At 61.3% G+C, this 57,671-nt stretch carries 39 protein-coding genes and 1 pseudogene (1 of these 40 running past the window's edge); 18 read left to right on the top strand and 22 right to left on the bottom strand.

What is annotated here, in order from left to right; all coding sequences use genetic code 11:
* The first annotated feature begins 259 nt into the window (after window positions 1–259).
* From JNK74_18190 to JNK74_18200, 3 genes are all read left to right on the top strand, one after another.
* Window positions 260–3,094: a hypothetical protein gene (locus tag JNK74_18190; GenBank protein MBL7648118.1), complete on the top strand. Its 2,835-nt coding sequence runs from the start codon at window positions 260–262 to the stop codon at window positions 3,092–3,094.
* 283 nt (window positions 3,095–3,377) lie between these two features.
* Window positions 3,378–5,723 carry an arylsulfatase gene (locus JNK74_18195; protein ID MBL7648119.1) on the top strand — a complete coding sequence of 782 codons (2,346 nt, stop codon included), beginning with the start codon at window positions 3,378–3,380 and terminating at the stop codon, window positions 5,721–5,723.
* A gap of 354 nt (window positions 5,724–6,077) precedes the next feature.
* A complete protein-coding gene (locus JNK74_18200) occupies window positions 6,078–7,016 on the top strand; it encodes a DMT family transporter (GenBank protein MBL7648120.1) in 939 nt (312 codons plus the stop codon).
* A gap of 21 nt (window positions 7,017–7,037) precedes the next feature.
* Here JNK74_18200 and JNK74_18205 read toward each other — a convergent pair whose 3' ends face one another.
* Window positions 7,038–7,625: a hypothetical protein gene (locus JNK74_18205; protein ID MBL7648121.1), complete on the bottom strand. Its 588-nt coding sequence runs from the start codon at window positions 7,623–7,625 to the stop codon at window positions 7,038–7,040.
* 72 nt (window positions 7,626–7,697) lie between these two features.
* A complete protein-coding gene (locus tag JNK74_18210) occupies window positions 7,698–10,022 on the bottom strand; it encodes a hypothetical protein (protein MBL7648122.1) in 2,325 nt (774 codons plus the stop codon).
* A gap of 187 nt (window positions 10,023–10,209) precedes the next feature.
* Between JNK74_18210 and JNK74_18215 the strand changes: the two genes are divergently transcribed.
* Complete coding sequence (locus tag JNK74_18215) at window positions 10,210–11,127, top strand: alpha/beta hydrolase (protein MBL7648123.1); 918 nt, start codon at window positions 10,210–10,212, stop codon at window positions 11,125–11,127.
* Window positions 11,128–11,319: 192 nt separating this feature from the next.
* Window positions 11,320–11,964 (top strand): hypothetical protein, encoded by a 645-nt coding sequence (locus tag JNK74_18220; protein MBL7648124.1) that lies wholly within the window; start codon window positions 11,320–11,322, stop codon window positions 11,962–11,964.
* Window positions 11,965–12,196: 232 nt separating this feature from the next.
* Here the strand turns inward: JNK74_18220 and JNK74_18225 are convergent, their stop codons facing one another.
* Entirely contained in the window at window positions 12,197–14,953 is a 2,757-nt protein-coding gene (locus tag JNK74_18225) for a beta-propeller domain-containing protein (protein ID MBL7648125.1), read from the bottom strand.
* A 183-nt stretch (window positions 14,954–15,136) separates the two neighbouring features.
* On the opposite strand from JNK74_18225, the gene JNK74_18230 reads away from it, so the two are divergent.
* The 3 genes from JNK74_18230 (at window position 15,137) to JNK74_18240 (ending at window position 16,846) form a co-directional block, all read left to right on the top strand.
* Window positions 15,137–15,805, top strand: coding sequence for an NAD(P)H-hydrate epimerase (locus tag JNK74_18230; GenBank protein ID MBL7648126.1), 669 nt, complete (start codon window positions 15,137–15,139; stop codon window positions 15,803–15,805).
* 91 nt (window positions 15,806–15,896) lie between these two features.
* Complete coding sequence (locus JNK74_18235) at window positions 15,897–16,148, top strand: YggT family protein (protein MBL7648127.1); 252 nt, start codon at window positions 15,897–15,899, stop codon at window positions 16,146–16,148.
* Between the two features lie 50 nt (window positions 16,149–16,198).
* The gene (locus JNK74_18240; protein ID MBL7648128.1) at window positions 16,199–16,846 is read left to right on the top strand and encodes a protein-L-isoaspartate(D-aspartate) O-methyltransferase; all 648 of its coding nucleotides are present in this window, start codon (window positions 16,199–16,201) and stop codon (window positions 16,844–16,846) included.
* Window positions 16,847–16,903: 57 nt separating this feature from the next.
* Here the strand turns inward: JNK74_18240 and JNK74_18245 are convergent, their stop codons facing one another.
* From JNK74_18245 to JNK74_18255, 3 genes are all read right to left on the bottom strand, one after another.
* Window positions 16,904–17,320 (bottom strand): GntR family transcriptional regulator, encoded by a 417-nt coding sequence (locus JNK74_18245; GenBank protein MBL7648129.1) that lies wholly within the window; start codon window positions 17,318–17,320, stop codon window positions 16,904–16,906.
* Between the two features lie 194 nt (window positions 17,321–17,514).
* A complete protein-coding gene (gene rsmI / locus JNK74_18250; protein ID MBL7648130.1) occupies window positions 17,515–18,213 on the bottom strand; it encodes a 16S rRNA (cytidine(1402)-2'-O)-methyltransferase in 699 nt (232 codons plus the stop codon).
* A gap of 38 nt (window positions 18,214–18,251) precedes the next feature.
* Window positions 18,252–19,250 (bottom strand): GHMP kinase, encoded by a 999-nt coding sequence (locus tag JNK74_18255; protein MBL7648131.1) that lies wholly within the window; start codon window positions 19,248–19,250, stop codon window positions 18,252–18,254.
* A gap of 387 nt (window positions 19,251–19,637) precedes the next feature.
* Here JNK74_18255 and JNK74_18260 point away from each other — a divergent pair, with 387 nt between their 5' ends.
* Window positions 19,638–26,525, top strand: coding sequence for a hypothetical protein (locus tag JNK74_18260; protein MBL7648132.1), 6,888 nt, complete (start codon window positions 19,638–19,640; stop codon window positions 26,523–26,525).
* A 101-nt stretch (window positions 26,526–26,626) separates the two neighbouring features.
* On the opposite strand, the gene JNK74_18265 is transcribed toward JNK74_18260, so the two are convergent.
* From JNK74_18265 to JNK74_18280, 4 genes are all read right to left on the bottom strand, one after another.
* A complete protein-coding gene (locus JNK74_18265) occupies window positions 26,627–28,375 on the bottom strand; it encodes a PAS domain-containing protein (GenBank protein ID MBL7648133.1) in 1,749 nt (582 codons plus the stop codon).
* A 163-nt stretch (window positions 28,376–28,538) separates the two neighbouring features.
* A complete protein-coding gene (mltG, locus tag JNK74_18270; protein ID MBL7648134.1) occupies window positions 28,539–29,639 on the bottom strand; it encodes an endolytic transglycosylase MltG in 1,101 nt (366 codons plus the stop codon).
* Between the two features lie 8 nt (window positions 29,640–29,647).
* Window positions 29,648–30,097, bottom strand: a complete 450-nt coding sequence (gene ruvX, locus JNK74_18275; protein MBL7648135.1) for a Holliday junction resolvase RuvX — start codon at window positions 30,095–30,097, stop codon at window positions 29,648–29,650.
* Window positions 30,098–30,139: 42 nt separating this feature from the next.
* The gene (locus JNK74_18280; protein ID MBL7648136.1) at window positions 30,140–32,950 is read right to left on the bottom strand and encodes an Ig-like domain-containing protein; all 2,811 of its coding nucleotides are present in this window, start codon (window positions 32,948–32,950) and stop codon (window positions 30,140–30,142) included.
* A 322-nt stretch (window positions 32,951–33,272) separates the two neighbouring features.
* Between JNK74_18280 and alaS the strand changes: the two genes are divergently transcribed.
* The 3 genes from alaS (at window position 33,273) to JNK74_18295 (ending at window position 38,036) form a co-directional block, all read left to right on the top strand.
* The gene (gene alaS, locus JNK74_18285) at window positions 33,273–35,903 is read left to right on the top strand and encodes an alanine--tRNA ligase (protein ID MBL7648137.1); all 2,631 of its coding nucleotides are present in this window, start codon (window positions 33,273–33,275) and stop codon (window positions 35,901–35,903) included.
* A gap of 176 nt (window positions 35,904–36,079) precedes the next feature.
* Entirely contained in the window at window positions 36,080–36,862 is a 783-nt protein-coding gene (locus JNK74_18290) for a glycerophosphodiester phosphodiesterase (protein ID MBL7648138.1), read from the top strand.
* A gap of 61 nt (window positions 36,863–36,923) precedes the next feature.
* Window positions 36,924–38,036: a hypothetical protein gene (locus tag JNK74_18295; protein MBL7648139.1), complete on the top strand. Its 1,113-nt coding sequence runs from the start codon at window positions 36,924–36,926 to the stop codon at window positions 38,034–38,036.
* Window positions 38,037–38,316: 280 nt separating this feature from the next.
* On the opposite strand, the gene JNK74_18300 is transcribed toward JNK74_18295, so the two are convergent.
* Entirely contained in the window at window positions 38,317–38,883 is a 567-nt protein-coding gene (locus JNK74_18300) for a transposase (protein ID MBL7648140.1), read from the bottom strand.
* Between the two features lie 550 nt (window positions 38,884–39,433).
* Here JNK74_18300 and JNK74_18305 point away from each other — a divergent pair.
* The gene (locus tag JNK74_18305; protein ID MBL7648141.1) at window positions 39,434–40,456 is read left to right on the top strand and encodes a hypothetical protein; all 1,023 of its coding nucleotides are present in this window, start codon (window positions 39,434–39,436) and stop codon (window positions 40,454–40,456) included.
* Between the two features lie 363 nt (window positions 40,457–40,819).
* Here JNK74_18305 and JNK74_18310 read toward each other — a convergent pair whose 3' ends face one another.
* Window positions 40,820–41,851, bottom strand: a complete 1,032-nt coding sequence (locus tag JNK74_18310) for a helix-turn-helix transcriptional regulator (protein ID MBL7648142.1) — start codon at window positions 41,849–41,851, stop codon at window positions 40,820–40,822.
* 175 nt (window positions 41,852–42,026) lie between these two features.
* On the opposite strand from JNK74_18310, the gene JNK74_18315 reads away from it, so the two are divergent.
* Together JNK74_18315 and JNK74_18320 are read left to right on the top strand one after the other, a co-directional pair.
* Window positions 42,027–42,911, top strand: coding sequence for a polysaccharide deacetylase family protein (locus tag JNK74_18315; GenBank protein ID MBL7648143.1), 885 nt, complete (start codon window positions 42,027–42,029; stop codon window positions 42,909–42,911).
* Window positions 42,912–43,155: 244 nt separating this feature from the next.
* Complete coding sequence (locus JNK74_18320) at window positions 43,156–44,355, top strand: MFS transporter (protein MBL7648144.1); 1,200 nt, start codon at window positions 43,156–43,158, stop codon at window positions 44,353–44,355.
* A gap of 247 nt (window positions 44,356–44,602) precedes the next feature.
* Here JNK74_18320 and JNK74_18325 read toward each other — a convergent pair whose 3' ends face one another.
* The 10 genes and pseudogenes from JNK74_18325 to JNK74_18370 form a co-directional block, all read right to left on the bottom strand.
* The gene (locus JNK74_18325; GenBank protein ID MBL7648145.1) at window positions 44,603–45,769 is read right to left on the bottom strand and encodes an aminopeptidase P family protein; all 1,167 of its coding nucleotides are present in this window, start codon (window positions 45,767–45,769) and stop codon (window positions 44,603–44,605) included.
* 322 nt (window positions 45,770–46,091) lie between these two features.
* Complete coding sequence (locus tag JNK74_18330; protein MBL7648146.1) at window positions 46,092–46,316, bottom strand: DUF2905 domain-containing protein; 225 nt, start codon at window positions 46,314–46,316, stop codon at window positions 46,092–46,094.
* Window positions 46,313–47,773, bottom strand: coding sequence for an insulinase family protein (locus JNK74_18335; protein ID MBL7648147.1), 1,461 nt, complete (start codon window positions 47,771–47,773; stop codon window positions 46,313–46,315). Before JNK74_18335 ends, JNK74_18330 begins: the two co-directional genes overlap by 4 nt.
* Before the next feature lie 101 nt (window positions 47,774–47,874).
* A complete protein-coding gene (locus JNK74_18340) occupies window positions 47,875–48,150 on the bottom strand; it encodes a PGPGW domain-containing protein (GenBank protein ID MBL7648148.1) in 276 nt (91 codons plus the stop codon).
* Complete coding sequence (locus JNK74_18345; GenBank protein ID MBL7648149.1) at window positions 48,137–49,102, bottom strand: TerC family protein; 966 nt, start codon at window positions 49,100–49,102, stop codon at window positions 48,137–48,139. The genes JNK74_18340 and JNK74_18345 overlap by 14 nt, the downstream gene beginning before the upstream one ends.
* 158 nt (window positions 49,103–49,260) lie before the next feature.
* A complete protein-coding gene (locus JNK74_18350; GenBank protein ID MBL7648150.1) occupies window positions 49,261–50,271 on the bottom strand; it encodes a TerC family protein in 1,011 nt (336 codons plus the stop codon).
* 220 nt (window positions 50,272–50,491) lie between these two features.
* Window positions 50,492–51,982, bottom strand: a complete 1,491-nt coding sequence (locus JNK74_18355) for a TrkH family potassium uptake protein (protein ID MBL7648151.1) — start codon at window positions 51,980–51,982, stop codon at window positions 50,492–50,494.
* A gap of 217 nt (window positions 51,983–52,199) precedes the next feature.
* On the bottom strand, window positions 52,200–52,895 hold the full coding sequence (locus JNK74_18360) for a hypothetical protein (protein MBL7648152.1): 696 nt from the start codon (window positions 52,893–52,895) through the stop codon (window positions 52,200–52,202).
* Window positions 52,896–53,307: 412 nt separating this feature from the next.
* Window positions 53,308–53,595: a hypothetical protein gene (locus JNK74_18365; GenBank protein MBL7648153.1), complete on the bottom strand. Its 288-nt coding sequence runs from the start codon at window positions 53,593–53,595 to the stop codon at window positions 53,308–53,310.
* A 740-nt stretch (window positions 53,596–54,335) separates the two neighbouring features.
* A pseudogene (locus JNK74_18370) lies at window positions 54,336–54,644 on the bottom strand (prepilin-type N-terminal cleavage/methylation domain-containing protein).
* Between the two features lie 416 nt (window positions 54,645–55,060).
* Here JNK74_18370 and JNK74_18375 point away from each other — a divergent pair.
* From JNK74_18375 to mdh, 3 genes are all read left to right on the top strand, one after another.
* Window positions 55,061–55,723: an SIS domain-containing protein gene (locus JNK74_18375; GenBank protein ID MBL7648154.1), complete on the top strand. Its 663-nt coding sequence runs from the start codon at window positions 55,061–55,063 to the stop codon at window positions 55,721–55,723.
* Between the two features lie 233 nt (window positions 55,724–55,956).
* Entirely contained in the window at window positions 55,957–57,396 is a 1,440-nt protein-coding gene (locus JNK74_18380; GenBank protein ID MBL7648155.1) for an MBOAT family protein, read from the top strand.
* Between the two features lie 190 nt (window positions 57,397–57,586).
* Window positions 57,587–57,671: the 5' end (the start) of a malate dehydrogenase gene (gene mdh, locus JNK74_18385; protein MBL7648156.1), read on the top strand. It continues 866 nt past the right edge of the window; 85 of the gene's 951 nt are visible here — the first part of the coding sequence; its start codon is at window positions 57,587–57,589; its stop codon lies off the right edge, out of view.

A 57,671-nucleotide genomic window follows, 5' to 3' on the forward strand; every position in this document is an offset into this window, starting at 1 on the left:
AGTATAGCCAATTCCAACCCGGAGCCCACAACTATATTTATCTGGCATTATTAGCGGTAATAGCAGATCTGCACCCTTGTTTTATCTGTGCCGATCTGTGTGACTCTGTGGGAGGGTTCTTTGGTTGCGGCCAGTGATTGCTCCCGATGTCCTTACTGCCTGCGTCTAGATTGCACACGCTCACTGTTTCGAGCGGGACGGAAATGGTAACGTACCTGAAGTACTTCTTAGAGTCGTCAGCCAAGCCCAAAGGATAACCATGCGCCTCATCCTGCTCTGTTCGCTCGTTTTCTCTCTCGCCACATCAGCCCAGGAGGCTCCGCTCAGTCCGGGCGATTCCGACTGGAGATTTGTAGAAACCTTGTCCGCGCCGGCAACCTGGCATCCCCACTGGACCCGCGACACAAAAGCCGACGGCGAGGCGAGCCTTCAGGGCGGCGTTCGGGTCGAAGCGAATTTCCCCGATGGCGAGCAGCTCCTTGAAACAGCCTACGAGGATCTTGGCAACTTCTTCAATGCGGTCGGCATCCCCGCGGGCGGCCCTTTCCGAATTATCACGGAGCAGGTCCCCACCACCGAAGCCGAATCCTTCACCCTCGAAATCAGCACGGACGAATGCCGCATCCAGGCGAACGATGCGGAGGGCATTCGCCGGGGCATCTACTTTCTTGAAGATGAACTGCTGCGCGCGGACGGGCCCTTCCTGACCATCGGGAAGATCCAGCGCGCGCCCTTTATCAAGACACGCATTTCGCGCTGCTTCTTTGGCCCCATCAAGCGCCCACCCATGAATCGCGACGAGCTGCTCGACGAAGTGGACTACTATCCGGACGGCTATCTCAATCGCCTCGCCCGTGACGGCGTGAATGCCCTCTGGTTGACCATCGAGCTGAAGGACTTGCGCAAGACCTCGCTCAACATCCCCGTCAGTCCCGACCGGGAACAGCGTCTGGAGAAGCTCCGCAAGACGGTGGGAAAGTGCCGTCTTTACGGCATCCAGGTCTACCTCTTCACCCTGGAGCCCATCTATATGACGCCCGGTGATCCCCTGATTCTGGCCTATCCGGAGCTTGGCGGCATCACCGTGACGGGCAACTACGCCAAGACCTTTTGTCCCTCCTCCGAAACGGCGCAGACCTACCTTCGCGAAGCTTTGTACAGCATCTTTTCCGAAGTACCCGGCCTCGGTGGTCTGATCAACCTCAGTTATGGTGAAGCGCCCACCACGTGCCTGAGCGAGGCCAAGGGCCCCGAAGGGCGCATGGACTGCCCCCGCTGCGCCGATAAGAAGCCCTGGGAGACGCTCAATGCTTCGCTCGGCGCCATGGAGCGGGGCGTGCATGAGGCCGCGCCCGACGCCAACGTCATCTCCTGGCTCTATGTGCCCGATGGTGATTCGGAAATGGTGCTTGACCTCGTGCGAAACACCCCACCCGGCGTCACGGTCCAGTTCAACTTCGAGTCCGGCGGCAGCAAGGAACAGCTCGGCAAAGCGCGGCGCGCGAGCGACTACTGGCTCTCCTATCTGGGCCCAAGCGATTCCTTCCGGCGCGTCGCGGCGAACGTAAACCCCGAGGCCGCCGGGATGGCCGCGAAGATTCAGGCATGCAACTCCCACGAGGTCGCTTCGGTGCCCTTCATTCCCGTACCGGGTCAGCTCTTCGGCAAGTACCGCGAGATGCGCGGCCTGGGTGTGGAGACCGTCATGCAGTGCTGGTACTTCGGTAATCTGCCCTCCATGATGAACCGCGCCGCCTCCAGCGCGCTGCCCTTTGCGCCCGAGGGCGTGAGCGAGGGTGAATTTCTCCAGAACTTGGCGCGCCGCGATTGGGCGGCGGCGGATGTGCCTCAAGTTGTGGAGGCGTGGCGTCTGTTTGCCAAAGCCTACGAGAACTATCCCCTGTCCAACGCGTTTCAGTTCTATGGCCCCGTGACGGACGGTGTCGTGTGGCCGCTCCACCTGAAACCGGCACAGCGCGTGCTTGGGCCGACGTGGCGCGTGGACTACCCCATCTCAGGCGACCGCATTGGCGAGGCCTTTTCAGGGACGCACACCTACCCGGAAGTACTCCAACTTTGCAAGGCCCTTTCCGACACCTGGAACCAGGGACTCGAACTGCTCACCACGTTGAAGCCGAAGTATGCGAACGAGCCGGATCGGATGATGGACTTTTCCGTGGCCCAGGCGCTGGGCATCCAGTTTCGTTCAAGTTACAACATCCTCCGCTTCTACGACCTTCGGGAGACACTACTTTACGGCCCTGCGGAGACGCGAAGCGCCACCCTGAAAACGTTGCGCGAAATCGTGGAGGAAGAAATCGGCAACGGAGCGACGCTCTCGGCGCTCTGCGAATCGAATCCCTTCCTCGGTTTTCATTCCGAAGCGGAGGCCTACAAATACTTCCCCGCGAAGCTCCAGTGGCGTGTCGACCTGCTGCGTGAGCTGCTCGACACGGAGTTTGTCGAGGCCGAAGCGGAGGTGGCTGCGGACGAAATGGTCTTCCCGGCTCTCTCCGGCATGACAGGCGAACCACTCGCGTACACGTGCTCGCCCGCACCGGATGGCTTTGCCGCCGCATGGCGTGAAGACGCCGCGTGGCAGGCTTTGCCAGTGGAAGCTGCCGCGCTCGAGCCCGGCGAGCCCGCCGCATCGTGGCGGGCCGTGCGTGATGCCGAGTCGCTTTATGTAAGCGTCCAATTACGCCAGACCGATGGCGCGGCACCGATGTCCGCGAGCGTGCATATCCAGTCCGCCCACATTTATCCCCGGCGCACCTTTGAGCTGGATGAACAGGGCACCCGAAACACACAGCTCGCGTGGCACGCCTTTAACGACCAATGGGAGAGCGAGACCACGGCGGCGAACGGAATCCGAACCTTCCGATTCCGCATTCCTTTCACCGCGTTCAATGGAGAGTTCGACCCGGCCCGTTTTCCCGCGCGGCCCATGCGGATCAACGTGCAGCTCAAACCAACCGCTGCCGCGACCGTCAGCCACACTTGGGCCCCCGCTTCTCCCGCGCCCCCCGTGAATCGCCTGGGCTATGGTATGGAGGATCCCGCCGAAATGGGCTGGCTGCGCTTCGTGCCTTGACCCTCCGGTGGGCCAGCGATGTCAGGGGGATATCAGACCGCAAAAAGCCGCACAGAACGCAAAGTGAAACCGCACATTCCTTTCACAGTTGTTCAAGGCACACACACTGATCCAATCTGGCAACGCCGGCAGAAAACCAGCTTGCCGGCCAATTCCATGTTACACAGGCCCCCTGCTTGTAAATTATTGTTGACACGATCAGGGTGCCTCCTTTAGCATTTGTACTAGTTCGCTCAACTTGGAATAGTTGATGTCACTAGCACCATCTGGAAAGGGGAAGAGCATGAGAACTCAATTCCTGCGCGCAATTCTACAGGCGACGTTGCTCTTGTTGGTCGCGAGCTCTACTGCAATGGCGACTGTCGACCGCACCACGTTGCCAATTCAAGAGCCGCCGACTCAACCGCAGACAATCCTGGACGCGCGCAATGCGACCGCACCGCCGCGTTTCGAAGTGAAAGCGCCGGAAGGCGCCCCCAACGTGGTAATCGTCTTAATAGACGACATGGGTTTTGGACACAGCAGCGCCTTCGGCGGCCCGGTCAACATGCCCACCGTGGAAAAATTGGCTGCGGGCGGACTGCGCTATAATCGCTTTCACACCACAGCGCTTTGCAGTCCTTCGCGCACAGCACTGCTCACGGGCCATAACCACCATGCAAACAATGCGGGCGCCATCATGGAACTTGCCACGGCATATCCCGGGAATACCGGCATTCGCCCGCGTTCGATTACCACCCTCGCGGAGATTCTGCGCCAGAACGGGTACAGCACCGGCGCATTCGGCAAGTATCACGAGACGCCCCCGTGGGAAGTTTCCGTGTCGGGCCCCTATGACCGCTGGCCGACGGGTTCGGGTTTTGACAAATTCTATGGGTTCATTGGTGGTGAAACAAATCAGTGGGCGCCTGCCATTTTCGACGGTGTCACGCGGGTTGAACCACCGGCGACCCCGAACTATCACTTCACGACCGACATGACGGACAAAGCAATTGCCTGGGTGAGCGCACAGCAGTCCCTGACGCCGGATAAACCGTTCTACCTGTATTTTGCGACGGGCGCAACCCACGCGCCACACCATGCGCCGAAGGAATGGATTGACAAGTATAAGGGCAAATTCTCCGGCGGTTGGGACAAGCTGCGCGAAGAGACCTTCGAGCGGCAGAAGAAACTTGGTATCGTTCCCGCAAATGCCAAACTCACGGCGCGGCCCAAAGAAATTCCGGCCTGGAAGGATATGAGCGCGGATCAAAAACGCCTCTTTGAACGGCAGATGGAGACTTTCGCCGGATTCGCCGAACACACCGACAGCGAAGTGGGCCGCCTGGTTGCGCAGCTCGAAGCAATCGGCGAGTTGGACAACACGCTTTTCTTCTACATTCTCGGCGACAATGGTTCGAGCGCCGAAGGCGGGCCCGAAGGTACCTACAACGAAATGATGGCGTTGAACGGTATCGTGGGAAGTGCGGACCAGATGATAGAACATATCGACAACTGGGGCGACCCGACGACATTTCCGCATTTCGCCATTGGTTGGGCCTGGGCCGGCAACACGCCGTTTCAGTGGACCAAGCAGGTTGCCAGCCACTTTGGCGGGACGCGCAATGGCATGGTAATGCACTGGCCGAAGGGCATCAAGGCGAAGAACGAGATCCGCGATCAGTTCCATCACCTCATCGACGTTGCGCCCACGGCCCTCGAAGCGGCTCAGATTCCGCAACCCACGATGGTGAACGGCGTGAAACAGCGCCCGATGGACGGCGTGTCCATGTTGTATTCCGCGGACAATGCTGAAGCCGCCGATACGCGGACGACGCAGTATTTCGAGATGTTCGGCAATCGCGGCATCTACCATGAGGGATGGGTGGCCTGCACGCGCCATTCGATTCCCTGGCTGATGGTCCCACTTCCCGCCCTGGAGAACGACACGTGGGAACTGTACAACATTGACGAAGATTTCACACAGGCAAACAATTTGGCCTCGAAGAATCCCGAGAAACTTAAGGAACTACAGGATCTGTTCTTGCAGGAAGCGGAACGCAACCACGTACTTCCCCTCGATGACCGGCGCTCCGAGCGGTTCAATCCGGCCATTGCCGGGCGCCCCGATCTCCTGGGCGGCCGCAAGTCCCTTACCGTGTATCCGGGCATGATGGGGATGCTGGAGAATGCGTTTATTAATGTGAAAGGCGTCCATCACACGGTCGAGGCCGAAGTCGAACTGAAAGACGATATGACCAACGGCGTCATTATCGCCCAGGCAGGATATTTTGGCGGTTGGTCGCTCTACATGAAGGATGGCAAACCCCATCACGAGTACAATTGGTTCGCGCTGGAACGGACAAACATAGGCGGCGACACCGTGCTGCCCGCAGGCAAGCACACGATCGGGTACGAGTTTATTCCGGATGAAGCGAAACCTGGTACGGGCGGCAAGTCTATCCTGAGCGTGAACGGCAAGAAGGTGGCCGAAGCGCAAATTCCGAAGACGCAGCCCTACGCCTTCTCCGGAGACGAAGGCGCCGACGTGGGCCTCGACTCGGAAACCAATGTGTCGCCCGACTACAAGCCGGGAATTCCCAGCATGTTCACGGGGAAAATCGTGAAGGTAACCGTGGAGCAGAAGTAGGCCGCCCATTAGAAAATGGGCCGGACCATAGTGAAGTCCAGTCGCCAATGCCGCGACCCGGTTTAGCCTGATATGGCGGCTGGGTTGGTCTGGCGGCATCCGGTGCCAGGCGAGGTAAACCCGCAATCGTTTGCAGCGACCGCAAAGAGGCGTTAGCCTCTTTGCGGTCTCGCTATTTTGATGCGGTCACGATATTCTGAGGTTGAGCGGCGTGAACGGCGGGTGGATTCTATGCATAATAGGGGCGGCTCAGGACCCTTCGCTGGGGCGCCCGCGATCGAGGCGTCGGGTTTTCAACTCCGCGGATTTCGCATACGCTCTTCCTCCAGAATTAAACCCCATAGAAACCAATTCATGAACCGCCACGCCCTGGCCTATACCGCTCTTGCCGCCGCCACCTTCGGCTGGGCCCTCTCCCCCATTTTCATGCGCTACATGACGGGGGCCTACGACCCCTACACGCAGTCTTTCCTGCGCTATGGCTTCGCCACGATCATCCTGCTGGCCATCTCGGCCATCGGCTATCGCGCGGGCTTCATGGCGGCGCTGCGCCGTCCGAAGGCCACCCTGGGCCTCGCGCTCCTCAATTTCGTGATGCAAACCGCCTGGACGGTTTCGCTGTATCACACCACCGCGACCGCGGCCCAGCTTATTACCAAGATTCAGGTGCTCATGATCATCGCCATGAGTTATTTCCTTTACCACGAGGAACGCGCCGTGATTAAGAGCCCGCGCTACATCGTCGGCACCGCGTTGGGCTTCCTCGGTCTGGCGGGGGTGCTCATGGACGACCCATCGAAGTCCCTCTTCCCCACCCTCGATCTCGCGGTATTTCTACTGCTCTTCGTTTCGGTCTGCTGGTCGGTCTACGCGGTATGGGGCAAGCATGTCGTGCGAGACCTCCACCCCGTGCCCATGTTCACCGTGGTGTCGCTCTACACTACGATTGGCTTTGCCGCGAATATGCTGATCTTCGGCGACCCCGGCACGATCATCTCCGGCGGAAGCTACATGCTGGGCATTGCGGCGCTGTCGTCGGTGCTACCCATTGCCGTGGCGCACGCGGCCTATCACTACGCCCAGCACCGTCTGGGAGCGGCCTTCTGCATCAGCGTGCAATTGGTAACCCCGGCCATCACCAACGGCCTCGCGGTGCTGTTCTGGCCCGATGAATCCATGAACCTCATTCAATGGATTGGCGCGGGGGTGTTGACGGCGGGCAGCCTCTTCGTGATTCAGGCGCAACGCAGGGCCAGCGCCGACGGCGCGCCCCTGACAATTACAGAGGGCTGAAAGCCCCCGGCTTGGCCCCGGTCAATGCTCCGGCGGATCCAGGGCGCTCAGGGCTTCCAGGAATGCGGGCGAGAGGGGAAATCGGCCCATCGGAACGCGTTCCTTGTGGCCATCCAGAAAAAGGACGTCCGCATCGTGCGCGCCGGATTCCGGCTGAGAGATAATTACCGGGATCGCTGCGCCTGTCGCCGCCGGCCCTCTCGGGTCGTTGATGTCGCTGTAGTACAAGCGCCCGACCCCCGCGCGCAACGGGTATAGAAGATTCGAACCGCCCGCGCCTCGGCCTTCCCCAACGTCCAGTGGTTCTGGAAAGGGCTTGCGTTCCCGCGCCAGCGCCGTGAGCGTTTCCACCAGCGCAAGGCCCTGGGCTTCGTCGATCACGGCGTAGGGCAGATACCAGGCGTGCCCAAACTCGCTGGCCGCGCCGGGAAAGGCCTGAGCCATTTCCGGAACGCGGAGTATATCCTGCGGGATCCCCGGCAACGTCGAGGCGCCGTGGCGCGCAACCGCGCTCGCGGATCGATCGCCAGCCTCCTGCACGAAGCAGGCATTGAGGAGACACAGCGCCCCCACGCTCAACAATGCCAGTCGAATTCGAAGTGAACCCATGCTGCTACTCCCGGTTGTCGGGCTGATCGTAGCGCCCGCGCGCCTATCATAGCATTCGACGGGCAATGTCCCTCAATATTCGTCCGCACCCAGGGGAAAGTTGTCGTAAGGCCCCGCGTCGTAGCTCAGGATCTCGCGAAAATTCGGGAAGGCCGGATTGGTGCGCACGATGCGCCACACTCCTTCGGCATTGCTCCATGTAACCCAGACCTCGGCCTCGGGCGTCCTCGGGATGCTGACGGGGATGTCCGCGCGAAGCCCCAGGCTGTCGGTCAGCAATACCGCCGATAACTTGCAGTAGAGCAGCACGTTCACCTGGCCGGTGGAATCAAAGTTGGAAAAATCCCAGCGGCGGATCTGGCGGTGCAGTTTAATGGCGCGCCATCGTTCCAGCATGGCCTGGTTGGCCCGCTTGACGTAGGCAAAGTCCCAGCCCTGGGGGTCTTCGTAGCTGGTCTCATAGGCCGCCATGATCCCGTTGAGGTTGCGATCGTGAATCGCCTCTTCCCACAGGCCGATCTGTTCCACGATCGCGTCGGCGATTTCCCGGTGCGCCTCGGAAACCCCTTCGAAGCTCGGCCACCAGGGCGCCTCGACTTCCACGCCGGGCCGCGCCTCGTTTACGGGCGTGCTGTCCGCACTCGCGAGCAGCGGCGTGAGTATGACCTCCTCGGCGATTCGGCTTTCATTCACGCTGTAGGACCGGTATTCCCCCTGCTCCAGAATGCCCTCCAGAGGCTCCCGCTCATCGGTCATGGCGGTCACCGCATAGGCGATGGTCTGATCCGCGGGGGATTCGCTGTCCACGTACTGGAGTTGCTCCTGCTCAAGGCGCGCGATCAAGGTGAAACCGGTCTCCGGGAAGACCCGTTTGTATACCCGATAGTTCAAGTCGTTCTCGCGAAAATCCCAGGCCAGCACCACCGCGCCGCCATCGCGGCGGGCGCTGAACTTTCGCAGCGGCACGGGAACACCGTCGATGGTAAAGGGCTGCTGCTCGCGCGTGTTCTCCCGAGTGTTCATCACAAAGATGCCGCGGCCCACCTCGGTAACAAAGGCCGTTCCCGTGCCCTGGGGGCGGCGCAGGGGCGCAAGTGCCTGGGTCCACGCGTCCAGGGTGGGCAGACTGCCGGCGGCGAACACCTTCTCGAAGCCCTCCAGCGCGGCGCCCTCGGCATAGGGTGAAATGAAAGGGATCCAGTACAGGTCGCCCCGGTCGGGGATCAGCTCGGCAATCTGGCCGGGGCGGGCCAGACCGTATGCCGCCTTCATGAGGTTGCCTTCGTCCAGCACCCCGTCGATGTCCTTCAAGTTCAGGTGAAACTCCTCCGGCGTAGAGGAGGGCGCGAGCCGCAGACCGACACGGGCGCCGCGGGCCACGAATTCCCGTCGCGCAATGACCGCCTTATCCACCACCTCGCGCAGCCCCGGCAGGATGCCCTCGTCCCAGTGTCGGCGGGACGGGCCATACCATAGATCTTCGCCATTCTCAAACGAGTAAACCGTTGCGCCGGTCATCGCGCCGCTCAGGATCATGGCGCGGTAGAGCGAAGAAGGCACGACCTCCGGTCCCGCGGCGGCCCCGAAACGGCCCGGCCCCGCATAGCCCGCGTCGGTATACCAGCGCGCGTCCGCCGCCATGCCCCAGTTGGCAACAGCCCCCTCAAGCCACAGGCCCATCAGGGCCGACTGGTTGCCCAGCAGGTGATCGCCCCGGGTAAGGCAGGCGGGGATGACGTAGTCGCGACAGGCCACGAGCTGCCGATACAAGGGTGCGCAGGCCGTGTTGCTCATGACCCGCGCCCACTGGAGCTCATCCATGGGCAAATACACAAATCGGCCATAGCTCGCGGCGGTATGGAGCACCATGGAGAGCCACGCGACCATGGTGGGTGTCTGGCCATCGTACATGCGGGGAGAGGAGTAATAACGAAAGTCGAGGCCCGATACCTCCACGCCCTTGACCATGGTGAAAGCCCGCAAAAGGCTTTTCAACTGCTCCTCCGCCACATCGAGCGGCTGGGCGAAGGCCGCGCGCCGGGGATCGCCCGTGAGCCGAACAACCGTGGGGATCTGCTGCTCCTGCAACGTCGCGAGCACGGTCGTCAGGTGCGTAATCGCGGCCTCCCCTTCACCAGGCGCCTGGATCTTGATCATCCCGTTGGAGTGGAGCGCCTCGGGCATTTGCTCCCAGGCCGACAACACGTGATCGCGCTGACGGGCGGGGTCCCCACGGTGCGCCGAGAGATCCTGAAACAACATCAGGGGATGTTCCGGGCTGATCTCCACCGCCAGGGGCGGATACTCCGCGCAGACCGCCGGAAGGCAAAAAAACACGCCCAGGAGCAGAAGGCATCGGGGAGTGAGGCGGCTGAAGCGTCGGTTTTCGAAGTGCATGGGTGAAATTGTATGATAGGTGGGTAACATAGGACAAGCTATGTCCGCCGCGCGGCGCCCGGCAGTGCATGAGGTTAATACCCCAAAACGCGCCATGGGTTTCCCCGGCAATGTGTGCCGGACGGCTCCGCGGCGCTTCGCGCGCACCCTGCCGGCGCTTCCCGTCCCAATTGAAGGATTCCGGCCCATGTCTTATCCCATACCCGAACCCGTGGAGCAGGTGGATCGCCCCCGGGGCGCCCTGCGTGTCCGCCCACGCTCCCAAGGCAACTACATCCAGCACTGCAATGTCGTCTATGCCGAAACCCATGGCCTGGGGCTCGTCATGGATATCTTCGAGCCAGCCCAATCGCCCAATGGCCTCGCAATCGTGGATGTGATCTCCGGCGCCTGGCATTCGGATCGCGTTCGGATGAACGAACACATTGGCCTGGGGGCGATTGATGCCTTCTGCGAGGCGGGCTTTACCGTTCTTGCGGTGGCGCCGGGCTCGGCGAGCCTCTTCAACGCCGCACGCATGGTGAAACACCTCCATGCCGCCATACGCTTTGCGAAAAATCACGCCGCGACCTGGAAAGTGGACCCTGATCGGCTCGGCATTTTTGGGGTCTCCGCCGGCGGGCATCTCGCCGCGTTAACCGCCCTGGCCCCGGAGCCCGCCGACCCACGCGCGCGCCTGCCCTGGTACAAGCACGACACGAGCATCGCAGCGGCGGGGTTGTTCTTCCCGCCGGCGGATTTGCTGGAATATTGGGCCGGGCCTTTTGATTTTCGCCGGGATTCGGAACCCACCCTCGCGCGGATGCTGTTCGAGGAGGGTATGGGCGAACAATCGGATGCCGAAATCGCCTCTGCCGCACGGGCCATTTCTCCGCTGCACCAGATTCAGGGAGGTCATCCCCCCTTCCTCGTGGCACACGCCACGGGCGACAACATAGTTCCATACAGCCAGTCCAGACGCTTCGTGGCAGCCCTGACGGCGGCGGGCGTGGAGGCCACGCTCCTTACCCATGATGGCGACGGCCACCCCTGGCGCGGCGTGGACCGGGAGTGCAACCAGATGGCGGCCTGGTTTGCGGAAATGCTGAGCACCCGGAGTGATTGAGTTCCCGGCCTGCCGCACACGTCCGAGGGCGCCGGCTGAATACAAGGGTAGTGATTCGCGGAAGAAAGGAAAAGTGTGCATTTTCCCAGAATCATTGCTATCGTAAAGAGATATGAACGGTATAGAGGCAGCAACGCCCCGATTGGGATCGTTCCCGGTGAGGCGACGCTCAACGATGAGGATAAACAAATCATGAAAAGCTGGTACGGAATCGGTGTGTTCTGCATGGGCGTGGCTATCGCTGTTTCAGCCGGCGCCAAGGAAGAAGCGGCGGCAACGCCCGAAACCGCCGCCGCGCGCGTGGGCGACGCCTACACCCTGGGCACCTGCCCGGTCTCGGGCGAAAAGCTCGGCTCCATGGGCGACGCGGTGGTGCTCATTCAGGACGGCAAGGAAGTCCGCCTCTGCTGCGAAGGCTGCAAGAAGAAGTTTGATGCCAACGCCGAGGCCATGGTGAAGGAAATCGATGCGAAACTGATTGCGGATCAGGAAAGCCACTATCCCACGAAGACCTGCATCAACTCCGGTGCGGAGCTGAAGGACGGTGGCGTCTCTTTCGTGGTGGGCAACCGCCTCGTGAAAACCTGCTGCGCCAAGTGCGAAGAGAAGGTGAAGGCCGACCCGGCCGCTTTCCTGGCCAAGCTGGACCAGCAGGTGATTGACGCGCAGAAGGCCGACTACAAGGCGACCGCCTGCCCCATCTCCGGCAAGCCCCTGGGCGATGCGCCGGTGGAAATGGTCGTGGCCAATCGCCTCGTGAAGCTCTGCTGCGAAGGCTGCAAGAAGGGCGTGGACAAAGACCCCACCGCCGCCATCAGCAAGATTGAAGGCAAATAAGATATTCGATTGAATCGAGGCCCGCCCCCTCCTGGGGGCGGGCTTTTTTTGTGCCAGGAGGTGGGCGGGCCTGGTCGTATGAGTTGTATGGGATTGGGGCGTGTGCGTTATCACCCAATCGGTAAAGGCCATCGGCCCTGATTGTCCTATCCGACCAATGCCCTCCCCAAAAAAAGAACGACCGCCGCGGTCGCACTCGCAACCGCGGCGGTCTGTCAGGCATGCATTTCGATTACAGCGGCAGGGTCACCAGACCGTAGTAGCCCACGGGGAAATAGGCGTTTTCCTCGCCGAAGCGCACCTTCGACGGGTAGCCCGACACGGCCGTCAGGCTCACCTGTGTTCCCACACCCTCACTGAATTCATACTGGGCGATGGCGCCGTAGCCCACGCTGAGGAACACGTCGTCGCCCTGAGCACCCAGCAGGGATCCGTAGTATCCGGGCAGTTCGACCATCTCACTCAAGGTCAGGACACCATCCGTGCCGACTATGGCCTGATACAGCCCGTAGGACGGCGAGTATACGTCGAAGTACACGCGATCGCCCGAGGCAATCGTATTGCTGGTGTAGGCGGGCACCTCCAGGCTGTCCAGGGGATCAACCGCCGTACCGCCGCTCCAACGGACCGTCTCCAGCGAGGATTCAACGCCGCCGTCGGGCGTCCACTGCTGGTCGCGAAGGGTGAGCACATCCGTGGCCGGATCATATTGCACAAAGTAGCCCGGCACGTTGGCCGCGGGACCGGCGGTGCCGTTGAGCACGTCGATCTCCTGGATATAACACGCCGCGAGAGGTCGGCCAAAGGGGAAGAAATCGAGAGATTCTTTGTTGCCCAGATAAAGCTTGTCGCCCACAACGTCAAGCGAGGTGATGTAGCTGTAGCCCAGCCCCACCGTGGACTCAAACGCTCCCGTTTCGAGGTTGATCAGCGCCAGTCCCTGCTGGGCGTTCCCGGTACCGAGCACGGAATCAAATTCACCCGCGTAACAGCGAAGGGCGAGGGTGTCGCCCAGCACGAAGCCGGTCTGGCCACCAAAGTTGTAGTAGGGCAGGCCGATGGCCACATCCTTCAGGGCATCCGTACCCGGTTCGGGAAGTCCGCCATCGTAGTAATACCCGTAGTAGAAGTAATAGGGCGTCACGTTGACCTTGATGACGTCGCCCGCCTCGGGATTCTCGGGCGAGCTCACGTCCACCAGGACGACTTCGTAGCCCGGTTCGACGTCCCACGCGGTCCCCACGAGGGCGACTCTGGATCCCGCCGGATAGGCACCCTGGAAGGCGCTGATATTCACAACTTCTTCGCCCAGGACAGCGCCATTCCCATCGACCGTACGAATCAGGACCTGGCCTTCATCGTAGCGCTCGACAATCTCCACGCCTTCGCCGCCCGGCAGCTCAAGGTAATCCACCACGTTTTCCGCAATGGTAATGGACGAGTCCACCACGGGATTGTCCAGATCGCTCGCATCAATGCGGGCCACCTGTTCCGTCGTCACGCCAAAGTAATACGCCCCATATTCGAGGGAGCGAAGGATGGATCCGCTCAAATCCACGCTGCCGCGCAACTCGAGGTCGTCCTGCGTGTAGGAGACGAACTGCAGGCGCTCGAAGCCGCCCGACTCACCGCTCCAGCCCGAGAAGGGAACGATGATCACATCGTCGAGAATCGTCAGCGCCTTTACATCGCCATAGGCGTTGGACCAGGACCAGTCCTCGCCGAAGCTGACGCGGTCGCTCAGGGTCGGCGCGCCGTTGCCGGAAACGTCGAATATACTGACGCTGACGTGGCGGCCACCGGTGTCGTCGACACCCAGGGCGATGAGCCGATCACCGCGCGGTTCAATGTGGGTCGAGTAACCGGGTACTTCCAGCGCGCCCAGGAGCGCGGGCGCCGCGGGATCGCTGAGATCGAGCACGAAAAGCGGATCCACCACCAGATACGTCACCACGTAGGCGCGGGCGCCGTCAAATCGCGTCGCAAAAAGGGTCTCGCCCTCGGCGCCTTCGAGGGGCATCTCCGCAAGCTTCGGAAACCCTGCCTGATTCAGGTCGAAGGTCGTCACATAGACTTGATTCGTTTCCTGCCACGCCGAAGAAACCACCCGCAGGGCGCCGTTCCACTCGTCCAGCTTGAAGCGATCCCCCACATAGCCCCGGACACTCACCGCGCCCGCGTTGACCATGACACCGCCGGGATCGGTAATGTCCAGCACGGTAATATCCGTCTCGTTGTTCTGCCAGTCGGAACTGGCCACGAAGGCCCGCTGGGCGTTGACATGAACCACATAGCCCGATCCGTCGAAGTCGAGCGCATCCACCTGCGCCACATGGTCGGGGTCGCCCACGTCGATACTCGTCACCGTGGTGCCGTTCTCGCTGCCCGCGTCTTCCACGCCATAGTAATAGTAGTCGTAATGGGCCGTAACCGCATAGAGGATGTTGCCCACCAGACGGCTGTCCACCAGATCGCCCTCAAAGTCCATGCTCGATCGGATGGCGGCCTCCGCCGGCGTGGCGACATCCACCACATAGAGACGGCTGCTCGCTTCGCGCTCGGGCGACACCGCAACGTCCTTCGCCGCAACATCGAGTCCGAAATAACCGTAGCCCGGATTGCCCACCAGCACGTAGGCCTGGCCATTCGCGAAATACAGGTCGCGCGGGTAGCCCGTCGTCGGTACCTGCGCCAGCAGTGCCTGGGATTCCAGATCCACGATGGTGAGACCGCGATACTGGTTCAGCACGTACAAAAGATTGTCAACGCGCCGGATCACATCCGGCTCCACCACTTCCCGCTCTTCCCCCCCGCCATTGTCCGTCCCGGGCGATTCGCCTTCGCCTTCACCCCCCTCGGCATCCCCGTCGAGCGCGCCGTTGCTGTTCACATCCGCGCTGGTAAAGGTTCTTACCTGCTCGATGATGGGACAGCCGGCAAGGGGCAGCAACAGCAGTATGAATATAAGCCAATGTCTCGCCCTGGTCATGAGAAGTACCTCCATCCGGCGCCGGAGCGCGTGTATTGCAGTTCGCCCAAGGATTATTCTAGCACGCCCACGTTACAATGGGACAGGGTAAAGTGTTACTCCCATAGTAACGGGTCCTGCTCACTTTACCAACGGCCCCGGGAAATCGTTCCCGCCCGTACCGCGAAATTATGGAGACCTTGAATGACGACGAAGATCCACCGCTATGTGAGCGCGGCGCAGATGAGGGAAGCGGACCGCCGATGCATCGAAGAGATCGGGATTCCGGGCGCGGTCCTCATGAACAATGCCGGATCGGCAGTTTTTCGCCAGATCGCCGGGGGGCCGGTCGCTATCGTCTGCGGCAAGGGAAACAATGGGGGCGACGGCTACGTCGTGGCGCGCCTCGCCCACCTGGCCGGTATGAAGACGCGGGTCGTCGTACTCGCCCCCCGTGACGACATCACCGGCGACGCCCGCACCTTTCTGCGCGCCTACGAGCGCCTGGGCGGCGAAGTGACTTTTGAGGCGGAACCCGCCGGGGCGGCGGTGGCCGTAGCCGGACTTGCGGGCGCGGCCGTGCTGGTCGACGCGATTCTGGGCACGGGAATTGCCGGTACCGTCCGAGGGGTGGCCCGGGCCGCCATCGAGGCCTGGCCCGAGGGCCGCACCATCGCCGTGGACCTGCCCTCCGGCATGGACGCCGACACGGGCGAAGCCTGCGGGGCGTGTATTCGCGCCGATTGCACCGTGACCTTTCAATTTCCCAAGCTGGGCTTCAAGAACCCCGCCGCGAGACGCTGGCTTGGCGAACTCATCATCGCCGATATCGGCATCCCCGAATCCTGTGCCGACGCCCCGGAACCCGGATGAAAATCACGGCCTTTCTGTGGCATGATGGGGTGGTAGGTGATGCCCCATTTAACAGGGGGCGCGCCGGCAACCCAAGGAGTGCCCTCGCGAAATGATCAGCGTTTCTCTTTCCATCATCTATTGTGGACTCACGTTGTACATGATGGCGATATTGCTGCGCTGGCTGGGCCCCTGGCTGGAACTGGAATTCCACGGGCCTTTCCTCGGCCTGTTGCCCAAGGCGACCGACCCGCTGGTGGACTTCATGAAGCGGGTTCTCCCCAATATGGGCCCCATGGACTTCTCGCCCATGGCGGCCGTCATGTGTGTCTACATTGTCCGGCTGATTCTCGTCCGGCAATAACCCATCTGGAGCTGTTCCCCATGGACAGCAGGCGCGAAGAGCGGGACAGGATGGTGGCGACACAACTCGCTTCCCGGGGGATTGCTTCCCCGGCGGTCCTCAACGCCATGGCCTCCGTGCCCCGACACCGCTTCGTGCCGGTGGATTGCGAACATCTGGCCTATGAAGACCGCCCCCTGCCCATCGGTCTGGGCCAGACCATTTCCCAACCCTACATGGTGGCCTGCATGACCGAGCTCCTGGCCCTGGCCCCCGCGGATCGGGTACTGGAAATCGGCACGGGCTCCGGCTATCAGACCGCCGTGCTGGCGCGACTTTGCGCCCAAGTGGTCACGGTGGAGCGACACCCGGAACTCCAGGAACGGGCGAAGGTTCAATTGGGCCGCCTGGGTTACGACAACATCCGCTACGTCACGGGGGACGGAACGCTGGGATGGCCCGACGAAGCCCCCTACGACGCCGTTCTTGTCACGGCGGGCAGCCCGCGAATTCCAAGTGCCCTTCTGGAACAACTGGGCGATGGGGGCCGGCTCGTGTGCCCCGTGGGTGAACGAACCCGACAGCGGCTCGAATTGGTCACCCGGCAGGGAAACACGCTGATCCCGGAAGTATACACGGAATGTATCTTCGTTCCATTAATGGGCCAGGATGGCTGGCCCCCGGACGGGGATTGTGCGCGCTTCCCTGCGGGGACATGAATTTCAGAGGGAAAGTTTCAGGTACGAACCCGCGGGGGCCGACCCGATGGGTCTACTTCATTCACCGGCCATGTCGTAGGGCAGGGCGCCGGAATCGATCGCGTCCTTGACGTCCTTACGCACGTCGGTCGCGGAGATCCCGCTGGCGATGCACTCGGCCACCGCATCCCGAAGGTGCATGCGAACCATATCCTGAACACTCGCCTTGCAAAGCCCGGCGGCCTTCTCGGAAATGGTAACGCCCACGCCCCGGCGCGTGTGAACCAACTGCATCAGCTCGAGGTCGCGGTAGGCTTTCGTCACCGTGTTCGGGTTGATCTGCAGCATGCTCGACATATCGCGTACGGACGGAAGGGTATCACCGGCAACCAGCTTGCCCGAGGCAATGGCGAAACGCACCAGATTTTCAATCTGCACGTACACCGCGATCGGGCTATCAAGATTGATACTGTACTTCAGGTTCTTCTTAGCCATATCAATACTCCTTTATGTGGCTAACTTGGGGTAGCATTCGCGGACTACTCAATCGCGAACACGCGGCCTGTTGAGGCCAAACTATCGACACGCCCCCCGAAATGCGCAAAGGGATTATTCGTTATTGCTGACCCACAATACTACATCACCTTGGGTCAATTCAACCTTTTTAATCAAGATTCCCCTTAAATCCCTTATTCTGGACGAAGAAACTTGGGATTATCGCCGGATATAACAACACAAATCTCACCTTTTACCTTTTTTTCCGCAAATTGCGCCGCAAGCTCGCCCAGATAACCACGCTCGACCCGCTCAAATTTCTTCGTCAGTTCAATGCACACCGCCGCCATCCGCTCCCCAAGTACCGCGTGGGCATCCGCCAGCAACTGGCCGATTCGAAAGGGCGATTCGTAGATCACCATCGTGTGGGGGCGATCGGCGTCCTCCTGGATCCAGCGCTGCCGCGCACCGCTCTTACGGGGCGGAAATCCCTTGAACGTGAAACTCGCGGTGGAAAGGCCCGATGCCAGCAGCGCCGTCGTCACCGCGGTCGGCCCCGGAAGGATTTCAACCTCGTGGCCCGCTTCGCGGCAATCGCGGATAATGCGATACCCCGGATCGCTGACGCCCGGACAACCGCCGTCGCTGCACAGACCAACCTTTAGACCCTCGTTAAGCAGCCCCAGGATTCGCCTGCCCGCCTGCTCTTCGTTGTGCTCGTGGTAGCTGAAGGTCGTGCGCGGACGCTCGATTTCGTAGCGCTCCAGCAGACGCTGGGTCATGCGCGTGTCTTCGCAGGCCAGCGCGTCCACCTCTCCCAGTACGCGGTGAGCGCGGTACGACAGGTCCTCAAGATTGCCGATCGGCGTGGCTATGACAAATAAAGTTCCGATAGTGCTTCACCTGCAGGCGGCATAGGGGCCGCCGGGTTCTAACCGATCACGGTTGGTTGAAATACGGCAATGTTGCCTTCGCGCATTTTTTCCACCAGGCGCTCATACATGGCCTGATCCTCGTAGGTGCCGACAATCGCGCCGCCGGAACCGGAAAACTTTCCGTGGGCACCCACCGAGCGGGCGCGCTGAACCATGTCGATATTGCGCGGGTCCAGGGTGTACAGGCTGCACCGGCGGTCAAAGTTCTTGTCCATCAGCGGGCCGATCTCGCTGCCCCGCCCCGCCACCATCAGATCCCGCGCCTCCTGCGCATAAGAAGCGAAATCTTTCATCGCCTGGATCACCTCGGCATCGCCCGACAGCCAGCGCTCCTTGATATTGTTATGGAAAGTCTCCGAACCCTCGCCCAAATCGAGGCGATAGGCGATAAACAAATTCGGCAACAGGCCCGGATCAATTTCTTCGTAGCGCCCGTATCCGTGGGCCGCCATGTGCTCCCGGTCAAAATCCATGAAAACACAGCCCTCGTACACCTGGATGACCCGATCCTGAAGGCCCGCCGCAATGCCCAGCTTACCCGTCTCCACTTCCAGTATCAGATTCGGCTGGCGCGTCCGCGGTATTTCGACCTCGTAGTAATCCATCAGACAACGCAAGGTCGCCGTAATGAGCGCGCTGGACCCCGCAAGCCCGAGGCGGCGGGGAATGGTGGAACGATAGCGGATCGAAAAATTCTTGTGGCTGATGTCGATCCCTTCTTCCCGGCAATACTCGATGAAACGGCAGATCGTGGCTTTCATAAGCCGGATGCCGCCATAGTACCCGTTGTTCTTTACGTCGTCGTAAAGATCCTCGGCGGACTTGTATTTCGATCGGTCCTGAAGGCTCGGCACAATCTCCAACTCGGGGCTTTCATACAGACTGACCTTCGCCGCAAAATCGCGTATGACAAAACTGATCGTCTTACCAAAATAGCCGTCGGATGGATTACCTATAAGTCCGGCGCGGGCATAGGCGGTGGCTTCGCAGGCCATGGAACACTCCTTCTTGGGCAGGGAACTTGGGGAGCATACGCAACAGGGGGGAAGCAGTTCAAGAACACGAACAGAAGAGCTAAGCACTAAACTAATAAAAGCGATAAACCCGCCGGGTTATCTGTGGTCAGCTCTGTGGAATTTTATAGTGCTTCTCCAACTATGTGGTATTATCAATGTGGTTACGTGGCTCCCTCCCCCCATGGGTGATGAGCCACAACCGGGGTTGTGCCCTCTTAAGAGGGATTCGGGAATCGACGACTTGGGATTCGCCTGCCCCCGGGAGAGAGTAAGAATCCCACGGATGGGCCGACTCCTGTACTGACCGGCGACGTGGAACATGTCCCTCGAAAACCTTTGCAACGGTGATTGGGTTTAGGAGCAGCAATGTTGAAGATCTCGAGTTTTGTCGGCCGGCTGATTGGGAACCGGCACTTTCCCCTCGCCCTGGTGCTGGTCACCGGTTTGCTCCCCGCCTCGGTGGGACATGCGATGGAAATTACGGTCACCGCTTCAAACAGCACCGTGGACGGTGTGACCACTTCCATCACCGATCTGCTGACCAATCCCGGTTCGGACCTCAAAGTGAGCCTTCACGAAGCGGTCACCGCGTGTAACAACACCCCGGGGGCCGACAACATCCGCTTTGACCCATCGCTTGCCAGCACGATTGTATTCTGCAGCGGCATCGTTCCGACCATCACGGAAACACTGATAATCGACGGCGAACAGCAGGACATTATTCTCGACTGCGACGGCGCCTCGGGCACGGCGGTGTTCACCCTGGGGAACGGCTCGGGCGGGAGCGCGATCAAGGGTTTCTCCCTGATCAACGCCAGCGCGGGCGGCATACGCATCGAGAGCGCCGGCAACACGATCCAGCAGATGATAATCTACGGCAATGGCGCGTCCGGCATCGTCATCGACAATCAAGGCGGCTCCGGCAACAACACGATCACCGCGTGCAAAATCGGCACCGATGGAACGACGGATTTTGGCAACTCGGGCAACGGCATTACCATCGTTGATTCCTCCAACAACGCCATCGGCGGCCTGAACGCGAGCGACCGAAATATCATCTCGGGCAACACGGGCGCGGGCATCGCGATACAGATTTCCGGTTCGGTCAATACCGCCAACGGCAACCGAATCCTCAACAACACCATCGGAATGAGCGCGGACGGCCACACCGAAATGGGCAATGACGCCCACGGCGTTTACGTCCTCGGAACGGCGGGACCGGCGGGACACCTGGACAGTACCCTCATCGGCGACGTGCTCGAAGGACCCGGCGGCAACCTCATCTCAGGCAACGGCGCATCCAACATCTACCTGTCCGGCGCGGCCGTCACGAATACGAAGATTCAGGGCAATATCGTCGGCCTCGACCTGGAAGGCGACGATGCGATTTCGGTGGATGCGAGCCACGGCATCGTGCTGGAAAGCGGGGTCAGCGCGACCCTCATCGGCGGAACGACGGAGACCACCCGCAACATAATTTCCGGCAATAACGCCAACGGCATCACCATTCAGGATTGCAGCGACAACGCTATCGAAGGCAACTACATCGGTACGGCGGCGGACGGCGCCACCAATGTCGGAAATGTCGGCGAAGGTATCCAGATTTCCGCATCGGGTCTGGGCTCGACCGGCAACGTGATCGGCGGGGCCCAGAACGCGGGGAATATTATCGCCTTCAACGGACTCAACGGCGTGTCCTTGACCCGAGCCACGGCGAATGTGGAGCAGACCACCATCACCTATAACTCCATTCACTCGAATACCAGCGACGGCATCAAATTCAGCCTGTCCAGTATCAACGGTAATATGACTCCGCCCGGAATCTCCGCGATTAACGCCACCGCCCCCTACTCCGTTTCCGTTATCGGCGCGCAAGTAGGTGAATCGGTGCATCTCTACGCCGATTCCGACGACGAAGGCATGAAATTTCTCACGAAAGTCATTATCGCCGTGGCCGGCGGACCCACCGTAATCCCCGTCAACCTGGCCCCCTTCGACGGCAAGAACATCACCGCCACGCGGACCGACGCCAATGGAAACACCTCGGAATTCAGCGTGGTAACCAGCCCCAACCCCGTTCCACCGATTGCGCCTACGCTGGAGCTAGAAGTCCAGGAAGGACAGGCCGACCCCACCAACACCCTGCCCGTCCATTTCGTCCTGTCGCCCGATGAAACCATCTCGGGCCTGACGACCGGCGACATCGTCAATGACGGCACCGCCACCGGCGTGACGTTCGACATCAGCCTGGTGGGCGGAACCAATACCTATCACATCGACGCCTCAAGCGTGACCGGCGAAGGAACGATCCAGCCCCGGATCCCCGCGGGCGCCGTCACCGACGCCGCGACCAACCCGAGTACCGCGGATTCCGCCCCGAATCTCTCCGACGGCGTTGTACTCTATGACACCATACCCCCGGCGATTGCGGTGGACTTCCTGCTGACCAACGACAGCTCACCGGCCCTCAGCGGCACGGTCGACACGCCCAGCGCAACGATTTCGGTCACCGTGGACGGCGGCAGCCCCGTGAACGCCACCAACAACGGCGACGGCACCTGGGACGTGGCGGACGGCGGCGTGGGCACGCTCACCGACGGCGACCACGAAATCGAAGCAACCGCCTTCGACGGCGTCAACTACGGCACGGACGGCAGCAGTCTCGAACTGACCATCGATACCTTCCTGCCCACCGGAACCGCGGACTCGCTCATTACCAATGACCCGAGCCCGGCCCTCACCGGAACCATCGACGACCCCGACGCGACCATTCTCGTGAGCGTGGATACCAGCACCGGCCTTTCCGCCACCAACAACGGATCGACCTGGACGCTCCAAGGCGGCCTCATCGCGCCGCTGAATCAGGGGCACTATGATGTCACCCTGGACCTCCTCGATCCCGCCGGCAACACGAATCAGATCGTCGTCAGTGGCGCCCTGATCGTGGACTTGACCGATCCGATCCTCACGGTGGACAACACCATCATCGCCGATCTCACACCGGAGCTGACCGGCACCGTGACGGACGCCACGTCCACCACGGTCGAAGTCACCGCGGACGGCCAAACGGTCACCGCGAGCGTCAATAGCGGCGTTTGGACGGCCACCCTGCCCAACGCCGTCGCGGAGGGCGAGTACGCGGTGGATGCCGTGGCCACCGACGCGGGCGGCAATGTCGGTACGGCCAGCGCCCCCAGCGGCCTCATCATCGATATCACCCCGCCCACGGTAACCGTAGAAACCGTCGAAACGATTGACCGGAATCCCGCGCTGTACGGCACGGTGGACGACGGCAGCCCGGCCCGCACCGACAGCGTGGTGCTGTCCGTTACGGTGAACGGCAACACCTATGCCGCGACAAACGAGGGCTCGGGTGTCTGGAGCCTGGCCCAGGGTATCATCGCGCCCAACCTGGACGACGGCGCCTATGACGTCGCCGTGACCGCCACGGACAGCGTGGGCAATGCCGGGAGCGATACGACCACCAACGAGTTGACCGTGGACAATGGCGCGCCGGAAGTTACGGTCGATGCGCTGACTACCGCATCGGCAAACCCAACCCTGACCGGCACGGTGAGCGACCTGCTCGACACCACGGTATCCGTCACGGTCAACGGCGAGACCATCAATGCGACGGTCGGAGGCGGCGTCTGGACCGCGGAGGTCACCCAGCCTCTGGTCGACGGCGCCTACGAGGTGTCGGCCAGCGCGACGGACGCCCTCGGGCACGTCGGCACGGACGCCACCACCGACGAATTGCTCGTCGATGGCGCCGCGCCCACGGTCACGGTGAACCTCCTGGTTACTTCCAACGTGACCCCCACGGTGACGGGCACGATAGACGAGCCAAACCTGGCCCATCTCAAGGTAACCGTCAACGGCGTCCTCTATTCGGCCACCGTATCCGGAAGCGACTGGTTCGCCGACATTTCCGCCGGCCTCGAACCGGACACCTACTATGATGTCGTCACCGAGGCGACCGACACCGCGGGCAATATGGGAACGGATGGAACGGTCGATGAACTCTTAGTCGATAGAACCGCTCCGGTAGTCACGGTGGATTCCCTCGTCTCGCCGGAATTCACCCCCTCGATCACCGGCACGGTAAGCGACCTCAGTGAAACGGAGGTTGACGTGACCGTAGACGGCGTCACCTATATCGCATTCGTCGATAACGGCCTGTGGGTCGCCCAATTGACCAGCCTGGCGGCGGATGGGATCTATGATGTCGCGGCACGCGCCACGGACGCCGCCGGCAACGAGAGCTTTGATACCACGACCGACGAACTCGCCGTAGACACCACCGCGCCCACCGTCACGGTGAACGCGCTGAGCACGAACGACTCCACGCCGATTCTGAGCGGCACCGTGCTCGACCTCACCGCCACAACGGTGGAGGTGTCCATTGACGGCGTTACCTATCCGGCGACGGTGGACGGCGCCACCTGGCTCGCGGACATCGTCAATGGCCTGTCGGACGGCACCTACGATGTCGCCGTCGCCGCGACGGACGCCGCGGGCAATGTGGGCAATGACGCCACCTTTGACGAAGTACTCGTGCAGGTTACCGCGCCCTCGATCTCTGTGGACACGCTCGCGACCAGCAATCCCACGCCGAACCTAACCGGCACGGCGTCGGGCGATTTCCCGATCGAAACCGTCGATGTTACCGTCAATGGCAACACCTACTCCGCCGTTGTATCGGACACCACGTGGAGCGCCGCCATCACCCATGCCCTCTCCGATGGCGACTACGATGTGACCGTATCCGCCACCGATGCAAACGATATGACGGCATTGGAGACATTCCCGGCCGCGCTGACCGTGGACACGGTGGCTCCGGTGGTAACAGTCGATTCGCTCCTCACAAACACGCCCCTGCCGCAGATCACCGGCACCGTCGTGGATGCCGACGCCTCCGTCGCGCTGGTTGTCCAGGTAGCCGGGCAGTCCTACACTGTGCCCGCGGAGGGTACGAGTTGGAACGTCACGCCCGAGGCGGATCTTGCCGATGGGATCTATGACATCTCCGCCACCGCAACCGATCGTGCCGGCAACACGGGCAGCGACGCCACAACGGATGAACTTACCGTGGACACCGCCGCACCAGCGGTCAGCCACTTCGATATTGCCGGGAGCTCCCCCACCAACGTGGACACGGTGCATTTCGCCCTGAACTTTGACGAGCCGGTAACGGGCGTTGACACCGCGAACTTCACCGTGATCGTCGACGGCATTCCCCAGGATGAAATGCCGAAGCCCATCGGCGGACTTCTCCTGAGTCATACGGTCAGCGGCGGCGGTGACGCCTGGGATATCGCCGTCGGAACGGGCACGGGCGATGGCGCCATCGGGCTCCGGCTTAAGAATATCGATACCATCCTCGACGCCGCGGGCAATCCGTTGGGCGCGGGGCTGGACAGCGCCGGGGCCTATATCATGGACCGGACACCGCCCACAATCCAGATTACTTCCAAGGAAGCCAGCCCCACGAGCGCCAATCCGATCCCCGTGTCGGTGACGTTCAGCGAGCCCATCAGCAGCTTTGAAGCGGATGAGGTCATCCTCACAAACGCGACCGTGGCGAGTTTCGAGGGCGATGGACTCGAGTTTGAAGCCGCCCTGATCCCAACGGCCGAAGGCGAAATATCCGTGACGGTAAACCCGGACGCGGTGCTGGACGCCGCGGGCAATGGTAACGTGGAAGGCGCTTCGTTCGCGATCACCTACACGCCCGGCGGCGAGGGTGAAGGTGAAGGCGAGGGAGAAGGAGAAGGAGAAGGGGAAGGAGAGGGTGAAGGAGAAGATTGCGCAAGTGGGTGTGCGCCCGACACGACCGACGCCGATGGCGATGGACTCTCCCCCTGCATTGAAACCTGTATCGGCACCCGTGATGACACCATCGACTCCGACGGTGACGGCATGGCCGACAACTTCGAGTTCAAGTACAAGCTGAATCCCCGCCGATTCGACAGCGACGAGGACAAAGACGGCGATGACTTGAGCAACCTGGATGAGTTCCTCGCCAACAGCGACCCGACGAATCCATTTTCGCCGGACCGCACCTATTTCGTCGGGAAGACCGGCAATGACGAGACGGGCGACGGCAGCCGGGCCAATCCCGTGCGGACCATCGGCCGCGCCCTTTCACTGCCCCGCCCCCTGAGCTACCAGGATGCCCGCATTGTGGTCGGCGACGGTATCTACGAAGAAGACGTCGCTCTGAAATCGCGCTACATCGTCGTGGCCGAAACCGGCGCCGAGGTGATCATCGTCGGACAGGTCACCGGCGCCCAGCGCTCCGCCCTGCGCCGGGTGACGATCATGGCCGCGGAGGGTGATGACTACCTGTTCGATATGAACGATGTGGCCATGGAACTGACCGAAGTGACCTTCGTCGGCTCCGAGGCGCGGGACATGACCGGTATGCTGGTCGATGGATTCAACCCGGCCGGCGCGCTCATCGACTTGTGCCACTTCTCCAGCCTCGGCGTGGGCATCGACATCGGCGGGGCCATTCCCGTCATCCGCCGCTGCACCTTCGCCGATATCCCCGAGACCTTCGGCGATCCGCCCCAGCCCGGCGCGGCCATCATTCTGCGCGCGCTGGATGGAAAGCAGACCGGCGGCGAAACCCAGTCCCTCGGCGATTCCACCAATCCGGACACCGGCTGGAACGATTTCCTCCGCAGTGTGGAAGGTCTTGCCGTCATCAACGAGCGCGAGAACGCGATCCTGATGCAGGACAACTACTGGGGCTTCACCGATCCGGCGGACTTCAGCAAGCGCGTGGAAGGGCCGGCGGTGCTGGAGCCCGTGTTGGCCCAGAGTTCCGCCGTGCTCGCCGCGTCCATCTTCTGCACGGTCTGGAACGACACCGAGCAGAAGCGCATCGGCACCGCCGCGATCGACCTGAATATCAGTTCCTTCAAGTCGGTTACAAACAACAATGACGGCGTGTACGCATTTCCGGCCATTTCGGAAGGCACGTACGATATTGTGGTCAAAGCGGACGGATTCCGGCAGGAGTCCGTGGCGGTGGATGTCGCCGGCGGCGAACTCAAGTCCGTCACCATTGCCCTGCGCTCCATATTGCCCGGCGAGGGCGAAGGCGAGGGCGAGGGCGAAGGATGTCCGGAGCCCGCCAACGCACAGAAGGCCATCGCGGCCTACGGTAGCGACCTCTTCCTGGGCGGTCTGACGCTGTTGGCCATGGTCGCGATGAGCCTGCGCTACCGGCGCCGGGAAGAGTAAGCCCCGACCCATCGCACCATTCGGTAAATCCCCTCGCGGGGGCGGCCCAGGCCGCTCCCGCGATTTGCTTTCGGAACATCGCCCCGAAGCGCCCCGGGGCTTCAGTTCGGCTGGATCAGTCCCCGAACCGCCGCAAGCAGGGCCTCGCGGCCATAGGGCTTCTTAAGAATTTCGGCGCGCGGCCCCGTGTTCCACACGCCCGGTTCGGCATAGCCCGAGGTCAACAGAACGCCCTTTCCCGGAAATCGCTCTTGAAACTGTTGCGCGAGTTCCGGGCCGAGCACGCCACCCGGCAACATGATGTCGCTGAAGAGCAGTTCGAGCGGCACGCCGCTCTCCATGAGCGAAACCGCCTCGGTGGCGTCGGCCGCCGAATATACCCGATACCCGTTCGCTTCCAGTACGCGCGTCGCAAACGCACGCAGGGCGGGCTCATCTTCGACAAGCAGAATCGCCTCGCCGCGCCCCGGCCGGACAAGCGCCACCGGGACCGCCGCATCCGCTTCCTTGCGGGTGACCACGTGAACGGCGGGAACCAGAATCGTAACCGTCGTGCCGCGCCCGGGCGCGCTGTTCAAACGGATACACCCTTTGGACTGGCGGGCGAAGCCATCCACCATGCTCAACCCCAGCCCCGTCCCCTTGCCGGGCTCTTTGGTGGTGTAGAAGGGTTCGAGCACCCGCTCCAGCACTTCGGGCGCCATACCATTGCCCGTGTCCGCCACATCGATGCGGACATAGAGCCCCTGGGCGATATCTTCGGCCGCGGAAAACCGTTCGTCCACCTCCTCCAGCGCGGTGGCGATACTCAGCACACCGCCCTCCGGCATGGCGTCCCGGGCGTTTATTGCCAGATTGAGAATCGCGCTTTCGAGTTGCACCGGATCGAGCAGGGCGCAGAGGCCCCCGGGATCCAGCGCATACTTGACCGTTATGGTCTCCCCAAGGCTGCGGGTGATCAGCGTGTGCATATCCCGGATGGACTTGTTCACATCCACCTCCTGCACCAGTAGTATCTGGTTGCGCGCAAAGGAGAGAAGCCGATCGATAAGACTAGCCGCCTGGAAAGAGGCCCGGCTTCCCTCCCGGGCAAGATTGATCCGCTCCTCGTCCGAAACGGCGCCGCCCTGCAGCAACTGGAGACACCCGATGATCACCGTAAGGTGGTTGTTGAAGTCGTGGGCGATACCCCCGGTGAGACGCCCGAGGGCATTGAGCCGCTCCGTGCGCTGGAGCTTCTCCTCCAGCGAGACGAACTCCGTAATGTCCGTGGATATCCCGCAGATCGCCGACACCCCGCCCTGCGCGTCATCCACCGGAAACTTCACCGAAAGGTACGTGTGCACAGTGCCGTCGGGGTGGGGGACTTCTTCCTGGAAATTCATCGTCGCGCGTGATTCCAGCACGTCAAGGTCGTTCTTCCGAAGCAGGTCGGCCGTCTCCCGGGAAAAAATATCATAGTCCGACTTGCCCGTGAGCTCCTCCGGCGTGTGTTGGAAAAGGCTGCAGAAACGGGGATTCGCCGAGATGATGCGCCCCGCCGGATCCTTGAGATACATGACGGCGGGCGAGTTCTCCAGGACGGCATTGAGGAAGGAGCGCTGTTCCCGCAGCGCCTTTTCCGCCTGCTCGATCTTCACCAGCTCCCGCACCATGAGAATATAGATGACCACCGAGCTCAAGGTCACAAACGCCCAACCCTTGATGCTCTGGACGGACGTGATGAGGCCGGGGTCGTCGAAGGCCAGATAGACCGCCTGATCGGAGAACAGGATATATACGCTGGAAAAAAATGCGTAGCGGAGTGCCACCCGGCACGCCGCCCGTCTGATCACGCCAACTCTGAACACGTACCGCGCTCCCCCGCCATTGCCAGGTTGCCTGCTCGAAACCCTTCCGGCCACCGAACCGCGCAGATGCCGGAGTGCGGAGAGCGTCCGGCATCGGTATCATTATAGTCATGCGGGGTCGGATTGACCAGTCCCATTTCTATCCCCGCCTGAAGCGCGCGGACTACTGGCTGAGCGCTCGCCGCTGTACCGCGATTTCCCGCCTGTAACGGGCCACCGCCGCTTCGTGATCCTTCAGCGTTGCGCTGAACGTGTGGGTCTTGCCGTCGGCATTGGAGACGAAATAAAGGTAGTCCACCTGCGCGGGCGCAAGCGCCGCCCGGATGCTCGCGGCGCCGGGACTCGAAATCGGCCCGGGAGGAAGCCCGGTGTTCTGATAGGTGTTGTAGGGCGAATCCACTTCCTTATCCTCGTTCAGCATCCGCTGGCCATACTTCCCCAGCGCATACTGCAACGTCGAATCCATCTGAAGCGGCATGCCCAATTTCAGCCGATTGTACAGCACGGCCGCGATCAGCGCCCGCTCCTCCTCCACCCGCGCCTCTTCCTCCACGAGCGAGGCAATCGTCATCACCGCCGTACGATCGAGGGCCTCACTTCCGGGCAGCCCCTTTGTCAACGCCGCATAGACCGATTCAAAATGCTCGACCTGGCGCTCGATCAGCGCCGCCGCATCCGGCTCCCGATCGAAAAAATACGTGTCCGGCATCAGGAATCCTTCCAGCGACTCCCCTTCAATGCCCAGCCGACTGATCAGGGCGGGGTCGGATGCCGCCCGGACATACGCCTCGCCGTCGGGCCGCAATTCGGCTATCTGGGCGATCGCCAGCCCCTCCGGTATCGTGATCTTCACCCGATCCGCATCCAGGGGCTTCGACGGCCCCTCCTGAAGCTGCCGGAGCAGTTCCGAGGCCGACAATCCCTGATTCAACGTGTAGTTGCCGTGCTGAATGTGCTTCCCGGACTTGTCCAGTTGGAGTGCAAGCCGAAAAAAGCCCTCGTACTCCACCAGCCCCGCATCGGCCAGCAACTTGCCCACGTCGCGCCCCGTGGAGCCCTTGGGCACGGCCAGCTCCACGGCCGGCCCCTTGACCCCCGGTGAGGTCACATGGTCGTACAGCATATAGCCCACCCCCGCCGCCGAAGCCACAATCAACACCGCGCCGGCCATGCCATACATCGCAAGGGAAAGCATCCAGCGCCAGAAGCGGAATCTCTTCCGCTCGCTTCTGCGCGCGGACTCTATCAGTTCTTCACTCGACATCGCTCACTTCACGGCCGCGCGCCGACCTCCCGGCGCTCCAGGTAGCTGCTCAATATCTGCGCCGCCGCGATCTTATCGATCACATCCTTGCGCTTTCGCCCCTTGCCGCCACGCGCGTGAAACACATCGTCGGCCGCCAGCGTGGAATAGCGCTCGTCTTCAAACACCACGGGAACCTCGGTCCGCGCGGCCAGCAGGGCCATGAAATTGCGGACCCGGCGCGCCTGCGGTCCCTCATCACCATTTTCCAGCAAGGGCAGCCCGGAGACGATCAGAATCGGCTCCAGCGCGGCGACCATCTCCAGAATCTCCGCGATGGCCTTGTCGCGCGAGGGCTGCGCAACCACCGCATGGGGCGATACGATCGTCTGGCTCGGATCGGTAATGGCCACGCCCGTGCGGGCATCGCCCACATCCAGCGCCATGATCCGGCCCGGCAATTCCATCGTCTCTCTCACTCCGAATTCGTCAACCGGGACACGGGGGCCGGGATCTCAAGGTCAATGCGCGGCGATCCGTGGGCCACGCCCACGGCGCAATACGCGCCAGACCGCAACCCCGACCAACAGCCCGACCAGCAGCGGACTCTTCATCCACAGCGCCACCAGCGCCAGCGCCGGCAGCAGCGCAACGCGCACCGCCAAAGCCAGCACGGGGCTGTCCGCCACGGCATCCGCCACGGGCGGGCTCACGCGATAGTAGGCATCCACCAGCGCGGTACCGGCGCTGCTGGTCAGCAGCCACTCATCGCGGAAATCCCGGAGCAGCGCCACGGCGCCCGAAAGGGGCGTGCCCGACGCGGCTGTGGCAATGAAGCAGGGGCCGCCGATGCCGCTCTCACCGTCCTGAAGCAGAAAGATGCTCAGCAGGGCATAGAAGCCGGACAGATCATCGACATTCGGATCCTGGAGCGTATACACATCCACCAGAATCACCGACGTGCTCTGGCTGGCAATACCGGTCACTGAGATACGTGCCTGACCCTCGGCCACGCCCGTCATCACGCCACGGCTTGTCACCGTCACGACGGACGTGTCATCCGAAGTGAAGGTAAAGGAGGTGTCTCCCGGATGGACCGAACGCACCTGGATGGCCCGGTTCTGACCCACGGGCAGGAATATGTGGCGGGGAACGCCTGTAAACACTACACCGTCCGTCGTGAACTCGCCATCATCGTCCGACAGGGTCGTGTTCTGGCTCTGGTCCACGGCGCGTATGACAAAGGAGTAGTTGGTACCCTTCGCCAGGTTCGTAATGAGCACCGCATGGCTCGTGGCAAGGCCCGTCGTGGCCTGGATCAACTCGTAGTCGCCCGCATCGAAGCCCACGGCAATATCGCCACTGGACAGTTCATCCGTCTCCCAGCTAAGCAGGACGGTATTCTCGCCAAACTCGCTGGCCACCGGCTCACCGACAAACTCGGGGCCGTCTTCATCGGGATCTTCGCCCGTCGTGGCTTCCAGAGTCTCGCTGTCACCGGTGCTATTGCCCGCAAGATCGGTGGAACTGATCGTGAATTCATACGTCGACTCGGCCTCCAGACCGCGGATGGTGGCCAAATGCTCCGTCGTCAGCCCGCCGTCGTGATAGAACTGCGCCGGCGCCTCGCCTGCGGGTCCATATTGGACCAGCGAGTCCGAAGGCTCGTCCGTCGTCCACATCACCGTAAAGCCCGCGTCGGTCTCACCCACAACGAAGGGTCCTTCGACGATAACGGGGGCTGTTGTGTCGGACGTCGCGGCGGTGGTGAAAAACTGATCGTCGGCCGCCGACACACCGCTGAGCCCATCGAGATCAGTCGAGGTGCAGGTGAACCCATAGGTCGTCCCAGGGAGCAGCCCCGTCAGGGTCACCTGATGACGAACCGCCAGCGCCGCGGACCCGGCTCGTGATGCGCGGCTCGCCCCGACGCCAAAGGTTACAAAGGAATCGGACGGCTCGTTGGTTTCCCAATAGATGGTCGCCGTCGTGTCGCCCAGGCCAATCACCTGGGGTGCCGTGGAAAAGCTCGGTGTGGAAATAACAGGCTCTTCCAGCGGTGTCAGCAGGAAGGTCTCCGTGTCGTCCGGACCATTGCCGATCCAGTCACGGGAATCGATCTGCATGCCGTGTACCGTGCCCGATTCGAGGCCGGCAAGGACCAGATGATGCTCCAGGCGAAGCCCCGGAAGGGTATGATGAAACTCAAAGGCCTGGGTCTCGCCGAATTTCATGGCCGTGGTTGCAGGCTTACTCGTGCGCCAGCGAACATGGATCGTGGTGTCCGTGACGTGCTCCACGATGAGCCCGTCCACGATGACCGGGTCGGTCGTGTCTTCTTCCGCGAGCGTCGTCGCTTCGAGCGTGGCCGAACTCCGGTTACCGGATGTGTCGGTGGCGTTCACGAGAAGGGTATAGGCCGTGGATGGGTCCAAATCTTCAATTACGACGGTGTGGACCTGGGCCGGAATATCCTCCACCACCTGCGCCACGCCCAGATCATCACTCACGACGATCTCGCCCGCCGCCGCTTCGTCCGTGACCCAGCTCACCAGCAGCGAGGTATCGTTCAGGCCGTCCACTGCGGGCGCGTTGATGAATACCGGGGCAACCGTGTCGGCGGTCACGGGCGTGACAAAGCTGAAGACGCGGCTCTCGCTTTTCAACGTGCTGCTGGGCACCGCCGTCTCCACCTGTACGAAGTACTCTGTCCCAGGCTCAAGATCGCTCAGCGAAATCTGCTGGACGCCATCCGCCCCTTCGGTCGCCTCCGTCTCGTCCAATGCATCTTCGGCAACACCATAGCTCACGGTGCCCGTGGCGTTCAGGGCCGTCTTCCAGGATATCAGTGCCGATGTGGGGGTCAAACCCTCGGCGAGGGGCCCTTCGATGATCACCGGTGTGGTTGGATCGCCCTCTTCACCTTCACCCTCGCCTTCACCTTCTCCTTCGCCTTCACCCTCGCCCTCGCCTTCACCCTCGCCTTCGCCAGCGGGAACCAGCGCCTCCAGATCGGCCTCGGACACCTCGCCGTCGCTGTCACCGTCGAGAATATCGAACTGCTGTTCGGTAACGGTCGCATCCGCAGCCTGGATCTCTTCCAGACTCAGGCGCTGATCATTATCGGTGTCCACCGTGTCGAAATTGTCCAGAAGCCCCACGGCCAGCGCGGCCAGACCCGACGTGCCTTTGGTGGACGCGGCCTGGGCCGCTCCGGTCATGCCGACAACGACCAGCGCCAGGGCAACACCCAGCACCCCGGTCCGCTCGACGGATGAGAAACCAAGGCCCCGGCGCGCAACCCGACCGGCGAACGAAAAAAATCCCAGCATAACCGTTCCTTCACAGTGACAACAGGCCCTGCGGCCCACTTCCCCGCAAGCCCGGGGTAGGGCATGACGCGCGGGCGGTTGGAACCGCCGCGGCAAATATTCCTCGCGTAATGAGAATAACACGGGACGCCACGCCACGTTACAGAAGCGCTCCCGAACTATGTTGTACACAATTTACCACGATAACGGAGTCCAGTAAAACGTTTCTCTCATCCCGCTCCCCCCTCCCACACCCCGGCCATTCGGGCAAAAGGTGCGCATCCAACCGCCTGTTTGCTAAACTAGGGACTTCCCTTGCCCGCACATTGAATGGAGAAATACCGTGAAAAGCGATGAAATCCGCGCAAAATACCTCGAGTTCTTCAAGGAGCGCGGCCACGTTATTGAGCGCAGCGACACCATCGTCCCCAGCAACGACCCCACCCTCCTCTTCACGAGCGCGGGCATGGTCCAGTTCAAGCCCTATTATACCGGTGAAGTCCCCGTGCCCTATCGCCGCGCCGCCACCTCCCAGAAGTGCCTGCGCGCGGGCGGCAAGGCCAACGACCTGGACGAGGTCGGCAAGACCTCGCGCCACCTCACCTTCTTCGAAATGCTGGGAAATTTCTCCTTTGGCGACTATTTCAAGCGCGAAGCCATCCAGTGGGCTTGGGAATTCTCCACGGAAGTGCTCAAGTTCAAGCCCGACTCCATCATCGCCACGGTCTACCGGGACGACGACGAAGCCTACACCATCTGGAATAAAGAAATCGGCATTCCCGAGAGCCGCTTGTTCCGCCTGGGCGAGAAGGACAATTTCTGGGGCCCGGCGGGCGATTCCGGCGCGTGTGGCCCCTGCTCCGAACTCCTTTTCGATAAGGGCGCTCATATCGACCCGACCGCGGACCCGGAAAACGACCCGAAAGAGCGCTTTCTCGAGTTCTGGAACCTCGTGTTTCCCCAGTTTGACCACCAGCTCGACGGCAGCCGTCCGCCGCTGAAAAATCGCGGCATCGACACCGGCATGGGCCTGGAGCGCCTCGCGGCGCTCCTCCAGGGCAAGGAAACCGTCTTCGACACGGATGGCATCTTCCCGATCATCCAGGCGACGGAGGCCATCACCAGTGTGGCCTATAAAGACAATCCCGTGCCCTACCGCGTGATCGCGGACCATATCCGGGCGCTGTCCTTCATGATTGCCGACGGTATCCTGCCGAGCAACGAAGGCCGGGGCTATGTGGAGCGCCGTCTGCTCCGCCGGGCCGCCCGCTTTGGCCGGGAACTGGGCCTGGAGCAGCCTTTCCTCTATAAGGTCGCGCCGACCCTGGTGGATCTCATGAGCCACCACTACCCCGAGCTGGCGGAGAAGCGCGTACAGATCGAGAAGATCATTCAGACCGAGGAAGAGCGCTTCGGCAGCACCCTCGCGCGGGGCATGGCTCTGCTCGACGAGATCTTCGCGGACATGGAGAAGAGCGGCCTGAAGGAAACGCCGGGCGAAGAGCTTTTCAAGCTCCACGACACCTACGGCTTCCCGCTGGACCTGGCCACGGACATCGCGGAGGACCGGGGCTACACGGTCGATCGCGAGGGCTTCAAGACCGCCATGGCGCGCCAGAAGGAAATGGCCCGCAGCGCCTGGGCCGGCAGTGGCCAGGACGCCATCGCGCCGGTCTACAATCAGCTTCGCGAACAGCTCGGCGACACCGAGTTCAAGGGCTATGAAACCACCACCTGCGACGCGGTGGTCACCGCGATCATCGTGGACAAGCAGTCGGTCAACGAACTGGCCACGGGCCAGAGCGGCGATATCGTACTGAGCCAGACCCCCTTCTACGCGGAGTCCGGCGGCCAGGTGGGCGACACCGGCGTGCTCGACAGCGTGAACGGCAATGCCGCCGTGACGGACGTGAAGAAGATCGCGGGCAAGATGTATTGCCACAAGGCCACGGTCAACAGCGGTGTGTTGAAAGTGGGCGACAAGGTCGAAGCCATCGTGGACGCCTCGGCGCGCAAGCAGACCGAGAGCCACCACAGCGCGACCCACCTGCTCCAGGCCGCCCTGCAGAACGTCATCGGCGACCATGTGCATCAGGCCGGTTCGCTGGTTACCCCCGAGCGCCTGCGCTTCGACTTTACGCACTTCGAAGGCATCGAGCCCGAGCGCTTGGATGACATTGAACGACTGGTGAACGACTACATTCGCCGCGACGAGCCCGTGTCCATCGAAAGCAAATCCCTGGAAGAAGCCCGCGCGGCCGGTGCCATGGCCCTCTTCGGCGAAAAATATGAAGATGTGGTCCGCGTGGTGAGCATGGGCGATTTCTCCATGGAACTCTGTGGCGGCACCCACGTGCCCCGCACGGGCGCCATCGGCTATTGCAAGATTCTATCCGAGGCCTCCATCGCTTCCGGCGTGCGGCGCATTGAAGCGGTGTGCGGCGAGCCCTGCGTGACCACGCTCCAGGCCCGCGAACGCCAGCTCAACCACACGGCCCAGTTGCTCCACACGAGCCTGGACAGCGTGGAAGATCGCGTGCGCATCCTGCTGGAAGAAAACCGCAAGCTGAATAAGGAAGTCGAAAAGTGGAAGGCGGCGGCGGCGGCGGGGAACATCGCCGAGCTGCTCGATGGCGCTCAGGACGTGGCCGGGGTAAAGCTCATCACCGGCAGCGTGGATGGTCAGGACGGCAAGGGCTTGAAGACCCTCCTGGAGAAGCTGCGCGACAAAGTCGCCTCCGGCGTGATCGTCCTCGGCAGTGTGGCCGACGACAAGGTTTCCCTCGGCGTTTGCGTCACCAACGACCTCACCGGCCGCATCAAGGCGGGCGATATTGTGAAGCTGGTCGCTCCCATCGTGGGCGGCGGCGGCGGCGGCAAGCCCGACATGGCGCAGGCCGGGGGCAAGATGCCCGAGAAGCTGCCCGAAGCGCTGGCGAAGACGCCGGAGATCGTGAAGGGGCTGTTGGGCTGAATTAAAGAATGAAGGACTTAAGGGACGGAAAGGACGTAAGGGACGTGAACGAATTCGCCACGAAAAGGGTGAACCGCGATTCCCAAAGCGCGCTCGCCGGGTCTCGGCCCGGCGTGGCAAGCGAGTCCGCCAGCAATGGTGGGCTCGAAACGTCCTTCAGGTCCTTTCCGTCTTTTATGTCGTTTGTCCTTGGGCTGGTTCTCGCAATCGGCGCTCTTTCGGTACCCGCCCAGATCTGCGCCCACCGGGGCGATGTTTCCGCGGCACCGGAGAATACCCTGCCGGCCTTCAGATCCGCCGTAGAAAAGGGCGCGCAACAAATCGAATTTGATGTCGACCTCACGAAGGACGGCGAGTTGGTCATCATGCACGACGCCACGGTGGATCGCACCACAAACGGCAAGGGCAAGGTTACCGAGTTGACCTTCGACGAAATTCGCGCGCTGGACGCGGGCGCGAAGTTTTCAGCGACCTTCAAGGATACGCGCGTGCCCACGCTCCGCGATGCGCTGGAGGTCATTCCGCCCAAAATCTTATGCAACGTTCACCTCAAGGGGAACACCGAACTGGCCCGGAAGGCCGCCCTGCTGATACAGGAAATGGGCCGATTGGAGCAGTGCTTCCTCGCCTGCGAACTTGAAAGCGTAGCGGCCGCACGCGAGGTCGTTCCCACGATCAAGACCTGCAACATGAGCCGCCAGGCCGGTAACCGCGCCGCCTACATTGACGCCACCATCGCAAACAAATGCGAGTACATTCAGCTCCACGAGCGCGACGGCCACGAGAATATCGAAGCGGACGTGAAAAAACTGCACGACCATGGCGTCACTGTCAACTGGTTCGGCGCCGATGACGCCGCCTTGATCGAAAAACTCAACCGCGCGGGTGTAGACTATGTTCTGACCGACAAGCTCGATCTCGCGCTAGCGACCATTCAGAAAATAAGGGCCGACAGGTAGAGTCCGAGCCCCCAGTCACCCATACGGCCATTCCCGTTTTCTTCACGAAAGCCAAGACACCATGCCCTACCCCCAGTTCAACCGACACGCCCTGCACATCAAGCCATTGAGCCAGCGCAAAGACAAGGTCTACATCGAGCGCGATCATGTCGCACCCGACACGACCCCGCGCCCCTTTGACGAAAAGGGCCAGAAACTCATCGCGGAGACCGTGGACCGCATCGTGGCCGCGCGCGAAGCGGGCAAGTCGCGCATGCTGACCTTTGGCGCCCACTCCATCAAGAACGGCCTGGCGCCCGTCTTCATCAAGCTCATCGAAGAGGGCTGGGTCACCCACCTGGCCACCAACGGCGCGGGCATCATCCACGACTGGGAATTCGCCTTCCAGGGCCACAGCAGTGAAGACGTGCGCACCAACGTGGACCGGGGCGAATTCGGCACATGGCAGGAAACCGGCTTTTATCTCAACCTCGCCATCGTGGTCGGCGCCTATGAAGGCCTGGGCTACGGCGAGTCCGTCGGCGCCATGGTGCAGAACGAGGGCCTGAAAATCCCGTCCCTCGACGCGCTGACCAAGGAAATTCAGAAGGCCGCCGACCAGGACTACGCCGAACACGCCGCGGCCGCGTGCGACCTCATCAACGTGATCAGGAAGTTCAAGCTCGAACCCGGCTTCATGGCGATCAAGCACCCCTTCAAGCAATATGGTATCCAGGGCGCGGCCTACCGCCTCGGCGTGCCCTTCACCAGCCACCCCATGATCGGGCACGACATCATTTACGTCCACCCGATGAACCAAGGCGCGAGCATTGGCCGCACGGCCGAGCGCGACTTCCTCACCTTCGCCCATGGCGTCGCCAACCTCGACGGCGGCGTCTACATGAGCATTGGCTCCGCCGTCATGTCCCCCATGGTCTTTGAGAAGTCCCTTTCCATGTCGCAGAACCTGGCCATCCAAAAAGGCCAGCATATCGACAATCACTACATGATTATTGTCGACCTGCAGGAGTCCCACTGGGACTGGACCCAGGGCGAGCCCCCGGCGGACAACCCCGACTACTACCTCCGCTACAACAAGAGTTTTAATCGTATGGGCGGCTCCATGCGCTACCTCACGGCGGACAACCGGGACTTCCTGCTGGCGATTGCTCAAGGGCTGGACGCAAGGAAGTAGAAGGTTCTCTCAAAAACTTGGAGGGAGCCCCGGGTGCCACCTCAATCCGGCCTCAGCCGGTTTGGGTGCCTCCGAGGGAAACAGGCCACGAGCTACAACAACACCCAAGGTCCGGCTTGTGAACTCCGAACGATAGAGTCCGAGTTTCCTTCCAGAGGCTCAACAGGTCCACCCAGGTTACGATCTCCGAGTGCCAATACTCTTTGCTCAAGGCACCCAAACGAGCGTTGCTCGATTGAGGTGGCACCCGAGGCCGGTCTTTCGAGTCGAACGGTCATCCTTATAGATCAGGGTATGATTCTAGGTTCAATCGAATCAGCCCAGTCCCCTCCCGTTCCCATTCCCGGGCACTGGACCACTTCCAGTCCGCGGGCTCGACGGCCAGTCCTCGGCGAACGGGATTGTTATGGGTGTAGTCCACCATATATCGAAGCGTTTTGAACTGAATCACATTCCTATCATAACCACCGCCCGCCAACCAGAACCGGTACGGGGCATGCTTTTGGCCTGTGCTCAAATGCTTGAGCCCCTCTGGATTGTTACTCCGGAGCCAGGCCATAGCCTTGCGTGACACCGAGAGCTTGATCGTCGACAAGATAGATTCCATTTGATACTCCGCATATACTGGCCAAAGCACAAGATGCACATGCTCCGGCATGATCACGAAAGCCCAAATGTGGACATTGTGCTGCTTTCGCATCAGCTCAAGAGCCTCAACAAAATACTCACGGGTGCGATCCCGGCTCAGAAACTGCCGTCGCTTGAAACAACTGAAGGTCACGCCATGGGCCTCTCCCTCGGTGTTAAATGCTTTTCGGGTCTTGCGGATTACCTTGCGGACGACCATTGGACAACCTCCATGCGGGAAGGGAGACTTCGTATTGCTTCGTCTATCAGTGATTCTTATTCAAAAAAACTATATTAGTACAATTATGCAAGTCAATTCCAACAAGGTGGAATGCCTCCCATTCCCCGAAAAAGATGCACATACAACCCAAAACTTGCGCCGCCAACCTGGGGTGCCACCTCAATCCCGCCTAAGCGGGTTTGGGTGCCCAGAGGGAGACTTGCCAGGTACAGTCACGACAATTTTAGATCCGGCTTGCTACACCTGAGCCAGTCCAGCTAAACACCGCCAGACGCCCAAAGAGCTCAATCTGGGTCGCATAAACGAGCCTGAGGTGTCGTCGCTCAACCCACCCAAACGAGCGTTGCTCGATTGTGGTGGCACCCGGGGTTGGCCCTGTTCCAATTGATTGGTATCTGATATAACGCGGATTCGTACAAGTAGTTCCGAAACCAAGACAATACGTTTTACGTGGAATATGACATAATTCCCAATCGACCCACGGTGCCCCTTACCAAAGTCCAGACCACAACCCCCGGGAGAACCTACCATGCTGGAAGCCTTGCGCGCCCACGACCCCAATACCGTTGAGCTGCCGTGCGGAAAGGGGAGCGTTCTCCTGCCGCCCTCACTGGCCGGTCGTATTTTCTGCCAGTGGGACGGGGAACTGATCCATCGCCTGGACGCGGACTCTCTGGGCGCGCCCGCGGGGGGCGACTATATCAATCTCGGCGGCAACTCCCTCTGGCCCGCGCCGGAGGGTGGCGAGTACGCCTTTAACTATGGCGAGAACAGCGATGCATGGCTGGTGCAGGAGGGCATCGCCACGACACCCGTCGCCGTCTCTCTCAGCGGGGACAGCGCCGTCGTGAACAAACAAATCACGCTGAATAACCGCAAGGGCAAATCGCTCAACCTGACCTACTGCCGCGCCGTCTCCGTCGAAACCGCCCTGACCGCCGGTTACGAGCTGGAAGGCCTGCGCTATTTCACGGAAGACCGCTTCGATCCTGAGGCGGATCAGGACGCGACCGACGTTCTTCTGGCGCCATGGTCTCTCGAGCAGTTCCCCGGCGCCGAGGGCATCGTGGCCTTTGGCACGCTTGGGGACCCCTCCCAGCCGTTGAACCTCGATTTCTACGGCGACCCAGGCCATCGCATCGTCCACGCGGCAGGCCAGTTCACTTTCCACCTCGGCGGCGTGGACCGGCACCAGATCGGCATTCCCGTAGCCAGCCAACCGACGCTCATCGGCGCCCTCGATTTGAATCGCTCCCTCCTCTTTGTCCGCAGGACCGCGCCCCAGCCCGGCCGCTACTTCAACATCGCCGACAACGATCAGGCTGCGGGCCCCTGGTCCGCCGCCGATCTCTTCAGCATCTTCAACGGCGGCGAACTCGGCTTCTTCGAGCTGGAAACCATCGGCGCGATGAACGTGCAAGACGGACGTCTGGGCAAGAGCAGCCTCCACTCCGAAACGCTTATTTTGAAGGGAAGTAAGGACGAGCTGCTGCGCTACAGCGCGGAGGTGCTGGGCGTACACTTGGAGAAGGCCGCGGACTCCGCGAGCTGAGCTATTTTCTAAGAAATTCGGCGAGCCGTAGGGACAGCGTCGCCCGGTGACGCTGACAGATGAGTGACACCACGGGTAATTTATTTTTCCCAAACAGAGTCTAGACCGCCGCAAAAGGGCGGGGCTGTCCTGTCGTCTGACGTCGTGGCTGGGCACATCACTGGTAGTCGCACGGCAGGGATGAGATCCTGGTCGCGTACGCACGACTGGCTGTAATTGAGCGTTCGCGTTTCCTTCCCTGACCACAGGACAGCCCCGCCGGTTGAGATCGCCTTCGCTCAGTCAGATCGGAGTACTTGATCCGGGGTTTCTCTCGCGATTTGTAGACGTGGGGCGACGCTGTCCCTGTGGCGCGGCGAAAAGCTACGGCTTCCCCCGGCGCGGTCCGTCTCCCGTGCCCGTATACCGGTGTCGGTAGGCAATTGGCGTGATGCCCTGGTGCTTCTTGAACATGTTGGTGAAGTGGGCCGAATCGCAAAAGCCCAAATCGTGGGCGATCTCCGTGAGGGACCGACTCAAATCCAGCAGGTGATTGCAGGCATGCTGGATCCGACGCCTTTGATAGTAGGTGCTCGGGCTGAACCCGGTCGCCTCGCGGAAAATGGTGCTGAGGTGATCGGAACAATAGCCTAGATCTTCCGCGAGCTGACTCACATTGAAGGAATCACTTCGCAGGATGGCCTCTTCGATGTGCTCCAGTGCATCCACGATTTCTTCGCGAAATCCGAGCCCCACTTCGACCGGGCTCTGGCGCGTGTAGGACCGGCTGAGCAATATCAACGCTTTCAGCAGGCTTGACCGCAGAAAGGTGAGCGAGGGCTGTGGGAGCATCGTCTCCCGGCCGATATCCGCCAGTTCCCGGTCCAGCGCGGCCATCTCGCTATCGCTGAGTTTGAACTGCACCACGGGGCCATCTTTCGGACGGCGAAACAGGGCCGCCGCGAGGAACAAAGGCACCAGCCCCGCCTCGCGCCAGTGGGCCATCAGATCGTCGGCCAGCCACTCCGTCAGGTAATACAAATTGGTCTGGTGCAGCCCCTCCAGCCCGTAGATGGCGTGGGTCATCCCCGGCGCCAGCACGATCACGGTGCCGGGAAGCAATTCTTCCGTTCCGAAAACGGTCCGGTGTAATGCACGCCCGGCGCGGATGATGGAAATCTCGAAGTGGGCATGGGTGTGGGGCCGGCGATCCTGCAACTCGGGCACATAAACCGGATTCCCATAGTGCGCACCGGGGTAGTCCGGATGACTTGGCAGCAGGCTGCGAAAGGGCCCCTCTCCGGCAATCCACGAGCCCACCCGAACAGGACGATGGGCCGAAACGCCCACCGCGTCGAGCGTGGAGGTGTACTGGGGGACGAAGTCGTCCATATCGGGCATGGCGCGAGCCGGCATGGGGGGTCACTTTCCGGACGATATAGTAGCAGAGATGCCGCCATTTTCGACGTCCCTGATATCCCTGCGATGTTGCCCATACAACCCCCGCCGGATTCCATTCAATACCCGCTGGCCCGAATCTGCAAGAATAAGGTATCCTAGCGGCCGGCACTATCATTCAGGAGTCAAGAACATGAGCGCATTGAAAGTTGTCCTCGGCTTTGACATGGAAACCGATATCGGCAGTTGGACCACCGGCTACGAGGGCCTTGTGCACGGCACGCCACACATCCTCGATATTCTTGCGCGCAACAACGCCGCAGCCACCTTCTTTTTCACGGGCGACAGCGTCAAGGCCCACCCGGAGGTGGCCGAAAGCGTGAAGGCCGCCGGCCATGAAATCGCGGCCCACACCCTTTTCCACGAGACCATCGGCGATTCACTCTTTGAAATCCCCGGCATGCTGCCCGTGCTCCCGGAGGAAGTGCCCAATCGCCTTCGCCTTTGCACCGAGCTCATCGAATCCATCACGGGTGAACGGCCCGTGTCGTTCCGCTGCCCCCGCCTCTTCGGCTCCACCGCCGTGGTAAATGCCCTGGAAGACCTGGGCTATGTGGCCGATGCGACCTACCCCATGTACTACTTCCGGGAACAGTTGGCGCCCTACCATCCCAGCCGGGAAGACTGGACCAAGCCCGGCGACCTGCGCATCGTGGAGCTGCCCAATTTCGCCGATCTTTCCATGACCTCGACGGACCCCTATGGCCGCGACATGGACCAGTGGCCCCTTTTCAGAACCCAGAGCGCGGCGGCCATGCTGGAGCACCTCGACCGCTTCATCGCCTATGCGGAATCGAAAAACATCGAACCCTTCCTCTGCTTCTATTTTCACCCGTGGGAGTTCCACCCCATGCCCCAGGGCGAAATTCGCTCCAGCGAAGGCAGCGTGCGCCCCGACCCCTTCATCACCCTGAACTGCGGCGACTACGCCGTGGAACAGTTGAACCTACTCGTCCAGGGCCTCCAGGCGCGCGGTGCGGAGTTCCTCGAAGCGCGCGAGGCTGCCGCGCGTTGTTAGGACGCGCTGACACACATCGTTGTTTGTTCAGTCCTGAAGACGTCGGTACCTATGGAACGGGGGCTTTTCAACCCCCGAGATGTGCAACGCAGTTGCACGGCAAGGCCTGTCGATTTTTCGGTGGGCCTTTCTATTTCGAAATAGGGGGCTGGAAGGCACCCACTCGATGACTCCGCACCCCTGAGACAATCTTCCAGATGCAATTCCGTGTAGTCTATCCGTCGCCAGGACGCAGGTATTTCCGATGCTGTTAAAACCCCATCACCGCATGTACGCCGCGGCGTTCCTCCTGGATTTCTCCGTCGCCATCGCGCTCACCGCCCTGCCCTTTTTTATCTTCGAGCGACTCGGCGGCGGCCCCGCCATGTCCGGCGCCGTTGGGGCCTTTCAGATGGCGATCTACGCCGCGGGCTGTCTCCTCTCGGCACGCTATGTCACCGGCGCGCGCAGCGGCCTCTACCTGGCCATCATCGGCGTCGCGGCCTTCGCCCTCCCCTTCACGCTCATCCCGTGGATGACCTCCCCGCTGGTCTGCGGCGTCGCAACGTCCCTCCCCTTCTTCGGCCTCGCCCTCGCCTGGCCCGCCATGCAGTCCTGGCTCGGCGGCGAGCCCGACCCCGAAGCCCGCGCGCGACACCTCACCGGGTTCAACACCGCCACGGCCTTCGGCTTCACCTTCAGCCCCCTCTTCGCGGGACCGCTCTACGACTTCGACTACCGCCTTCCTTTCTTTCTACTGTTTGTCGTCGGCGTTGTCGTCGTTCTCCTTCTTCGTTCACTACCGAAGGAAGTCAGGGTCGCGGAAAGCAACGTTTCCGGTGACGCCGACGATTCCGAAGCGGACACGTTTTCCCCCGGCCTGCTCTATGCCTCCTGGGGCGCCACGCTGTCGGCCAACAGCCTCTTCGCCGCCCTTCGCTCGGTCTACCCCAGCCGTGTGGAAACCCTGGTGTCTGAAGGGAATCTGGATCTCTGGAGCGGGTGGCAGCCTGCCTGGCTGCTCTCCGTGGGACCGGCCACGGCCTTCTCGTGGCTCGCCTTTATCCTTCCCCTCGCCACGGTGGCCAGCTTCACCGTACTCGGGCGCACGAAGTCCTGGCGGGGGCGATTCGACTATATGGTCGCGGGGCAACTCATCGCGGCGGCCTCCCTCATTGCCCTGGCCCACACCCACAGCGTTGGGATGATGCTGCTCTGCTTCATCGCGGTCGGCGCGAACTACGGGCTCTGCTTTTTCTCCAGCCTGTACTACAGCCTCGCGGTGGCAAGTGAAAAGCACCGCCGCGCCGCCATCAACGAAGGACTCCTCGGCGTCGGCGCGGTCCTCGGCGGCATCGGCACGGGATACGCCGCCGGCGCCATCGGCCTCACCGCCGCCTTTCAGTGGACGCCGGTCGCGGTGATGGTGGCCGTGGCCGTGCAGGTGTGGTTGCTGCGGAGATAACGAGACTTTCCAAGCGAACAATACGGGCTCAAATCGTGCCACGCGATTCCGCCTCGGGCGGATTCGTGTGCCCGTTGTGAGGATTACTGCCCCCGCCCCAAAAAGCTCTGGGCGAACGGCGGGTACAGAAGAAATGAGAACCAACCGCTCGCCCAAGTAACATACAAGACTCAAAGGACGCGCCGCACAAGGCACACGAATCCGCCTGAGGCGGAATCGCGTGGCACGACAGAAGTCAATTGTGTCCCTACTGCGTCAGCAATTTATCCATTTTCGGGCTGAAAGGCACCGCGCCGTCTTCCGTAATTTCATAACCCGTTTCGATGCGGGCACCGTGCCACTCGGGATGGCCGAAGAAGCTCACGTCGATGCACACCGCCATGCCCGGCTTGAGCACGTCGGAGCTGTGGGGGCCGAAGAAGGGCGCCTCCGCTTCGTGCAAGCCGATGGTGTGGGCGAAGGGGCACACGAGGTATTTCAACAGGCCGTGTTGCTGGTAGTAGGCGCGGCCGGGCGCGTCGATTTCGCTTCCTTTAACGCCGGGCCGGAGCTGAGCCTTCGTCAGGCGGAACACTTCCTTCAAATGGTCCAGGCATTCCTGCTGCGAGGCGGTGTAAGAGCCCGATACCGGCAGTGTGTGCCCTACCACGCCCGCGTAGCCGTTGCACTTGGGCGCAATGCCGATCATCACCACTTCGCCGGGTTCCAGTACCTTCTTCGTCGCCGTCGGCACCACCGCGTTTGAGCGGTCGCCCGATCCCACGATGGCGCTGAATCCAAAGCCCGTGGCGCCCCGGCTGCGGGCCGCGTATTCACCGGCCGCCGCCACTTCAATTTCCATCTTGCCCGCCGTGATCGATGCGGCCATGGCGTCGTAGCAGTGATCGGCCAGACCGAAGGCCGCTCGAATCTGCTCCAGTTCCCAGCCCGACTTGTCGTAGCGAAGGGAGACGTAGTCGTCCGTAATATCGATCATCTCTACGCCGCTGAAGCCCTCGTTGATCTGGCGATAGCAATCGGCGGGCATACGGCCCGCGCCCACCAGGCCGCCGCGTCGAATCGCGCCCGCGCGCCCTTTCAGTTCCTCAAAAAGCGCCTCAAAGCTCGTGATTGTCGCGTTGGGGTATTCCTCGTCCGGCACCATGAAGACGGGAAAATTGCGCGTCTCCGTGATAGCGCTGTCCAGCTTCGCAAAGGGCTCGCTCTCGGGACCGCCCAGGAGCATGGGGTCGCCCTCGCGCAGTACCAGCACCGCACCGCTCTCAAACTGCGGACACCAGCCCGTCAAGTACCAGCCATTGCCGATATTGAACTCGTCATAATAGACCAGAGCCAGATCGAGGTCCTTTTCCTGCATGATCCTGCGCACATTCGCCAGACGCGCGTCCCGCTCGCTTGTTCCGAGGTATCCCATGACTTACCGATCTCCGTGGATTTGTGAAAGAGGATGTAAAGGCCGCAACAGGCCGAGTGCTGAAAGATATCATCGCACACCCGCCCAAAACGAACTTGTGCATTTCCTCAGCGGCTTTGTACATTTCCGACGCCCCGAGGGGAAGTAAGGTCACGACCCGAACGTCAGACACACGACCAAGAAGTACTCCCTTTATTCCGAGTCACCCCACCCATCTTTTGGGACAGGCCCACGCATCGAACACATCGCGCTCATCGGAGCATGTCTTGCGTTATCGAGCTCCTGATGTTATGCGGCGTCACCTTGGCGCGGGTCCGTCCCCTCATCGCCAGAACCGGCTCACCAGATTGAGCAGCACCGTCAGCACCACACTCACGACGATGCAGGTCACAACGGGAAAGTGAAAGGAGCTCCGTTCCCCTTCGACATGGATATCGCCCGGAAGCTGGCCGAGGTTTATGCCCAGCTTCCCCAGCAGCAACATCACGCCACCGACAAGAACCAGCACCACTCCCGCGCCGATGATTAATTTGGCCATTTCATTCATGGCCAGCCTTGCTCCCCTGCGGCCACGCGCCGCTGTTTGTTCCGCCGATGCCGCCAGGCGTAGGCCGCGATGGCCAGTGCCGTGCTCGCGGCCGCGAAGATCGCCAGTTCGTTCGCCGTGCAAATCGGATCATACACGATCACATAGCTGCGTTCGGGCGTGAAGTAGGTTTCCGCCACGCGCTTCAGATCCGCCGCCGTCACTCCGTTGATCGCCGTGTCGAAATCCGGAATCGGGGTCGTCCCGTCTCCGGGCAGGTGGGTATACTGAATGAGTGCAAAGGCGTGGGCGTAGTTGCTCTCCATGGCCAGGGCGTGTCGCCCGATGATCGTCTTCTGCGCTTCGGACACTTCAGCCTCGCCGATGTTGCCCGCCTTGATGCCGTCGATCTCCGTCGCGATCAATTGCTCCACCCGGGGCAGATGCTCCCGCTTGGCCCGGGCCGCGACGCGAAAGTCGCCCACGTCGCTGAAGAGTTGCTGCTGTGCGGCCACGGAATAGACTAGGCCCTCCTGAATGCGCAGCTTCTGAAAGAGGCGCTCCTGGAGCACATGGCCCAGCACGTCGAAGACCCAGCGATCAGCATTCGCCACACCTTCGGTCCGCGCGCCCATCCAAACCGCCCCTTCGTCCTGGATGTCCATGCCCCGCTGGGTGATGCGGATTGGCCCGCCTTCCGGCAACTTCGGCGAAGCGGGCCAGGGCACTTCGGCGCCCTTCGCCCAGGACCCGAAATAGCGCTTCGCCGCCTCCTCCACCACTGGGGCCTCGATATTTCCGACCACGAGCAGCAGGGCATTGTTCGGTACGTAGTGGGCCTGGTAATACGAGGTGAGCGTCGCGTGGTCCATGGCCTCCAGCGAAGCGTTGCTCCCGATGATCGGAAGATTCAACGTGGACCCGGGGAAAAGCCGCCCGTAGACCTCTTCCTGGGTCGGGCCGCCGTAGCCGATCTTGTTGCACCAGTCCACGAACCAACTGTTCGGTCCGCCGTTCTCGCGAAAAATGATCCGTCGCTCTTTTTCAATGTGCTCCGGGGCCATCTTCGAGTGGAGCACCACCTCCGCGATCCAGTCCATGGCTGGTTCGAAATATTCCGGCGCGGCGATGTTGTACCACGTGGTGCGCTCGCTCTCGGTTGTGGCATTGTTCACGCCGCCCAGGCGGTTCATCACCTGAAAAACCTCGCCCTCTTTCCATCGCTCCGTCTCGGTAAAGAGAAAATGCTCCAGGAAATGTGACACGCCGTTGTTCTGTTCATTTTCGTAGCGGCCACCCGCGCGCACCACGAGAAATATGGCCACCGACGGGCTCTCATGCCGGGGCAAATGCCACACGCGAAGGCCGTTGTCCAGCGTGAACTGGTGCAACGGCGCCCCCTGAAACTGAGTGGTTTCGCCCCGGCTCGCAAAGGCGGCCAGGCAGGCCGCCACCATCACAACAACACGCAACCCCATCGAATTCATACCTCCAGCGGCGCGCTGCGACCGCACCGAAAGCGTAGTGCACGGCGGGGCCGTCGGGCAAACCCGCTTCCCCCTCCCCGACCGTCTCGAAGCTATTCCTCTTCCTCAAGTTTGGCCACGCCGGGCAGGGGAACCTTGTTACCGACCCGCTCCCGCACCTTGCGCAGGAGCATTCGGGCCCACACGACCTCGGACGACAGGAGCACCAGACCGCCCAGAATCGCCGGAATTCCGGGCCCCGGAATCAGGAGCATGATCGCCCCGGCGCCGACGAGCACGGTTCCGCCCAGGATCGCACCCGCCCGGCGCACCTGGCGCCAGACGGGTGAAGATTCACTGGAATTGTTCGTGGGTTCACTTGGGTCCATAGTCGTTCTTTGCGGCGGCGAGCACCGAAGCGCCGATGCCCACCAGCAGGATTCCGCCGATCAGCGCCAGGGTCACCGGAATCGGAATGGGATAGTGGTGTACCAGCATCATCTTCACCGCAACGTAAGCCAGAATGAACACCAGGCTGATCTTGAGGTAACGGAATTTATCCATCAGTCCGGCGAGCGCGAAGTAGAGCGAACGCAGCCCGAGAATCGCAAAGACATTGGACGTAAACACGATAAAGGGGTCCTGGGTCACCGCAAAAACCGCGGGGATGGAATCCACCGCGAAGAGCAGATCCGTCGTCTCCACCATGATCAGCACCAGGAAGAGGGGTGTGATATGGGTGATGCCGTTGATTTTCGTAAGGAAATGTCCCCCCGACATGTCGGTCGTTGCCGGCATGAAGCGGCGCGCCAGCCGGATCAGCCAGTTGTTCTCCGGATCAAAGTTGTCGTCGCGCTGCACCAGCATCTTGATGGCCGTGATCAGCAGAATCGCGCCGAAGATATAGGTGACCCAACTGAATTTATGAATCAGCGCCGCACCCAGAGCAATCATGATGCCCCGCATGACCAGCGCTCCGAGAATGCCCCAGAACAGCACCCGATGCTGGTAGATCGCCGGAATCTTGAAAAACCCAAAAATCATGGCGATGACAAAGATATTGTCCAGGCTCAGCGACTTCTCAAGCAGATACGCGGCGAAGAACTCCAGCGCCGCTTCCTGCCCCCCCAGAGAAAAGTCGATGGTCGGCGCAAGTCCCCAGCCGCCCCGCTCATACAGCACGTACACGAAGGCATTGAAGCCCAGCGCGAGCACCACCCAGAAGGCCGTCCACGCCAGCGCCTCCTTCGGCTGGATTACATGGGCCTTTCGGTTCAAGACACCCAGATCCAGCGCAAGTAAGGCCAGAATCAGCAACAGGAAAACAGACCAGATCAGCATGCTTCAAAGAACTCCGAATTGAAGTATGTTGTACGTACCGGCGCACCGGCGGGCACGACCGTACCTCCCGGACACGCCCCGGGAATCACCCCGGAACTACATCCATCGCCTGAAGTTTATTCACATGTCCGCCAGAATATTTCCGGGTCCCCGCGAAATCAGTCCTCGTGGCGCCTTAAAGTGATGTCCTCCTCCGGCAGGGGGGACTCCAGCGGCGAGGTGTCTTTGCCCGCGCCGAAAATCGACGCCAGAATCCCCACACTCAGGATGCCGCCAATTACGCCCAGCGTCACGGGAATGGGTATGGGATGGTGGTGGGCCAGCAGCATCTTGACCCCCACATAGGCCAGGATAAAGACCAGGCTCATTTTCAGATACTGGAACTTGCTCATGAGCCCGGCCAGGGCGAAATAGAGGGAGCGAAGACCCAGAATCGCAAAAACATTGGACGTGAATACAATAAACGGGTCGTGGGTCACGGCAAATACGGCGGGAACGGAGTCGACCGCGAAAAGCAGATCCGTCGTCTCCACCATCAGCAATACGAGAAAGAGCGGCGTGACATAGGTCACACCCTCCTTCCGCAGGAGAAACTTGCCCTCCGACATCTCCGTCGTCGTGGGCATGAAGCGCCGCGCGAGGCGGATCAACCAGTTGTGCTCGGGGTCGATGTTGTCGTGGCGCTGGATCAGCATCTTCACCGCCGTGACAATGAGAATCGCCCCGAATATATAGGTCACCCAGGTAAAACGCTCAATCAACGCCGCGCCAAGCGCAATCATCCCGCCGCGCATGAGCAGCGCGCCCAGAATACCCCAGAACAACACGCGGTGCTGATACTTCCCCGGTATCTTGAAATACGCGAAAATCATCGCAATTACGAACATGTTGTCCATGCTCAGCGACTCTTCCAGCAGATACGCGGCGAAAAACTCCAGGGCCGCGTCTTTCCCGCTCACGCCGAACACCTTTCCCGGCGCCCAGCCCCAGCCCTGGTTCTCATAGAAGTAATACACAAACACGTTGAAAGCCAGGGCCAGCGTGACCCAGAAGGCCGTCCACAGCAGCGCCTCTTTCGCATGGACCACATGGGCCTTGCGGTTCAACACCCCCAGATCGAGGGCCAACAGGGCAAGAATAAGCCCGATAAACAGGATCCAGATCAACATGAAACTGCAGACTCCGTAGCATTGGATATCAGCGGGGGCCGCTGGGCGGGCCGGGCGGAAAAGAAGCTCCCGAAGGAGGTGAGGCGTAATTTATCAAGCGCTACCCAGCGCGTAACGAGCCAGAGGTTTGGACAAGTTTCGCGGGGGGCATACCGCATACCAGCGATACGGCGGCGCGCATTGTGCTTGGTCCCGTGCCGGACAATCAAGTTTTCCCCGATCAACTCCGACGCCAGAAGCTCGGAAGCAACAGGACCAGGAAGGTAACCATCTCCAGTCGACCCACCAGCATATTCACGGTCAGGTAAATCGTTCCAACCGTGTTAATGTCGCTGAAATCCGTACTCGGCCCGACCACCCCCAGACCGGGGCCGCAGTTGTTCATCGTCGCGATCACCGAAGTCACAGCCCCTTCAAAAGGCAGGCCCGCAAAAGACATGAAGAAAATACCGAAGGTCATCCACAGCACATAAAGCCCCAGAAAATACATGACCCGATTCGCCACGTCGGCCTCGACCACCGTCTTGTTCACCCGCACCGTCGTGACCAGCTTCGGGTGGCAGGATCGCTCCAGCCAGTTGTACAACACGTGATAAAGCACCACGAGCCGCAGAATCTTGAAGCCGCCCGCCGTGGAGCCGACGCAACCGCCGGTCATCGTAACCAGGAAAAGCATGAGCTGGGAAAACACGGGCCACTCGTCATAATTCACCAGCACGAAGCCGCAGTCCGTCATCATGGTGGACACTTCAAAGGAGGCGTGGCGCAGCGCCGTAACCACATCGTAGGTGACCGTAGCCGCATCCGCGCCGGCCATCTGCAATTGCGCGCCGCAAAGATTTGCGGTGATCAACAAGGTTGCACCCGCAAAGATACCCAGAAATACACGCAGCTCCGTGTCGTACAAAGGACCGCCCCACTGCCGCAGGATGAGCTTGTAATACATCAGGAAGTTGATTCCGCCCGCGAGCTGGACAAGGATCGACACCAGCTCTACGGGGTAACTTTCGAAGGACGCAATGCTGTTGTAACGCGTGGAAAACCCGCCCGTCGAAATGGCGCTGAACGCGTGGTTGATCGCCTCGTAGAAATTCAGGCCAACAAGCATGTACGCCCCTATCCCGATTACGGTCAGCCCAACATAGATCAGGAACAGCAACATGGCCGTATCCTGGGCCTTGGGCTCGATGCCCTTGGGGGTGGGCCCGGTCGACTCCCGCAACAACAGGAGCTTGCCGCCCACGCCAAGCTGCGGCAATACCGCGATCAACAACAGGATAATGCCCATCCCGCCCAGCCAGTGGGTGACACTGCGCCACATCGCCAGCGAACGCGGGATGCTGTCAAGTTGGCGCATGACACTGGAGCCGGTCGTCGTGAAACCCGATACGCTCTCGAAAACCGCGTCGACAAAGCCCAACTCGCCGGCAAACATAAAAGGCAGCGCACCCAGCAACGAAGCGAGGACCCAGCCCGAGGCCACCACGAAGATGGCGTCGCGGGTGCTTATATTCCGCGCGGGCTTTCGGCCCACCAGGCCGCAGACCAGCGCAAAACCCAGGCAAACCAGGATGGAAAGCATGAAATCGCGAAACATGCCCCATTCCCCCATCAAAACGGAGGATATGGAGGTCAGAGCGAGGCTCAAGGCAATGCCGAGGCTCAGGGCCCCCCATATTCGGGCGATTACACTGATATTGCGCGGCAGCATGGCTGGTTCCCGGAACTGCGAGTTTAGGTCGGGACACCACATCCAGGGGGACCCGAACGACCGTTCCCGGGCGACGCGTCGCGCCCCGGGGTATACAAGGTGATTCGGGGCGGGAGTATAACACACATGGAGCCTCGCAACCTCCGGCAAGCCCACCCCAAAAACGTACGGGGCCCGGACCAATGGCCGGGCCCCGTCGTGAGAAGGTGGTTAAGGATTACGGGTGGGCGTGACCGTGACCTGCTTCATGGAGCAGCAGGCCAGCTTCGTTCAAAGGAAACTCCCCGTCCACACCCACGTATTTCACAAAGCTGACGTGGCCGTCCATATAGAGGACGTTCGAGCCGCCGGGAATGTGATTGAAATGGTCGGGCTCATCCGACACGGCGTCGTGCATCACGACAATCTCGGACTGGGCCTTGCTGCTCGCACCCGCATTGTTGATATCCGTAATGAAGAAGCGCTCGATGCCCTCGCGAAGGCGAAGCACGGAAGTATAGCCATTCACCGGCACCGTCACCCCGCCGTCGTCGCGCATGGGCCAGTCGCGGTCAACGGCTTCCACATCGCCCAGCTCGATGATTTCGCCCCAGGACTCGATGGCCATCTCGAAGTTGAGGAAATCCTGCTCGATCTTGAAAAGCTGATCGAACAGTGCGTATCCGTAGTAATAATAGGGCTCCGCCGTCAGTTCGCACGCCTCAACGATGCCATTGTTACTGAAGCCGGGCACTTCCTCCCAGGCCGGGCTGGGCGTGTTGCCTTCGTCCCAGTGCTCCAGCGCCGTAGCCCCGGCCGCATTGCTCGGGCAGATCAGCGTGTCCCAGTCGGTCAGGTATTCCGGATAGATCAGGGCCGGCTCAAATACGGCGTTCCACGGCTGGATCTCCGCATCGCAATTCAGCACCTTCATCTGCGGAAACTTCTGCCCTTTCGACTCGTTGGCGTACATTTTGAAGACCAGACCCAATTGCTTCAGGTTGTTCTGGCAACTGGCGCGACGGGCCGCCTCCCGCGCGCGGGCCAGCGCGGGAAGAAGTATGGCGGCGAGGATTCCGATAATGGCAATAACGACAAGCAGTTCAATTAAGGTAAAACCAGTGCGACGCATGGCTTGAAACTCCAAATAAAATTCCGGTGTAAAAGGGAAAAAGCAAGGGGAATTCTATTGCGGGGAGTCATTCCCAAACCGCGCTGGACACACGGCGGGCGTTGAACCATACCGGATCCTACGCTGGGGAAAGCGGCATGCGGCGTGTCGGAATCGCCACCCGGCACACCCATCGGGCGTGGCGGGTCACAATTCGCAACCCTGGAATATGACTCTACGCGATGGAGACCTGCGGGGGGCCGCGGCGATGCCGGAGCATCCAGAGGAACCGCGAGGGACCGGTGGCACCGTCCACACGGTGCACAATCGCCACAAGTGAGACGGCAAGAAACTGCGCAAAGCAAGGAAGGGTGGCAACGGAGGCCGTCGTGCAGAACCAGCAGCCGCCCAGAGCATCTTCATGATGGTCATGATGATGCAGACTCCCCACCAGAGGGAGGAGGGCGATGACGAACACCATGCTCAGTAGGAGCAGGGCGCGCTGCGGTGTGGTCAACTTCATGTTGCAGAGGGCCTGTCTTTGATAAGCTTCTCTCAATAATACCCCCGAGGCGCACAATTGTCAAGGGGACCGTCGAACCGAAAATAGTCCGCGGGACCCCGCTCGGTGGCGAAGTCCCGCGTGCGGTGACCGGCTACGGACCGATCACACTCTGATCCAGGGCTAGTGGATTACTGTCCGGCGGCCGCGAGGTCGAGGCCCGCCTGATTCAGGGGGAAGTCACCGTCCACCCCTGCATACTTCACAAATGTGGCGTGACCGTCCATGTAAAGAACGTTCGAACCGCCGGGAATGTGGTTGAAGTTGGCGGAGTCCGCCGCAATCGCGTCGTACATCACCGTAATGACGGACTGGGCCTTGGCGCTGGCGCCGGGATTGTTGACGTCGGTGATGAAGAAGCGCTCGATGCCCTCCCGCAGACGCAACACCGAATCGAATCCGTTGATCGGCACCGGATTGGCGCCCGTGTCTTCCAGGTACCAGTCCTCCTCCACGATACCGGCGTCACCGCCGATGAGAAGCGCGTCGTAGCCCTCGATCGCGAGCTGGAAGTTGGTGAAGTCCGCCGCCGTCACAAACATCTGGTCCGTGAAGGCATAGCCCAGATAATAGTAGGGCTGGGCCGTAAGCTCGCAGGCTTCCACGATTCCATTGTTGGAGTATCCCGGAATATCCACCCATTGCACGGCCTTCGTCTGGCCTTTGTCCCAGAGTTCTTCCGCGCTGCCGCCCGCGCCGTTGCTCGGGCACACGAGGCTGTCCCATTCCGTCAGATACTCGGGGTACACCTTCTCCCCATCAAAAATGGCGTTGAAGGTGTGGATGGTATCCGCACAGTCGTACACCTTCATCGGGGGAAACTTCTGCCCCTGCGACTCGTTCGCGTACATCTTGAATACGAGTCCGAGCTGCTTGAGATTGTTCTGGCAACTCGCCCGGCGCGCGGCTTCCCGGGCACGGGCCAGGGCCGGCAGCAGTATCGCCGCCAGAATGCCGATGATGGCAATTACGACCAAAAGTTCGATGAGGGTGAAACCTTTTTTCCGCATGCTACTTCTCCTGTTTGTTAATCGACTGCACAACCATAACCAGAGAATCGCGAGACCCACCGGACAACGCCCGGACGCTTTGGGTCTCCCATCTATATTGAACTGTCCCGTATTGCCCCGCCCTCATGACCGGGGTGAACCGCGCTCTCCCCGCTTCCCCCGGCCTTCACCGGGTTCCGCTCGCCCAGGAGCGCGGATGTCTTCTTCAGGCAGTGTTGGATTCGATTTTTCCTCGAACCCATCGCCTCCGCCAAACCTTATATCAGCAATATACAACAGAGTCGCGTATTTGTCAAACCATTTTTACGTTTTTACGATCTGCTTACGTAAAAACATCGCCAAGGGTGCGACAGGCAATACAAAATCGATATACTCAACCCCGATATCACCCCAAAAACCGATAGAAGGATTGCCCCATGCCCGCCCTCTCAACCCTCGAACAGGAAGTACTCCAGGGACTTACCAACCGCCGACCCGACCTCGCCGGATGCGTGGACAAGCTACTGGAACTCCACGACACGCTGGTCCAATGCTATGAAGGGGGGGGCACCCTTTTTACCTGCGGCAACGGCGGATCCAACGCCGATGCGCTCCACATCGTGGGCGAACTGAACAAGAGCTTTGAGCGGCTGCGCCCCCTGAGCCCCGAACTCAAGGGGAAATTCGCCGGCCTGCCTTTTGGCGAAGAGCTCGCCAACAACCTCGAAGCGGGCCTGTCTTCCCACGCCCTCGGCTTCAACGGTGCGCTGAAAACGGCGGTGGAAAATGACAACCCCATCCGCGACATCGCGTTCGCGCAGGAACTCAACGCCCTCGTCCGCCCCGGCGATGTGCTCCTGGCCATTTCCACCTCCGGCAACGCCAACAACTGCCTCATGGCCATGTCTACCGCGAAAGCCTATGGCGCCACGGCGGTCTCCCTCACCGGCCCGAAGGGCGGCAAGATGGCCGAATTCGCGGATATCGCCATCAAGGCCCCCGGCGACTCCACCAAGATCATCCAGGAAGGGCACATCGCCCTGTGGCACACCATGTGCCTCCTGATTGAAGTGCACTATTTCCCCGACATGCGGGTGTAGTTGCCTTCGGCAACCCGGAACGATTCCGCGACACGAGGGAAGACGCGCAAGTTGGGAGCGCTGGCATCTTTGCCGGCCCCCGCACCGCAGGTGCGGACCAGGGCTATGGTCGACCGGCGAACAACAACGTCGGACAGTCTTACGATAGGAAGTGATTCGTTCATCCATGGTGAACGTGCCGGCAGGGATGCCAGCGCTCCCAGCTTGTGCGATTCTATGACAATCGAGATCCCATGCTATTCAACTCCATGCACTTCTGCGTCTACTTTCCCATCGTGGTGGGGCTGTACTTCCTCATCCCGAAGTCGACGCGCTGGGCCTGGCTGCTGGCGGCAAGCTACTACTTCTACATGGCCTGGGAGCCCGGCTATGTGCTGCTCCTCTGGCTTTCCACCCTGCTGGACTTCACCGCCGCACTACAGATCGGAAAAGCCCGCTCGCCCCGGGCGCGCAATACCTGGCTCGCCGCCACCCTCGGCTCCAACCTGGGCATGCTCTTCTTCTTCAAATACTACAACTTCTTCAGCGACTCCCTCGGGGCCTTCTCAGAGCGGGTCGGCTTCGCCATCGACTTGCCCCACTCCGAATTCCTTCTGCCCATCGGTATTTCCTTCTACACTTTCCAGACGATGAGCTACACCATCGACGTCTATCGCGGCGTCATTCCCCCCGAACGCCACCTCGGCCGATTCGCCCTCTACATCTGCTTCTTCCCCCAACTCGTCGCCGGCCCCATCGAGCGCGCCAAAGATCTCCTGCCCCAGATGAAGCTGGAGCGCGATTTCGACTATACCCGCGCCACCGACGGCCTGCGCCTCATGGCCTGGGGCTTCTTCAAGAAAATGGTCATCGCCGATCGCCTCGCCATGGTCGTGGAGCACGTCTATCGCGATCCGGAAAACCACGGCGGCCCGGCGCTCGCCATTGCCACGCTCTGCTTCGCCTATCAGATTTACTGCGACTTCTCCGGTTACAGCGATATCGCCGTGGGCGCCGCGCGGGTGCTCGGCGTCCGCCTTTCCACCAATTTCAACCGCCCCTATGCCGCCGCCTCCATCGCCGAATTCTGGCGGCGCTGGCATATCTCCCTCTCCACCTGGTTTCGCGACTATGTCTACCTCCCTCTCGGCGGCAATCGCGTTTCTTCCAGGCGCTGGGCCGTCAACATCATCGCCGTCTTTGCCATCAGCGGACTGTGGCACGGGGCCCACTGGAAATTTCTTCTATGGGGACTGATCCACGGCGCTGCGCTCCTCTTGGAACACGCCCTGGCGCGGCGCTTCCCCGCCACCACCCGACTGCCCCGCGCTGTCAAGGTCGCCATGACCTTCGCCATCGCAAACTTCGCCTGGATATTCTTTCGCGCGGACTCCCTCGCCGACGCCTGGCTTGTCATCGCCAACCTGCCCCGGGGCTGGGGCGTGCTCCTCGCCCCCGAATTCTGGAACCGCTCCATCAAGACCCTGGGCTTGCCCCCCGGCGCTCTCCTCTTCGCGCTCGTCGCCATGATCGTCTGCGAGCTCGTGCAACACGCCCAGGCCCGCGCGCCCCTTCAACCCTGGTTCCGCGCGCGCCCCGTCGCACTCCGCTGGGCCGTCTACACGGCGATCTTCTGGACCCTCTTCCTCGGCGGCATCTTCCGCCAGACGGAGTTTATCTACTTCGAGTTCTGAGCGGTGTCCCGAATTCCAATTCACTGCCGCCGTGTAGTAAAATGCCCCCGCGCAATCACGCCCGGCTTCGCGCCGCGCCGCGTGCCCAAGTCGGGGACGCACGCCGCAACCTCAACGCGGCGGACACCACCCGGGAGCGCCCCCGTTAAGTAACCCCATACCCGTGTATTGCACACGAAGGAGAACCACCATGTCCGTCGGAAAGAAATTCAAGATCGCATCTATCGGCGCCGGTAACGTGGGCGCTACCGCCGCCCAGTACTGCCTGGAGCTCG

It is taken from the genome of Candidatus Hydrogenedentota bacterium (assembly GCA_016791475.1).
Lineage (GTDB): Bacteria > Hydrogenedentota > Hydrogenedentia > Hydrogenedentales > JAEUWI01 > JAEUWI01.

Excerpts from the sequence above, each read along its gene's own strand:
- JNK74_18190 (MBL7648118.1), top strand. The coding sequence starts at position 260 with ATGCGCCTCATCCTGCTCTGTTCGCTCGTTTTCTCTCTCGCCACATCA.
- JNK74_18315 (MBL7648143.1), top strand. The coding sequence starts at position 42,027 with ATGAGCGCATTGAAAGTTGTCCTCGGCTTTGACATGGAAACCGATATC.
- JNK74_18230 (MBL7648126.1), top strand. The coding sequence starts at position 15,137 with ATGACGACGAAGATCCACCGCTATGTGAGCGCGGCGCAGATGAGGGAA.
- JNK74_18305 (MBL7648141.1), top strand. The coding sequence starts at position 39,434 with ATGCTGGAAGCCTTGCGCGCCCACGACCCCAATACCGTTGAGCTGCCG.
- JNK74_18320 (MBL7648144.1), top strand. The coding sequence starts at position 43,156 with ATGCTGTTAAAACCCCATCACCGCATGTACGCCGCGGCGTTCCTCCTG.
- JNK74_18355 (MBL7648151.1), bottom strand. The coding sequence starts at position 51,982 with ATGCTGCCGCGCAATATCAGTGTAATCGCCCGAATATGGGGGGCCCTG.
- JNK74_18300 (MBL7648140.1), bottom strand. The coding sequence starts at position 38,883 with ATGGTCGTCCGCAAGGTAATCCGCAAGACCCGAAAAGCATTTAACACC.
- JNK74_18280 (MBL7648136.1), bottom strand. The coding sequence starts at position 32,950 with ATGCTGGGATTTTTTTCGTTCGCCGGTCGGGTTGCGCGCCGGGGCCTT.
- JNK74_18195 (MBL7648119.1), top strand. The coding sequence starts at position 3,378 with ATGAGAACTCAATTCCTGCGCGCAATTCTACAGGCGACGTTGCTCTTG.
- JNK74_18380 (MBL7648155.1), top strand. The coding sequence starts at position 55,957 with ATGCTATTCAACTCCATGCACTTCTGCGTCTACTTTCCCATCGTGGTG.
- JNK74_18215 (MBL7648123.1), top strand. The coding sequence starts at position 10,210 with ATGTCTTATCCCATACCCGAACCCGTGGAGCAGGTGGATCGCCCCCGG.
- JNK74_18365 (MBL7648153.1), bottom strand. The coding sequence starts at position 53,595 with ATGAAGTTGACCACACCGCAGCGCGCCCTGCTCCTACTGAGCATGGTG.
- JNK74_18375 (MBL7648154.1), top strand. The coding sequence starts at position 55,061 with ATGCCCGCCCTCTCAACCCTCGAACAGGAAGTACTCCAGGGACTTACC.
- JNK74_18245 (MBL7648129.1), bottom strand. The coding sequence starts at position 17,320 with ATGGCTAAGAAGAACCTGAAGTACAGTATCAATCTTGATAGCCCGATC.
- JNK74_18330 (MBL7648146.1), bottom strand. The coding sequence starts at position 46,316 with ATGAATGAAATGGCCAAATTAATCATCGGCGCGGGAGTGGTGCTGGTT.
- JNK74_18310 (MBL7648142.1), bottom strand. The coding sequence starts at position 41,851 with ATGCCGGCTCGCGCCATGCCCGATATGGACGACTTCGTCCCCCAGTAC.
- JNK74_18260 (MBL7648132.1), top strand. The coding sequence starts at position 19,638 with ATGTTGAAGATCTCGAGTTTTGTCGGCCGGCTGATTGGGAACCGGCAC.
- JNK74_18295 (MBL7648139.1), top strand. The coding sequence starts at position 36,924 with ATGCCCTACCCCCAGTTCAACCGACACGCCCTGCACATCAAGCCATTG.
- JNK74_18350 (MBL7648150.1), bottom strand. The coding sequence starts at position 50,271 with ATGTTGATCTGGATCCTGTTTATCGGGCTTATTCTTGCCCTGTTGGCC.
- JNK74_18220 (MBL7648124.1), top strand. The coding sequence starts at position 11,320 with ATGAAAAGCTGGTACGGAATCGGTGTGTTCTGCATGGGCGTGGCTATC.
- JNK74_18240 (MBL7648128.1), top strand. The coding sequence starts at position 16,199 with ATGGTGGCGACACAACTCGCTTCCCGGGGGATTGCTTCCCCGGCGGTC.
- JNK74_18335 (MBL7648147.1), bottom strand. The coding sequence starts at position 47,773 with ATGGGGTTGCGTGTTGTTGTGATGGTGGCGGCCTGCCTGGCCGCCTTT.
- JNK74_18255 (MBL7648131.1), bottom strand. The coding sequence starts at position 19,250 with ATGGCCTGCGAAGCCACCGCCTATGCCCGCGCCGGACTTATAGGTAAT.
- JNK74_18205 (MBL7648121.1), bottom strand. The coding sequence starts at position 7,625 with ATGGGTTCACTTCGAATTCGACTGGCATTGTTGAGCGTGGGGGCGCTG.
- JNK74_18235 (MBL7648127.1), top strand. The coding sequence starts at position 15,897 with ATGATCAGCGTTTCTCTTTCCATCATCTATTGTGGACTCACGTTGTAC.
- JNK74_18345 (MBL7648149.1), bottom strand. The coding sequence starts at position 49,102 with ATGCTGATCTGGTCTGTTTTCCTGTTGCTGATTCTGGCCTTACTTGCG.
- JNK74_18340 (MBL7648148.1), bottom strand. The coding sequence starts at position 48,150 with ATGGACCCAAGTGAACCCACGAACAATTCCAGTGAATCTTCACCCGTC.
- mltG (MBL7648134.1), bottom strand. The coding sequence starts at position 29,639 with ATGTCGAGTGAAGAACTGATAGAGTCCGCGCGCAGAAGCGAGCGGAAG.
- JNK74_18325 (MBL7648145.1), bottom strand. The coding sequence starts at position 45,769 with ATGGGATACCTCGGAACAAGCGAGCGGGACGCGCGTCTGGCGAATGTG.
- JNK74_18360 (MBL7648152.1), bottom strand. The coding sequence starts at position 52,895 with ATGAAGGTGCTGAATTGCGATGCGGAGATCCAGCCGTGGAACGCCGTA.
- JNK74_18200 (MBL7648120.1), top strand. The coding sequence starts at position 6,078 with ATGAACCGCCACGCCCTGGCCTATACCGCTCTTGCCGCCGCCACCTTC.
- JNK74_18210 (MBL7648122.1), bottom strand. The coding sequence starts at position 10,022 with ATGCACTTCGAAAACCGACGCTTCAGCCGCCTCACTCCCCGATGCCTT.
- JNK74_18290 (MBL7648138.1), top strand. The coding sequence starts at position 36,080 with ATGTCGTTTGTCCTTGGGCTGGTTCTCGCAATCGGCGCTCTTTCGGTA.
- JNK74_18225 (MBL7648125.1), bottom strand. The coding sequence starts at position 14,953 with ATGACCAGGGCGAGACATTGGCTTATATTCATACTGCTGTTGCTGCCC.